Below are 57,671 nucleotides of genomic sequence, written 5' to 3' on the forward strand. Positions count from 1 at the left end.
ATTTCAACAAATCGGTTTTCACCATTCACTTTAAAAAAGACCGTTCTTATACCTGCATCATTGGGAATACTTACCGAAAGTAATTTTACAATTATCGTTTTTCCTGGTTCAAGCGTAATGTTGGTTTCTTCTTGAAGTTTCATGCCAAAAAAGAAATCTTTAGTTGGTATGAGTGCTATATTTCCGTAAAGTTTATAATTTTCATGGGCTTTCTCAAAAACTTTTGGATATAACATAAACGATAAAAAGTCTTCCATTTCAATAGGTCTTGTAAAGCCTTGTTGGAATTTTGTCTTGAAAGCAGTAAATTCCTTTGTGAAATCTACAGGTGTTAAATGGGCATTTGGTCGGTCTGTATAGGCTTCTTTATTTTTTAATATAATTTTTTGAAGTGTTTTAGGAAAGCCTCCAACAGGTTGACCTAAATCTCCTTTAAAGAAATTGATTACCGATTCTGGAAACGAAATCGTTTCACCACGCTCCATAACATCATCTGGAGTGAGATTATTAGTTACCATAAAAATAGCCATATCACCAACCACTTTAGAGCTTGGGGTTACTTTGATGAGGTTGCCAAACATGGCATTGATTTGCGCATACATTTTCTTGACGTCATCAAAACGGTCTCCTAATCCTAAGGCAATGGCTTGTGGTCTTAAATTTGAATATTGACCGCCAGGAATTTCATGTTGATACACCTCAGCTGTTCCTGCTTTTAAACCCGATTCAAAAGGATAGTACATTTCGCGTGTATCTTCCCAATAGTTTGAAAACTGATTAAGCATATTCATATCAAAGTCATGCGCACGTTCTTGGCCTTTCATCATTTCAACAACGGCATTAAAGTTGGGTTGCGAAGTCAATCCAGATAAGCCGCCAAGAGCCACATCAACCACATCAACTTCGGCTTCAATGGCTTTTAAATAGGTTGCAGTTTGTAAGGATGAGGTATCGTGCGTATGTAGTTGAATAGGAATATTTACAGTGTCTTTTAGAGCACCAACTAATTCTGTAGCAGCATACGGTTTTAGTAAGCCAGCCATATCTTTAATAGCAATCATATGTGCACCTGCATTTTCTAAATCTTTAGCGAGTTGCGTATAATAGTTGAGGTTGTATTTGGTTTGCTTTGGGTCTAAAATATCACCAGTGTAACTGATCGCAGCTTGCGCGATTCCACCTGTTTTATCACGAACATAATTTATACTAGGTTCCATCGCTTTTACCCAATTCAGCGAGTCGAAAATTCTAAAAATATCAACTCCATTTTCCCAAGATTTTTCAACAAATTTCTCAATTAAATTATCAGGATAGGCTTTATAACCCACAGCATTAGAGCCGCGTAATAACATTTGAAATAAAATATTTGGAACGGCTTTACGTAATTCTCTTAAGCGTGTCCATGGACTTTCATGTAAAAAGCGCATGCAAACATCAAAGGTTGCTCCTCCCCACACTTCCATACTGAAAGTGTTAGGATGGTTTTTTGCGAAACTTTCGGCCACTTTTAGCATATCGTAACTTCGCATGCGTGTTGCTAAAAGCGATTGATGCGCATCGCGCATGGTGGTATCTGTATAATGTATTTTGTTATCGTCTTTTAGCCATTGGCAAAATGCTTCAGGACCTAATTCTGTTAATAGATCTTTGGTGCCTTTTGGAAAAGCCTCCGAACGATTGTATTTTGGAACTTTAGCAGTTCTAAAGACTTTTGATTGGTCAATATTTTTAACATCAGAATTGCCATTGACAATCACTTCAGCCAAGAAATTAACAGCTTTAGTTGTTCGGTCTTGAGGTAGTTTTATTTCGAATAAAGCTGGAGTATTCTGAATAAAATTGACAGTGACCTTTCCTTCCTTAAAGGTCTCATGCTGAATGACATTTTGAAGAAAATGAATGTTAGTTTTTACACCTCTAATTCTAAATTCTTTTAAGGCACGTGTCATTTTCCGAACCGCTCCATCAAGAGTTCTACCATGTGCAGATACTTTTACAAGCATAGAATCAAAAAACGGACTCACGTTATATCCTTGGTAAATACTACCTGCATCCAAGCGAATTCCCATTCCCGAAGCACTTCGATAAGTGGTAATATTTCCGTAATCTGGTGTAAAATTGTTTTCAGGGTCTTCGGTTGTCAATCTGCATTGTAAAGCAAAACCGTAAGTTGCTAATGATTCTTGTTCGTATATTTTTATTTGCTGATCAGATAATTTGTAACCACCAGCAATGAAAATTTGCGTTTTTACCAAATCGATTCCAGTGACCATTTCCGTAACCGTATGCTCAACTTGAATTCTGGGGTTGACTTCAATAAAATAGACACGGTCTTCTTGGTCGACTAAAAACTCAACTGTTCCAATATTATTATAATTAACTTCGGAAGTAATAACGACAGCATATCTGTATAAAGCATCTTTTACCGTTTGAGAAATGTTATAAGAAGGTGCGATTTCAACTACTTTTTGATGTCGTCGTTGTACAGAACAATCACGCTCAAATAAATGACGAATATTACCATGTTTGTCGGCTACAATTTGTACTTCAATATGTTTTGGGTTTTCAACATACTTCTCTAAAAACATGGTGTCGTCACCAAACGCATTTAAAGATTCGTTTTTAGCGGAATCAAAATGTTGCTCTAAATCTTTATCGTTCCTAACTACACGCATACCGCGTCCACCTCCTCCAGAAGCGGCTTTTAGCATTAAAGGATAACCAATCTCATTTGCTTCAGAAAGTGCAATTTTTAATGAGCTTAAGCTTTTCTTGTTACTTTCTATAATAGGAACATTACATTTTACAGCGATTTTCTTAGCTGTAATTTTATCGCCCAAAGCATCCATAACCTCTGGATCTGGACCAATAAAAATGATGTCGTTTTCGGCACATCGTCTCGCAAATTCTGAATTTTCAGATAAGAAACCATAACCAGGATGAATAGCATCTACGTTTTTCTCTTTAGCTAAAGCCACAATTTCTTCAATATCCAAATACGGCTTTAAAGGCTCGTTATCTTCACCAATTTGATAGGATTCATCAGCTTTATTTCTGTGTTGTGAATACCGATCTTCATACGTGTAAACCGCAACCGTAGCAATATTAAGCTCTGTACATGCTCTTAAGACACGGATAGCAATTTCACTTCGATTGGCGACTAAAATTTTTTTAATTTTCATAAGGCGAAGAATATGTGATTTAAGTAATGAATAGACTGTCTTTAACGATATTTATTGGTTGACTTACAGCCTATTATTTGTTAAAAATGCTTTTATAACGCTGTTGTGAAAGTTACATAAATTATTAGCAAATTAGAATTTTGTAACTTGATATTAGCTGAGTAGTAAGATAAAAACTATAATCTAAATAGTTGATCAGATTAAACTGTTTATGATTGATTTAACGTAAATATAACTTCAACCGCTTTATAATATTTTGCGGTAGTGCATCATTATTCAGTACTAATTCAATATGGTCTTTGTTTTTGTCTTTTGCATATAATAATTCGAAAAAGTGAAAAATTGAAAGACTTTGCTTTTTAGTTTCAACAAGTTTAAATTGGTCACCAACCGCGACATTCCCTTCTTTTAGAACTCTTATATAAGTACCCGAAAACCCATGATCTACAAATTGTTTTAGTACGTCGTTTGTTCTAAACTTATGAGCAAACTTAAAACAAGGTTCTCTCGGTTGCGTAATTTGAACTAGAGCGTTTCCTAATTTGTATATATCACCTATAAAAAGTTGTCTTTCATCTAAGTCTTCAATAGTTAAGTTTTCTCCTAACATACCATACGTCCAATCTAAATGCGGATATAAATCTTGCCAGTATGGATATTGATTTGCTGAAAATAAATAACAGGCTTTAAATTCTCCTCCATGTACTTTTCGGTCTGAAACTTCATCTCCTTTCACATCTTCTTTTCCTAAATAAATTGGATTGTCAGTTGGTTTTTTATAAATACCAGTGGTGACTTCTTTTCCATTCCAGAGAAATTTGGTGGGTTGTGCAATATTAGTTGAGATAATTTTCATGCATTAAAAGTATAAAAAATAGCGCACTCAATAGTATGTTTTATGTGGGGTGTTTCAATAATATATTCCTCTTAACACGTTCTGTTATTTTATCAAAATGTTAAAAAAATGTTAAAGCATTTATATTTTAAAACCCACCCATAGATAATCTCGTAGGTATTTGTGCTTTCCAAAGTGGCAAAGCAATTAACCATTTTATCAAATACTAATCAACATGAAAAACAAAATTACTTTTGTTATTGCTATGGCAATGACTTTTTTATTTCAGCAGATGCATTTGCGCAGCTAGTAACTAGCGGAGCAGATGATGGAACAGACGGAACACTACGAAATGAAATTGCAGACACACCAATTGGTGGCGTAATAACTTTTGACACATCAGTGACAACAGTAACTTTAAATAGCGAACTTGTAATTGATAAAGATTTAATAATTAGTGGGAATTCAATAACACCATTAACTATAGATGCTAATAATAATGGTAGAGTATTTAATATCACTACAGGCTTAGTCGTATTAAATGACTTAATGTTAATCAACGGTCTTGATGTTGATGGTGGTGCCATTTATATGACAAACGCAGTTGTAACGATTAACAATTCAACAATATCAGGAAATACAGCTAATGGAGCTTCAGGTTCTGGCGGTGGGATTTTTAATGATGTAGGTGGAGTTCTAGTCGTTAATAATTCTGAAATTTCAAACAATACAGCGAATAGAGCAGGTGGTGGAATTGAGGATAATTCTGGTGCAGGATTATCAATCACATTATTGAATGTTAATTTAGATAATAACAATGCAGGTATCGCACCTGCAACAGCAGCTCCAGGAAATGGAGGTGGATTGCATATTACAGGAGCAGGAAGTGCTATTATTACTGGAGGTACTGTAAATGGAAACGTCGCTGGTAAAGAAGGTGGTGGACTATGGAATGGTAGTGGTGTTTTAGATGTAATTGATGTCACAATAACAGAAAACTCAGCTGTAGGTGATGCTACAGGTGGAGGTGCTATTTATAATAATGGTAACGGAACTATAAATATTTCAGCAGGAACAATATTATCAGGCAATATAGCTTCAGGAGCAACTCCAGGAGGACGTGGTGGTGCTATTTTTAATAATACAGATGGGATTTTAAATCTAGCAAATGGATTGGTAATTACAGGAAACTATGCCAGTAGAGCAGGTGGAGCGATTGAAGATAGCTCAAACGGCACTTTAATTTTATCGGGTGTTACACTTACAGGAAATGCTGCAGGTGTAGATATCGGATTAGGAAATACAATTACACCAAATCCTGGAAATGGTGGCGCTGTACATTTATCTGGTACAACCAATGCAACAATTTCTGGGTTTTCAACAGTTTCAAATAATTATGCAGCTAAAGAAGGCGGTGGATTATGGAATAACTTAGGAACCATGGATGTTAGCTTAACTTTTTTGGATGCTAATATCGCTTCAGGAGATGAGGCAACTGATGGTGGTGGTGCTATTTTTAATAATGGTGGAACTTTAGTTGTAGGTAATGCCGCAGCTATAACAAATAATATCGCTAATGGAACTTCAGGTTCTGGTGGTGGAATTTTAAGTACAGATGGAGCTGTTACAATTACAGATGCTGTTTTGGCTTTTAATCAATCTAACCGTGCGGGTGGAGCAATTGAAATTATAGATGGTTCTATCGATTTCTCAGGAAACTACAATGTAAGTGGTAACAATACAGGTGTTGCGCCAGCAGTAGCAAGTCCAGGTAATGGAGGAGGACTTCATATTAGTGGATCAGGAACAGCAACACTAACAGGAGGTACAATGAGTGATAATGTGGCTGCTAGAGAAGGTGGAGCTTTATGGAATAGTACGGCAACAATGAATGTAGATGGAGTATTAATTAGCGGGAATGTGGCAAGTGGACCAGCAGCAGATGATGGTGGTGCCGGAATTTTTAATAATGGTGGAACATTAATCGTTCAAAATAATACAACAATAAACAATAATATAGCAGATGGAGCTTCAGGTTCTGGTGGTGGTATATTAACAATTGGTGGTGATGTTACCGTAACGAGTTCTACAATTACGATGAATCAGGCCAATAGAGCTGGTGGTGGAATTGAACATGCTGGTGGAACTTTAAATCTTATAGATACAACCTTAGATATGAATAATGCAGGAGTTTCTCCGGCAATGGCTGCGCCAGGATCTGGTGGTGGACTTCATGTATCTGGTGCTGCGACAACGAACATTACAGGTGGTACAACTAACAACAATATTGCCGCTAATGAAGGTGGTGGTTTATGGAATGGTTCAGGAGTAATGACTATTGTAAATCATATGGTTGATGGAAATACAGCTTCAGGAAATGATGCTATGACAGCAGGTGCTGCTGGTGGAGGTGGAATTTATAATGAAGGTGGAACACTTGATCTTTCAGGAACAACTGAAATTACAAACAATAGCGCTGATGGAGCACATTCTACTGGTGGCGGAATTTTAAACGCAGCAGGTACTTTAATGGCGAACGGAATTACAATTGCTTTTAATGAATCTAATAGAGCAGGTGGTGGAATTGAAACTAATGGAAGTGGACCAGTATTATTGACTGATGTAAGCTTGAATAATAATATAACAGGAGTTGTAACAGGAACAGGTGCACCCGGAAATGGTGGTGGACTTCACGTAAGTGGAGATAGCACTGTTGATATTGTTGGTGGAACTGTAAATGTAAATAATGCTGCTCGTGAAGGTGGTGGTTTATGGAATGGTTCTGGCATAATGACAACAGATAATGTTCTTGTGGATTCTAATATGGCTTTAGGTGCTGCAGCTGATGATGGTGGTGCAGGAATCTTCAATAATGGAGGAACGTTAAATATTACCAATGGCAGTATAATTTCTAATAATATGGCAACAGGAGCTTCTGCATCTGGTGGTGGATTATTGAGCACGGCTGGAGATGTTACTGTTATAGATTCAACATTTGATGGTAATGCAGCCAACAGAGCAGGTGGTGCTATTGAACTGATTGATGGTAACTTAATGTTTTCAAATTCAATAATGTCTAATAACGATGTTGATGGCTTAGCAGGAACTGCTGCTCCAGGAAATGGTGGTGGATTCCACGTTACAGGGATGTCAGGAATGCTTACAATTTCTACTAGTACGATAACAGGAAACGCTGCGGCTAATGAAGGTGGTGGATTATGGAATCAAGGAGGAACGATGATGACCGTTTCTATGTCTACAATAGATAATAATACAGCTGCTGAAGGCGGTGGAATTTATAATAACTCGGGGTCAATGACTTCGGTTATGACGAGTACAATTTCTGGTAACTCAGCATCAGTTTCTGGTGGTGGATTAACAAATAATGGAGCGAGTTTAGATCTTAATGCGGTAACTGTAGCAATGAATACGTCTGCCGGAATTGGTGGAGGTATTGATGCCGTTAATACAGTTACTTTAAAAAATACGATTGTAGCTTTAAACACTGCAGTTACAGGAACAGACGTATCAGGAATGCTAACATCAAATGATTTCAATTTAATTGGATCAGATGATTTATCAGTATTTACAACTCAAACTAATGATGTCGAAGGAGTAGATCCATTATTAGGACCGTTACAAGATAATGGAGGTGTTACATTAACACATCTGTTATTAACTAATTCACCTGCTTATGATGCTGGTGATGCAACGGATATGTTTGTAGATCAAATTGGTCAGGTTGTATTTGGAGGAGCAAGAGATATAGGATCTGTAGAAGCACAAGTCGCTTTATCAGTAGATGATTTTAATGCTGCTTCAGTTTTAAATCTTTATCCAAATCCAACAAAAGGACAATTTAATATTGTGATTGATAATTCGGTTTCTGGTGAAATAAAAGCTGAGGTTACTGCGTTATCTGGAAGGATAGTAAAGCAAGTTAAGATAGTGAATGGAACAAATTCCGTAGACATTAGAGGGGTGTCTGCTGGAGTTTATATTGTTAATGTATTTACAGAACAAGGAAGAGTATCACATAAGTTGATTTTGGATTAATAGTTAGTAATTACTTAATAATTGAAAAGACCATCGAAAGATGGTCTTTTTCTTTTTTATTAAAATCAATAGTTTTTTCTGCAAGTCTTGTAAGTGAATCCAACTAAGAATTATCATTTAATTTATAGACAAAAAGGTGTAATAAAAAGCGCAAGTTGTACAACTTGCGCTTTTTAGCTATTAATCCTTAGGGGGAATAAATTAGTACAATTAGTTAGGGATTTGTACAGGTACAAAAATATAGGGTCTAATAGTAATAAAAATTGATGTAGGTTAATAAATAGAGAAACTCTAAGAATTGTATAATTCTTTTCTAATGCGGCTTAAACTTTCGTTAGTAATACCTAAATAGGATGCTATATGATAATTCTTCAATTTTTTCTCGATATTATTATGAGTATCAAGGAAATCAAGGTAGCGATCTTTAGCGGATTGCGATAAACTAACGATAATTCTTTTCTGAAAAGCAGCAAAAGCTCTCTCTAGTTTCTTTCTAATGAAAGTTTCTACTTGAGGAATTTCGCTATATAAAAGCTCTTCATCAGATCTAGACAGACTGTAGAGTGTTGCATCTTCAATAACTTCAAGATTCATAATAGCCTTTGATGCAGAAAAGTAAGCTGTGAAATCTGTAATCCACCAATCTTTTATGCCAAATTGAACAGTGTGTTCTTTTCCCGATCTGCCCATGTAATACGTCCTTAAACAACCATCAGAGATATAAAACATATCATCGACAATATCATTGGCTTTAAAAATGATAGTTCCTTTTTTGTAATATTTTTTATGAAAAAGAGAAGACACAAATTTTAACTCTTCATCTGTAAATGAGAGTCCTTTATAAATTTCTTTGACTTTTGAAATATCGTTTTTCACTTTAAACTTAACTATAGTTGAGTTAAGATAGGTAAATACTTTTGAATGAGTTATTTAAATACGACACTTTAATTTAAAAAATGTTGGCTAGCTTTTATTTAAAAGAAAAAAACCACTTTGAATTAACAAAGTGGTTTTGGTCTTGACTCTTGGCTCTAAAAGCGAAGCGGTCTTTAATCTATTTAATCATATAGCTACGCTGATTATTTTTGAAAGCACGTTTTTGTTATCCATATTTAAAAAAAAATATGAGACAAAAATCTACTTACTTTAATAATTCATAACTACGCTTAATAAAGTTCGTTAACTCTTCTCCTTTTAAAAGGCCTTGAGATAAACGTGCTAAATCTAAACTTTGCGTAATTAAACGTTCTTGTTTCTTTTTGGTTTTAGTTTCTAAAATTTCACTAACCAAAGGAGAGTTGGTGTTTACGATAAGATTGTACATCTCTGGCATATTACCAAACATCTGCATTCCGCCGCCACCAGTCTGTTGCATCTCTTTCATACGACGCATAAATTCTGGTTGCGTAATAATAAATGGAGATGAATCGCTATCCATAGCTTCCAACTGTACAGCGAACTTTTCAGAAGGTATTACTTCTTTTAAGATGGTATCTAATTCTGTTTGTTGCTCTTCTGATAATTTAGAAATTGCAGTTTCGTCTTTCTTGATTAAATTATCAATATGATCACCATCAACTCTAGCAAAAGAAACATTTTCTTTAGTAGATTCTAACTTCTGAATTAAATGCGGTACAATAGGAGAATCTAAAATTAACACTTCATAACCTTTAGCCTTTGCAGCTTCAATATAACTGTGTTGTTGGTCTTTATTTGAAGCGTAAAGAATAACTAACTTACCATCTTTATCCGTTTGAGTTGCTTTTGTTTTGTTGAAAAGCTCTTCATACGTATAAAATTTACCATCAACTGTTGGGTATAAGGCAAAAGCATCAGCTTTTTCGAAGAATTTCTCTTCAGATAACATTCCGTATTCGATTACGATTTTAATATCATCCCATTTTGCTTCAAAATCTTCACGATTCGCGTTGAATAATGCTTTCAATTTATCTGCTACTTTACGAGTGATGTAAGATGAAATTTTCTTCACAGCTCCATCCGCTTGTAAATACGAACGTGATACGTTTAATGGAATATCTGGAGAGTCAATAACACCACGTAACATCGTTAAGAATTCAGGAACAATTCCTTCAACATTATCCGTTACATAAACTTGGTTTTGGTATAATTGAATCTTATCCTTTTGCATGTTCATATCGTTCGTCATCTTAGGGAAATACAAGATTCCTGTTAAGTTGAACGGATAATCTACATTAAGGTGAATGTTGAATAAAGGCTCTTCAAATTGCATTGGATACAATTCTCTGTAGAAGCTTTTATAATCTTCATCTTCTAATTCCGTTGGTTGTTTTGTCCAAGCCGGATTAGGATTATTGATGATGTTATCAACCGTAATTTGTTTGTGTGGCTCAGTTGTTTCTTTACCTTCAGCATCTGTAGTCGTTGCAGGAGTAAATTCTGGATCGTTTACTTCTTGAGTTCCAAATTTAATTGGAATAGGCATAAACTTATTGTACTTATTAAGTAGTTCACTAATTCTATTGTCTTCTAAAAACTCAGTAGAATCCTCTGCAATGTGAAGAATAATTTCTGTTCCTCTGTCTGCTTTATCAGAAGGCTCTAATGTAAATTCTGGAGACCCATCACAAGTCCAATGTGCCGCATCAGCACCAGTATGCGATTTTGTAATAATTTCAACTTTTTCTGCCACCATAAACGCAGAGTAGAACCCAAGACCAAAATGTCCAATAATTCCTGAATCTTTTGCAGAATCTTTGTATTTATCTAAGAATTCTTCAGCACCAGAAAATGCCACTTGGTTAATGTATTTTTCAACCTCTTCGGCTGTCATCCCTAAACCTTGGTCAATGATGTGAAGTTTTTTTCCTTCTTTATCAATCTTTACTTCGATAATAGGATTTCCATAGTCAGATTTAGATTCACCTATACTAGTAAGGTGTTTTAATTTTAGTGTGGCATCTGTACCATTACTAATAAGTTCACGTAAAAAGATTTCGTGATCGCTGTATAAGAACTTTTTAATTAACGGAAAGATATTCTCTACCGATACATTAATACTTCCTTTTGTCATGATATATAGTTTTTTGTATAATTAATTTGAATGATTAGGTATAGTCAAATAAAATACCAAGACTTAAAATGTGACAAAGTGACATAAATACTATGCGTGCATAACGAATGTAAATTCTAATAAAAATAAATTGTATCTTATATCTTAAATTGCTGAACTAAATAATAAGTTTTCCGATGTTTCGGAAACGAAAATAAATTTTCGATGTACAATTCAAAAATAATAGGCTTAGGTAAATATGTGCCAGACAATGTTGTAACCAATGATGATTTATCTAAACTCATGGATACAAATGACGAATGGATACAAGAACGCACAGGTATAAAAGAGCGTCGTTGGGTAGAAAAGGGTAGTGGAGACACTACGGCAACCATGGGAGTGAAAGCTGCTAAAATTGCTATTGAACGCGCAGGTATTGATAAAGATGACATCGACTTTATTATTTTTGCAACCTTGAGTCCTGATATGTATTTTCCTGGTCCGGGTGTGCAAGTACAGTATGCTTTAGATATAAAAACGGTTGGAGCTCTTGATGTGCGTAATCAATGTTCTGGTTTTGTATATGCCATGTCTGTAGCCGATAATTTTATTAAAACAGGAATGTATAAAAACATCCTTGTTATAGGTAGTGAATTGCATTCTTTTGGTTTAGATAAAACAACAAGAGGTCGTGGAGTCTCTGTTATTTTTGGTGATGGAGCAGGAGCTGCCATTTTAACAAGAGAAGAGGATAATTCAAAAGGAATTTTATCAACACATTTACATTCGCAAGGAGAACATGCAGAAGAATTAGTATTAATAGCACCAGGAATGGGGAAACGTTGGGTTAGTGATATTCTAGAAGATAACGATCCTAATGACGAAAGTTATTTTCCGCACATGAATGGTCCGTTTGTATTTAAAAATGCTGTAGTTCGTTTTAGCGAAGTGATTATGGAGGGCTTAATGAAGAATAATCTAGAAGTTGATGATATTGATATGTTAATTCCACATCAAGCGAATTTACGTATTTCACAATTTATACAGCGCAAGTTTAAGTTGAGTGACGACCAAGTGTTTAATAATATACAGAAATACGGAAATACAACTGCAGCCTCTATCCCCATTGCATTAACTGAAGCTTGGGAAGAAGGTAAAATAAAAGAAGGAGATACCGTTGTATTAGCTGCTTTTGGTAGTGGATTTACTTGGGGAAGTGTGATTATGAAGTGGTAAACAAATCCCTTTGAAAAAAGGGATCTCATACAGTTTAGATCAATATTATTGATTAAAAAACATCATGTTTTATAAGATCGAATAGTATTAATTATGAAGAACAGTTTAGGATTTTTCGGATTTATTGCAATCATTTTTTTGACCTTCGGAATTACCTATTTAGATTTTGATAATTTGAATTTTGGATATAATTATAAGGCTTATGCCATGTTAATTATTGGAATTTTATTATTTGGTTTTGTGCTTTATGGATTTAAAAAGAGCAGCAAAAAATAAAACATAGGCTTTATGAACAAACTATTCTCTTTATTATTTTTAATTCTTTGTTCATATTCAAGTTTATTCGCGCAGCAAAAAGATACTTACATCAAAGCAGGTTTTTTATACGACAGCGAAAATAATGTCCTCTTAAAAGATAAAGTCATTCATGTTAAGGAAAACAAAATCGTATCGATTGGTGCTTTTAATACCATTCCAGATGATGCTGAAATTATTGATTTAACTGAATACACTGTCCTTCCAGGTTTAATTGATGCGCATACACATGTCCTTTTTTCTCAAGATGCAACCGAAGACTTTTCAGAACATAGCATCCATTCGCTCACTATGGAAAGTGATGCCATTAGAGCGCTCAGAGGATCAAAAAGAGCCAAGTCGTATTTAGATGTTGGAATTACAAGTGTAAAAGACTTAGGTAATTCAGGACTTTTTCTAGATGTAGCGTTGCGTGATGCGATTAATGAAGGGACTATTGATGGCCCACGTATTTTTGTATCAGGACCAATTATGGCCGCTACAGGTGGTCAAGTTTATGGTGTATCTCCAAAACATCAAAATCTTATAGATTTAGAATACCGTATTATAAATGGAGTAGAAGATGCTCAAATTGCGGTTAGAGAACACGTAAATCAAAAGGTAGATGTTATTAAGATTTGTGCAGATAATATCCCGAATAATACACACCTATCCATTGCTGAAATGAAAGCGATTGTAGAAACTGCAAAAACGTATAATCTTTCTGTTGTAGCGCATTCAATTACAAACCAATCCGCATGGAATGCCATACAAGCAGGTGTAGATGGCATTGAGCATGGATTTAAATTAGCAGATTCTACATTAACCTTAATGGCTAATAAAAAGGTGTTTTTGGTACCTACCGAAAATAGTAAAGCGTATATGAAAACGTATAGCGAACTTGCAGGTTATAACGATGGTGATTTAGGTTGGATAGATAATTATTTAGCTAGGATGAAAAATAGACTTGATAGGGCTATTCAAAAAGGCGTGACAATTGTAGCAGGTTCGGATAACTATACTAATATTGGTGGAACGCGTGGCGAATCGTCAAGAGATATGTTTCGTACTTATTTTGAAGCAGGAATGAAGCCTTTAGATATTCTACAATCGGCAACTTATAGTTCTGCACTAAATTTAAATAAGCAAAATGAAATAGGAGTTCTTAAGTCTGGTGCAAAAGCAGATATTATTGCGGTCAAAGGACATATAACTACCGATTTTATAAATACAATAGAACAGGTTGTATTTGTAATGAAAGATGGAAAGGTCTACGTGAGCAAACACAATTAAACAATTTACATATTTTACTTAATTCATAAAACTAAAAAAAGCCCAAACAAAAATCTGTCTGGGCTTTTCAGCTATTAACCAACTTAACTAACACTATTATAAAAATTAATTTATAATTACTATTACTTAAAACTTATACTACACTAGACGTAAAAAGTCCTATAATATTTCACAGGTTTTGACTTTTAACGTGTATTTAACAAAAACCCGAAACTTGCGTTTCGGGTTTTCTTTATTTAATAGTTAAGAATTAACACTAACTATAAACATTCTTTTTAACTATTAAATAATGGGTTTAGAACATGCCTCCACCTTCTTTAACGTCGTTATCACGCTGCTTACGAGATTTTGCTCTGTATTTTCCTCCACCAAAACGATAAGATAAACGTGCTGATATTTGTTGGCTTTCCCAATTAAATCGTCCGGTTTGTGCATACGGTCTTTCACTCGTGAATTCGGCATACATCGTGTTGAAAATATCATTGTAACTTAAGCTGAAATTAGCTCTCTTTTCCAGAAAACTATAATTAAGGCCTAAATTAACCATGAGCATATCGCTCATTTCAAATTGAATATTTTTATTTTTCCCTCTATACATTCCGAAAATAGAAAAACTCAAACTTTCATCGACTTTAAAGCTATTGAAAGCTCTTGCACTCCAAGCTATGTTATCTACTTCAATAGTGTTTAAGATGATATTCAAATCCGTATCAAACGATTCAGCAATACTTTTTTGAGATTGTGAGTACAAATCAAAACTAGCATTAACACTCCACCATTTTGTAGGACGGTAATTTGATGATAATTCTACACCATAGGATGTGGTGTTGTCAAAATTCAAATTCGTTAAAATTAAACGATTGATATCTGCTCGGTCTATTAAAACGGCTTGTTGTATTTCGTCTTCAATAATTCTGTAAAAAACACCACCGGTAATGCTTCCTTTTTCAAGCTGTCTGGTGTAATTCATTTCAATAGAATTCGTAAACTGAGGTCTTAATTCTTGATTTCCAAATTGTGAAATTAATGGGGTGTTCCATTCTGGTAATGGATTTACTTGTCCAATACCAGGACGATCTATTCTTCTGCTATAACTTAATTGATACGAGTTTTTATCTGTAGGAGAATAGGTGAAAAATGCTGATGGATATAATTCAAAATAATTGTTTTCAAAAGGAATTATAAGTTCGTCGTTAGAGGCTAAATCTTTTTTGAAAGCTTCAGAATCTACATTTACGGTTTCTGCTCTTAATCCAATTTGGTAGCTCCATTTTTCTAATTTAGCACCATAAGTTGCATAAGCAGAATAAATATCTCTAGTATAATCAAAACGTGTGGTTGTTGGAATATAGTCACCGTCTTGGTTGGTTTCTCGTGCATCAGACTCGTAAAAAAGATTAGTGTCAAATAAACGTGCTTGCAATCCTAATTCTAATTTAGTGGTTTCCGATAATGGATTGACATAATCTAAATTTAAAGTGGTATTTGTTCTATCTGTGTCTGTATCTTCTAAAAAGTTAGGACGTTGAGAGCTGTAAAAGATATTATTTACTTCGTTATTTCCCTCAAAAGTATTGTAATCTGCTTCAAGTTCTATACTATGGCCTTCCTCATTAAAATCGTGCTTATAATTAACATTGTATTGTTGCGAATCATTATCACTACCTCCGTTTGTGAATTGCGATTCATTTAATGCCGGATTAGACAGGTAATTGATATTAGAATCTGCAGTATTCCAGTTATCAAAAATATTTTGATTGGTGAAAACCGAAATAGTATTCTTATCATTTAAGTAATAGTCGACTCCAACTTTAAATAAATGGGATTTGTTGTTGTTTAAAATGTCAAAGTTTTGTTCAATCCCTTGCTCAGTCCTGTTAAACGCTCCATTATTCGCGTTTTTAGCAATACTATTACTATAAGAACCATAAACATTTAATTTTCCATTTCTATAATTCGCATCAATAGAGCTATTAAATTTTGCTTCAATATCGTGCGATAAACCAAAATTAATATTACCATTAAAACCAATTTGTGTGTTTTTATGAAGTATAATATTAATAATCCCACTCATACCTTCAGGATTGTATTTTGCAGAAGGGTTAGTGATCAATTCAATACTTTTAATTGATGTTGAAGGAATCTGTTTTAGTAATTGATCGGCAGGGATGTTAGATAACTTTCCATCAACCATAACGCGTACATTTTGGTTACCACGAAGGCTTACAGAACCGGTCTGTTGATCGACGCTTACAGAAGGTAAGTTGTTCATAATCTCACTTGCCGTTGCGCCAGCAGTTTGTAAATCTTTACCTATGGTAATTACTTTTCTGTCCACACGCTGTTGTATTGTAGACACATCTGCAACTATAGTGACTTCATCTAAACCGGTAGATTCTTCTTCAAGTTTAATGTCGCCAAGGTTGGGTTTGTAGTTGCCTTTGCCAATTGTTATGTTTTTATCAATCGTTTTAAAACCTACAAATTGAATAGAAACAATAACTTTTCCTTCAGGAATATTTTGAATTTCGAAAGTGCCGTCGTCACTAGTTATACCTCCAGTAATGATTTTATTCGCCATGTCTTTAATGACGATATTTACATAAGGTAAGGGTTCGTTGAGTTCTGCATCAATAACACGTCCTGAGACAGAACCATCTTTAATGTCAGAATTGGAGTTGGGTTGTGCACTTATAATGGTTGATGAGATCATTATAAGCATTAGTAAGAAATGCTTCATTTTTGATTGAAATTTTGGTTAATTTTTTTGATTGATTTAACAGTTTGTTTAACAGTAGACGATTATATTTAGGTTGTGTTACTCTAAAAAGTTTACTTAACATTATTTTAACATTATGAAAAAAACAACATTAGTTATTGGAGCATCTTTAAAACCAGAGCGCTATTCCAATATTGCCATAAAACGATTAAGACGTTATAATCATGAGGTGAAAGCCTTTGGATTAAAAACAGGAAAAGTTGAAGATGTATCTATTGATACTGAATTAATGCCTTACAAAGGAATAGATACAGTGACATTGTATCTTAATCCGCAACGTCAAAAACCCTACTATGATTACATAATTGGGCTAAAACCTAAACGTATTATCTTTAATCCAGGAACAGAAAACCCAGAATTTTATAATGTTTTAGAACAGCATAATATTGATTATGAAGTGGCTTGTACCTTAGTATTATTAAGTACCGGACAATATTAAGGCTTCTTTTTTATAAGAAGTAATCCTAGGAACATTAATAGACCATTGTAGATTAATATTTCGAATCCGATTTCGTGACCATTAAATAATTCTTTAGAATATAAGTTCAAGATATATGAAAGGATTGGAGCCGCAATGGCAATAATCCACACTAATTTATCTTTAATTTGAAATTTGGTAATTAAGCCAAAAGCAAACAATCCTAGTAACGGTCCATAGGTATAACCTGCTGCTTTAAAGAGTTTCCAAATTACAGAAACATCTGTAAAAATGATATCGAATAATAAGATGACTAGAACGAGTACAGCACTAAAGCCAATATGAACACGTTTTCTTAAACCTCGTCGTTTAGCTTCAGGTTTGTTTTCAATATCTAAAATATCGAAACAAAATGAAGTGGTTAGTGATGTTAAAGCAGAATCTGCACTAGAATAAGCAGCAGCAATTAAACCGAGTAAAAAGAATGCTGAGGTTACGATTCCTATTTCAGGAAGCATTGCAATTGTAGGGAAAAGATCATCTTTAGACGCTGTAATTCCATTTTTAGCGGCATATTGTGTTAACATCAAGCCAAGGACTAAGAAAAGGATGTTTACAAAAATGAGAACTACACTAAAGGTCACCATGTTCTTCTGAGCGTCTTTCAAATTACGACAGGTTAAGTTTTTTTGCATCATATCTTGGTCTAAACCCGTCATGGTGATGGTGATAAAAATTCCAGATAAAAAGCTCTTCCAAAAATATTGAGAATCATTACCATCTTCAAAGAAGAATACCTTGCTGAGATTACTTTCTTTGGTATAGGTGATAACCTCTCCAATACTATTCAAGTCTAATGCAGATGCCAAAAACACAATCGTTACAACAACAGAAACTAACATAAATAACGTCTGAAGCGTGTCTGTGAAAATAATAGTTTTTATACCTCCTCTAAAGGTGTAAAGCCAAATTAAGGCAATGGTGATAATTACGGTTATTGCGAATGGAATATCAAACAGATCAAAAACTAAAAGTTGTAAAACTTTAGCAACTAAAAATAAGCGAAACGAAGCTCCAACAGTTCTAGAAATAAGAAAGGCAACAGAGCCAGTTTTATAACTGACAATACCAAAACGGTCTTTTAAATAGGTATAAATAGAGGTGAGGTTGAGTTTGTAATAGAGTGGTAATAGCACAAAAGCAATGATCAAATACCCAAAAAAGTAACCAAAAACAACCTGCAGGTATCCAAATTGCTTAGCTTCAATAGCACCAGGGACGGAGATAAAAGTCACTCCAGACAATGATGCTCCAATCATTCCAAAAGCCACCAAATACCATGGAGCAGATTTGTTAGCCTTAAAAAAAGCGGCATTAGAATCTTCTTTTCCTGTGAAATAAGAGATTAAAATAAGCAATCCAAAGTAACATACAATTAAAAGGAGGATTGATGTTGGCGACATGATAGTAAAGTTTTAGTATAATTTATGAAAGTAGTGTATTTCAAAAAATAAGACTGCCTTTAAACAGAATTAATTATTAAAAATTATATGATAATTGGTAATTTACTTAAAAATAGACTTTTAAAACAACTCCTTTTTTATGTCCAAAAATCTTTACCTTCGCGCCTATGGAATTTTCATCAAAACTCTTAGAAAACGCAGTTAACGAAATGTCGCAATTACCAGGTATTGGTAAGCGTACGGCTTTACGTTTAGTGTTGCATATGCTACGACAACCTGAAAATCAAACCTTTCAACTAGCAAATGCGTTAACGAAGGTGAGAGCAGAAATTAATTTTTGTAAATCGTGTCATAATATTAGTGATAATGTGTTGTGCGAAATATGTTCAAACCCAAAACGTAATAGTGAGTTAATCTGTGTTGTTGAAGATATCAGAGATGTTATGGCTGTAGAAAACACAAGTTCTTTTAAAGGTTTGTATCATGTTTTGGGTGGAAAAATATCTCCTATGGATGGTATTGGACCTCAGGATTTGAATATTACAACTTTAGTCGAAAAAGTAAAAACAGGTGAAGTAAAAGAATTAATTTTCGCTATGAGTCCAACGATGGAAGGAGATACGACTAATTTTTATATCTTTAGGCAAATTCAAGATTATAGTGTTGCCACATCAACTATTGCAAGAGGTGTTGCCGCTGGAAACGAATTAGAATATACAGACGAAATCACCTTGGGTCGCAGTATTATTGATCGTGTGCCTTTTGAAGCATCTCTAAAATCATAACCTTATTTTGAAACATCCAAACTCAAAATATTATTTAATTCAACTCATTTTATTTTGGATGTTCCATGTGTCCTTAAAAAAAACAATGAATATTACCAAATGAAACTTTCTGTCATCATATTAAACTATAATGTACGCTACTTTTTAGAATTATGTCTAAGAAGTGTGGAAGCTGCCATTGCTGATATTGATGCCGAGATTATAGTGATAGATAACAATTCTCCTGATGATAGTTGTGACATGGTGAAGGAATTGTTTCCTTCAGTAAAATTGATTGAAAATAAGGATAATTCAGGATTTTCTAAAGGTAATAATATAGGAGTTGCGCAAGCAAAAGGAGAGTATTTGTGTATTCTAAATCCAGACACGGTTGTCGCAGAAGACACCTTCTCTAAACTTTTAAATTTTACAGAATTAAAGGATAATCTCGGAATTGTAGGCTGTCAACTTATTGATGGAAAAGGGAAATTTCTACCAGAAAGTAAACGTAATATACCAACGCCAAAAGTGTCCTTAAGAAAAGTATTAGGTAATACTAATGATTATTACGCTAATCATGTCAGCATCGAAGAAACAGCTAAAGTAGATATTTTAGTCGGAGCCTTTATGTGGTTAAAAAAAGACGTGTACGAAGCTGTTGGTGGTTTTGATGAAGCTTATTTCATGTACGGAGAAGATATCGATTTATCCTATAAAGTGATTAAGGCAGGATATGATAATTTCTATTTCGGTGAAACGACTGTAGTTCACTTTAAAGGAGAAAGTACCTTAAAAGATTCGAAGTATGCAAAACGGTTTTACGGAGCCATGCAAATATTCTACAAAAAGCATTTTAAACAGAATCTATTATTTAATGCTGTGGTTTGGGTAGGTATTAAAATGGCGCATATTTTGCGAAAGAATCCGGTTGATGTAGAAATAAAGTCGAATCAGTCCTATTTATATTCAGTTGATTTTGATCCAGTTTTGGTAGAACAATTACCAAAACCAACCCAAATAGAAAATACAATACAAGATATTATTAAGAATAACAGTTTAATCGTTTACGATTTTAAAATTCTGATTGCGAGCATTGTAATTGCAGATATGAAACAAAAATCGAAGCAAGAAAATATTGGTTTTAGATTTCTTTTAAAAAATAGTAAATTTATCCTCGGAAGTGATAGCGCTATTAATAGAGGGGAAGTACTTCACTTTTAGAATGTATTTGTTGAATAAAAATCAATAAAACATGTATTTTTTTAGTAATTTTGCACGCGATTAGCAAATAACGACCTACAAATTATAGATATGGCAAAGTTTGAACTTAAGTTACCTAAAATGGGAGAGAGTGTTGCAGAAGCAACCATAACCTCATGGCTTAAAGATGTTGGAGATACTATTGAAGCAGATGAAGCAGTTTTAGAGATTGCTACAGATAAAGTAGACAGTGAAGTGCCTAGTGAAGTAGATGGCGTTTTAGTTGAAAAACTATTTAACGTTGATGATGTTGTACAAGTTGGGCAAACTATAGCAGTAATAGAAACTGAAGGTGGTGAAACCGTAGAAGTTAAAGCTACTGCTGCAGAACCTGAACCTACTGCCAAACCAGTAGCCCCAAAAGTAGTTGCAGAGGTTGCACAAACTGTTGTAGCTGCAAAAGCTTCTGTAGAACCTGTTGTCTCTACTGAAGATCGATTTTATTCCCCACTAGTAAAAAATATAGCAAAACAAGAGGGTATTTCTCAAGCTGAATTAGACGCTATTTTGGGTACAGGGAAAGATGAACGCGTTACTAAAAACGATATTAAAGCGTATTTAGAATCTCGTAGTTCTGTGCCAACTCCTGTTTCGGCAACGAAATCTGAAGACACAAAGACGCTAGACGTTGAGCGTAGTAAAAACTCAATAGAAGCTCCTAAGAAAGATATCGCTCCGGCTCAAGAAAAACCAAAAACAGATAAGCCTGTTGCGGTTCCAGGAGGTGATGAGGTTATTGAAATGACTAGAATGGGGAAACTCATTTCAAAATATATGGTAGATTCAGTACAGACGTCTGCACACGTGCAATCGTTTATAGAAGCTGATGTTACTAATATTTGGAACTGGAGAAAGAAGGTTAAAGATGGCTTTATGAAGCGTGAAGGTGAAAACCTAACCTTTACTCCAATCTTTATGGAGGCAATCACTAAAGCTTTAAAAGATTTCCCGATGATGAATATTTCTGTTCAAGGAGATAAAATCATTAAAAAGAAAGCTATTAATGTTGGTATGGCAGCAGCCTTACCAGATGGTAATCTAATTGTACCTGTCATTAAAAATGCTGATCAGTTAAATTTATTTGGCATGGTAAAACGTGTAAACGATTTAGCGAATAGAGCACGTTTAGGGCAATTGAGTCCAGATGATATACAAGGTGGAACGTATACCGTAACTAATGTTGGTACGTTTGGTAGCATCATGGGAACACCAATTATCAATCAACCACAAGTGGGTATTTTAGCTTTAGGTGCCATTAGAAAAACACCTGCAGTTATAGAAGGTCCAGAAGGAGATTATATTGGTATCCGTTTTAAAATGTACTTATCACATTCATACGATCACAGAGTGGTTAATGGAGCGCTTGGAGGTCAGTTTGTAAAAGCTGTTAAAGATTATTTAGAAGGTTGGGATATTGACAGAGAGATATAATGAATCTTAAAAAACTAATTGATGATAAAACAAAAGCAACACTTATTGAGGTTGGCGAAGTTATATTGTATTGGATAGGAGGTATTATTCTCATAACCATAGGTTCTGTAATTATTTACTACCTAGTATCACTAGTTTTGTTGTTTGCAACCTAAAAGATATCACATTATAATAAATAAAAAAGCACAGTTTTAAAACTGTGCTTTTTTTGTTTTTTACAAGCAACTCTTTAAAGCGCTCAGAACACCTGTTTTCTTATGCTGTCACTTATAAAGGTTTAATAATAAGATTTGTAGCAAGTGTCTTTATAAATTCATTGACTTTATAGGGTTTTACAATGGAATCATCAAATTGTGCACTTTTAAAACGGTCATCTTGTTCGTCTTGTGTTACAGCAGTTAATGCAATAACAATGACGGGTTTTTGAAGTTCTCGGATTTTTTTAGTGGCTTCTATACCGTCTAATACAGGCATGTGAACATCCATCAATACTAAGTCGTAATCTGTTAGCATAATTTTATCAATACCTTCCTGACCATTAGTAGCAACTTCTACTAAAATATCATGACTTTCCAATGTCTTTTTAGTCACCATAAGATTAATTCTGTTGTCGTCTACAACTAATATCTTTTTTCCGCGAAGCATAGCAATTGAAACAGTGTCTTGAATTTCTTTATTTGTATGCTCCTTTGTTGCAGTTCCAAATGTTATTTCGAAAAAGAAATTTGAACCTTCGTTAACAATACTTTCTAGTTGTATGTTAGACTTCATGTCTATGAGTAACTTTTGAACAATGGTAAGTCCTAAACCAGAACCTTGAAAATCACCTTCGTGTTTAAGTTGTCCAAATTCCTCAAAGATTTTTTGCTGATCAGCTATAGGAATTCCTTGTCCATTGTCTTTAACTTCAAACTTAAGCTTTAGGTTATTTTCTTTGATGTCTAATAAACTAACCACGAGTTCTACTTTTCCGTTGGTTGTAAATTTTAATGCATTACCCAATAAATTGATGAGGACTTGAGACATTTTGGTTTGATCTCCATTGATCCATTTAGGAATATTAGGGTTTAGAGTTATAACTAAATCATTATTAGTTTGCCTGGTTAAGTATTCTAATGATTCTTTAATATTATTTAAAAAATCTTTAAGATGAAAAGCTTTTGATTCAAATTTGATTTTTTCATCAGAATCCATCTTATTTAAGGTCAGTACATCGTTTACAAGATTTAGTAAATAATCTGCTGAAAACTTTAGGGATTGCAATTCTGTTTTATGAGATTTAAGATTACTGTCGTTATAAAGAACAGTACTTAAGCCGATGATTCCATATAAAGGTGTGCGTAGCTCGTGACTCATTGTCGATAAAAATCGAGATTTAGCCTCTGCTAATTTTTCAGACTCTAGTTTGGCGTCTAAATATTCTTGATTTTTTTTCTTTAATTCAGAGTTTAATCTTCTTCTGTTTTTAATCACTTTAAGAAGGTAAAGTAAGAGGCTTAAAAGTATAAAAGAGACTATAGCACTAAAGATTAATAATTTACTCTGAGTCTCTGACTTTTCGACTATTAATTCATTTCTAAGCGCTTCGTTTTTTAGTTCTTCCTGTATTTTAGCATTTTTAAGAGAGGTGATAAGGTTGTTAGCCGATTTTTTAATTTCTAATTTGCTTTGCTCTAAAAAAAGGCTGTCTTTTAATTTACCTATATCATAGGCTTTTTTGTAATTACCTTTAAAGGCAAGGCATTCAATATAACCGTTATAAGCTTTCTTTAATACATCAAGGTTATTCGTTTCTTTTGATAAAAGAATAGCCTGTTGGTATAGGTCTATAGCTAAATTATAATCGTTAACTCTATAAGCATAATCGGCTTTGTATAACTTAAGACCAGCGCGTCCTATCTTAAAGTCTTTTGGTATATGAATCTCTGCGGTATCGAGGTATGGCTTCGCTTCTTTATGATCATTATAATGATCAAAATATATTTGAGCTATGTTATGATTTAGGAAGAAAAGAGCAAGATCATTATTTTCCTCTTTTGCCAATGGTATTCCTTCCTTAAAATAATGTATCGCTTTGTCTGGTTCTCCAAAGGCATAATATATATTGCCTATATCTATATGAGAACCTACTAATAAAGTGTTGTTTTTTAGTTTTTTAGCTAATTGAATATTTTTTCGAGCATACTCAAGTGATTTTAGAGAGTCATTTAAGTTGAGGTAAGAATTTGCTAAGAAACTACGAATTTTACTAATCTCATTATTTAGCTTATTGTCCTTTGCAACTTTAAGTATGTCATTTGCTTTAAGAATAACAGAACTGTAATCCTCCTTATAGTAATCAGCGATCATCAGTTGTTTAACTGAGTCTAAGTAAATTTTGGTTTCAGAATCTTCAGGGTTTATAGAACCGTTGAGCGAGCTTTCTTTTTTTGTGCATGAAGGCCACATACTTGAAAAGTGATAATTAGGGCAAATAAGAATGTTCGCATATTCATTGATAAAGAATAGTAATAGCTGTCAAAGTACTTATTTTTTGTATAAAACCTATCATTTTAATCTCTAATATTATGGAGGTCACAGCGCTGGTTAATGTAAAATAAGCTTTAAAACGGGTTGCAAGTTAGGTTTTAGAGTGGCAACCATAGTTTTTATAAATTATGATATTAATATTTAGCTTTCAATAGTTTACTAAAACTATAGGCTTAGTTTCTTAATCCCATTACAGCTTTTTCATCCCAATCAAGGCTATTCTAGTTATTCTAATTATCTTTGATTCTCAAAACAAAAACAATGCAGCTTAATCTAACAAAACCTATCTGTTTTTTCGATTTAGAAACCACAGGTATAAATATTTCAAAAGATAGAATCGTAGAAATTTCAATTCTTAAAGTCCATCCAGATGGTAAGGAAGAATCTAAAACGTGGGTTGTAAATCCTGAAATGCCAATTCCTGCAGAAGTAACTGCTATACATGGTATTTCGGATGCTGATGTCGCTGACAAACCAACGTTTAAAGAATTATCTAAGGAAATCTATAATCTAATTAAGGATTCGGATTTAGGAGGCTTTAATTCTAACCGTTTCGATATTCCGTTGTTGGCAGAAGAAATGCTAAGAGCAGAAGTAGATTTTGATATGAAGAATACGCAATCCGTAGATGTACAAACCATATTTCATAAAATGGAACAACGTACATTAGTCGCAGCTTACAAATTTTACTGCGATAAGGATTTAAGTAATGCACACAGTGCAGAAGCAGATACAAAAGCTACTTACGAAGTTTTAAAAGCGCAATTAGACCGTTACGAAGATTTAGAAAACGATACCAAGTTTTTAGCAGAGTTCAGTTCACGTAAAAAATTCGCAGATTTCGCAGGTTTCTTAATCTTTAATAAAGAAGATGAAGAGTGTTTTTCATTTGGAAAGCATAAAGGGAAACGTGTTTTGGAAGTTTTAGATAAAGAACCTGGCTACTTTGGTTGGTTGCTAAATGCTGATTTTCCGTTATATACGAAGAAGGTTTTGACTGCTATTAAGCTTCGTCAATTTAATAATAAGTTAAGCTAATTGTCATTCCTGCGAAGGCAGGAATCCATAATATAAAATAAAGGTCAAATTAATAAGATTCCTGCCTTCGCAGGAATTACAGAAATATGAAACTAATCTGCATAGGTCGTAACTACACCGACCACATTAAAGAACTCAAAAACGAAAAGCCTGCAGATCCTGTTGTGTTTTTAAAACCAGACACATCTATTTTACTGAAGAAACAACCCTTTTTTATTCCAGATTTTTCGGATGATGTACATCATGAGGTTGAAGTTTTAGTGAAAATAAATAAAGTTGGGAAGCATATCGATAAGAAATTTGCACATAAATATTATGATGAAATCGGACTCGGAATAGACTTTACAGCGCGCGATCTTCAAGCGCAATTAAAAGCAAAAGGCTTACCATGGGAAAAAGCCAAAGCCTTTGATGGTGCTGCGGTTATTGGTAAATGGCTGCCGAAATCTAAATTTCAAAATATAAACAATATCAATTTTAGTTTAAAGAAGAATGAAGAGGTTGTTCAGTCTGGAAACACAGAACTGATGCTTTGGAAAATTGATGAACTTATAGAATATGTGTCAAAATATTTCACTTTAAAAATTGGAGACATTATATTTACGGGCACACCAGCAGGAGTTGGAAAAGTTTTTGCAGAAGATCAATTAAAAGGATATCTTGAGGACGTGGAAATGTTTTCAATTAAAATTAAATAAATGTCACAACATTATCAATTACATCGTGTACGAGAAATGGCTGAGGGCGACGAAGATTTCGTTGCAGCTTTAGCGGCCGCTTTTATAGAAGAAGTGCCAGAAGATGCTGAACGTTTAAGAACAGCAGTACCAGCAAAAGATTATAAAGAAGTTTATCAAGCCGCTCATAAAATGAAACCTACTATAGATTTGTTTGAGCTTGGTGTTCTAGACAGGCTGATCGAAGTACAAGATTGGGGAAAGTTGGAGCAATCGGACAAAAATGTAGATCAACAACTTATAGAGGTTTTAACCGCAGTAGATAATGCTGTTAATGAGATTAAAGCCAATTTCGGACTCTAAATGCAAGCAGAAATTATTACTATTGGCGATGAGATTCTCATTGGTCAGATTGTAGATACAAATTCGGCATTTTTAGGCAAGGAGTTGAATAAATTTGGTATTTCAGTATATCAGATTACATCAATTCAAGATGATAAGATGCATATTCTTAAAGCTTTAAAAGAAGCTGAAGGAAATGCAGATATCATTATTATAACGGGTGGTTTAGGACCAACGAAAGACGATATTACCAAACACACTATTTGCGAATATTTTAATGACACCTTAATAGAAGATAAGGCTGTTCTGACTAATGTAGAACAGATTTTTTCAAAATACAGTGCAGCACCGCTTTTAGAAGTTAATAAACAACAAGCTTTAGTACCCTCTAAAGCCACAGTTCTTATGAATCACAATGGTACAGCACCAGGTATGTGGTTAGAGAAAAACGGAAAAGTGTTTGTGTCGCTGCCTGGAGTGCCATTTGAGATGAAGGCTTTAATTACAGAGCAGGTCATTCCGAAGTTAATAGGGAAATTTAAGTTTCCATATATAATGCACAAAACCCTTTTAACCTATGGTCTTGGAGAAAGTGCATTGGCGGAGCGAATTGCAACATGGGAAGATCATTTACCTGATTTTATAAAATTAGCGTATTTGCCAAGTTTAGGTCGTGTACGCATACGGTTATCTGCAAAGGCTTTTGATAAAGTGATGGTTGATTCAGAATTACACAACCAAATTAATTTACTGTTACCGCAAATTAAAGATGTTTTCATCGGTTACGAAGAAGATGAGTCTATCGAAGCGGTAATTGGTAAACAATTAACAGAACTAAAAAGTACTTTAGCTGTGGCCGAAAGCTGTACAGGAGGGAGGATTGCAAAATCATTTACGGAAAATGCAGGAGCGTCTGCTTATTTTAAAGGAGGTGTTGTTACGTATGCTTCAGAATCTAAAGTGAGAATTTTAGATGTTTCAGAAGACGATATAAAAAAATATTCTGTGGTGAGTAAGCAAGTTGCTGAGACCATGGCTAAGAATGTAAGATTATTATTTGATAGCGATTATGCTATAAGTACCACTGGTAATGCAGGACCGTTGAAAGGAGATTCAGACGCAGAAGTAGGAACTGTTTGGATTGCTATTGCTTCAAAAGATGAAGTTTACTCTGATGTTTTTAACTTCGGAAATCTACGTGAGAAGGTAATTGTAAGAGCTTCAAATAAGGCTTTTGAAATGCTTCAGAAATTTTTTTTGAAAAAGTAGAGTTTTATGTTTGCTGAAACCTAAAGTTTTACTAAATTTGCACCCTGTTTAAAATATCCATGTTCGGATTTTAGATTCTTATTGAGATTAATTTGAAGGAATTCCTTTAAATACAATAAGAGTTAGCAGAATAATAAATTATAGACCTAAAGAAAGAAAACAATGTCAAGAGTTTGTGAACTTACTGGGAAGAAAGCGATGGTTGGGAACAATGTTTCTCACGCAATGAATAAAACGAAACGCAAGTTTGATGCAAACTTGATCAAAAAACGTTTTTATATTCCTGAAGAAGATAAGTGGGTAACATTAAAAGTTTCTACATCAGCATTAAAGACTATCAATAAAATTGGTATCGAAGCGATGTTAAAAGAAGCTAAAGCAAAAGGATTTTACAAATAATAGCGTTTACGCTTAAGTCAATTTACAATGGCAAAAAGAGGAAATAGAATACAAGTTATCTTAGAGTGCACAGAGCACAAAACTTCTGGTCAACCAGGAACTTCAAGATATATTACAACGAAAAATAAGAAGAACACGCCAGATCGTATGGAGATTAAGAAATTTAATCCTATCCTTAAGCGTATGACTGTTCATAAAGAGATAAAATAAGATACCATGGCAAAGAAATCAGTAGCGTCTTTACAGACAGGAGCAAAACGTTTGACAAAAGCTATAAAAATGGTGAAATCACCAAAAACTGGAGCATACATGTTCGTAGAATCAGTAATGGCACCAGAATTTGTCAATGACTTTTTAAACAAAAAATAATCTTTATTTATATATAGATTAACGGAACTGCTTTCATTTGAAAGCAGTTTTTTTATGTTTATATTTGAAAAACATCTGACATCTTAACAGTAAATTGTTATAGGCAAGGTTGTTGCAATGTAATAATTGTAAATAATACTGTCACACTGAGCTTATCTAAGTGCGATTAATAACCTAACTACAAAAATGAGTTTTTTTAAAAAAATATTCTCTTCCGAAAAGAAAGAAACTTTAGATAAAGGCTTAGAAAAATCTAAATCTTCTTTCTTCAATAAATTAAATAAAGCGGTTGCCGGTAAATCTAAAGTCGATGATGACGTTTTAGATAATCTTGAAGAAATCTTAGTCACTAGTGATGTTGGTGTAAATACCACATTAAAAGTCATTACGCGTATTGAAGAACGCGTGGCAAAAGATAAATATTTAGGCACTTCAGAGTTGAATAAAATTCTACGAGAAGAAATCGCAGCATTACTATCTGAAACTAAGTCAGGTGAAGAAACAGAATATACCATTCCAGAATTACCAAAACAAGCAGATGGTTCTAAAACACCTTATGTACTTATGGTAGTTGGAGTGAATGGCGTAGGGAAAACAACTACTATTGGTAAATTAGCTTATCAGTTTAAGAAAAAGGTTTAAACGTTGTTCTTGGAGCAGCAGATACGTTTAGAGCCGCAGCTATAGATCAATTACAAGTGTGGGCAGATCGTGTAGATGTGCCAATGATACGACAAGAAATGGGATCTGATCCTGCTTCTGTAGCGTTCGATGCCTTACAGTCAGGTGTCAATCAAAACGCAGATGTTATTATTATTGACACAGCAGGTCGTTTACATAATAAAGTGAACTTAATGAATGAGTTGACTAAAGTAAAACGTGTAATGCAAAAAGTTGTTGGTGATGCGCCTCACGATGTGTTATTAGTTTTAGATGGTTCTACAGGTCAGAATGCTTTTGAACAAGCCAAACAATTTACAGCAGCTACCGAAGTAACATCGTTAGCAGTAACCAAATTAGACGGTACAGCAAAAGGTGGCGTTGTTATCGGAATTAGTGATCAATTTCAAATTCCTGTAAAATATATTGGAGTAGGAGAAGGTATCGAAGATTTACAAGTATTTAATAAATATGAGTTTGTCGATTCTTTTTTTAAATAAAAAAACACAAACAGAGTAAGTTAAATCTATTTGATTATTCAGTTTTCGTAGTAACAGATTTAAGAAATAACATAATTTTAAAGCCGATTGCAATAAGCACACTATTGTATTCGGCTTTTTCTGTTTATTAAATGTCTTTTCTTAATAGATAAGCGCATTAATTTTAACCCAAAGCTCATTATCAAAATTAGATAGGGCAAAATTATCATCATATGCAGATTGCCCCATTCTAACGATGACAAGCTTTTTACTAGGAACTACATAGATCTTTTGATCATTTTTACCTAAAGCAGCATACATATCACTTGGTGCATTTGGAATAAGTTGACCTGGAAATTCAAACTGACTTTGTGGTAAATGGTAAGATGATTTACCATTTAACCACCATAAATAACCATACGCTAAATTAATATCTTGCGATGTATTTGTGGCTTGAGCGAAGTAGCTTTCATTTAAAATTTGCTGGTCTTCCCATTTGCCATTCGCGTAGCTTAATAAACCAAATCGTGCCATACTTCTCGTCGTACTTGCATAAACACTTAGGTTACCAATATCAATCCAATTCCCTGTCATTCCTATTTTGTCTCTAAGATTGGTGTTAAAATAATTGTTCCAGGTTGTATGGCTTGCCTCTGCAACAACATCTTGTAGTTTTACATATACATTGTGATAAGCCCAACGACTCCCAGCATCTGCCATATATTGTAAATTACTAGGAGACACATCGTCACCTAAAGTATCATCCAAACCAGAAGTCATGGATAATAAATGTTCGCAAGTGATTAGGTTTTCTTTTTCCAAAGGAGCACTCGTCCAGCCAGTTCCTAAATAGTCCGAGACTTTATTATCTATATTAATAAGTTCATGTTCTTGTGCAATTCCGGCAAGTGCTGTTGTTAATGTTTTTCCGGCACTCGCCCAATACCATAGTGTAGAATTGTCATGAGCATTAAAATAATGTTCTTCTACAATTTTACCATTATGAAGAATTATAAAACTTTTGGAGTGCTTCTCTTCCAAGAAATCTAATAAGGGTTGAAGCTCACTTTCATTCCAATTTAATTCTGAAATGGCTGTAGTTTCCCAATTATCTGAATTTATAGGAGGAAAATAAACGGCTTCAGGTTCTGGTTCATTTGGTGTGGAATCATCTTCCGATGAACACGAAAAACAAAATAATAGACCTAATACTAAAATGCAGAAATGGTTTGGTTTCATAATTTGGTTTTAAATAGGACTTTAGAAATAGGAAAAAGTTTAATCTCACGACTCAGAAATCAATTATAGTAAATCATTCCGTATCTTTGCAAACTGATTTACAAAAAGCATGAGAACTAAGAGCACAAAAAAGAATAGAATCAACGTCATTACACTAGGTTGTAGTAAAAATGTTTACGATAGCGAAGTGTTAATGGGACAACTTAAAGCAAGCGGAAAGGACGTCGTCCATGAGCAAGAAGGAAATGTTGTAGTTATTAATACCTGTGGTTTTATTAATAATGCTAAGGAGGAAAGTGTGAACACCATTTTGGAGTACATGCAAAAAAAGGAAGATGGAGAAGTTGATAAAGTCTTTGTAACAGGCTGTTTAAGTGAACGTTACAAGCCAGACTTAGAAAAAGAAATTCCAAATGTAGATCAGTATTTCGGAACTACCGAGTTACCTGGCTTATTAAAAGCATTAGGTGCAGATTATAAGCATGAATTGATTGGGGAACGTTTAACAACAACTCCAAAGAATTATGCCTATCTTAAAATTGCTGAAGGTTGTGACCGACCTTGTAGTTTTTGTGCGATTCCCCTAATGAGAGGAAAGCATAAAAGTACGCCTATTGAAAACTTAGTGATTGAAGCAGAAAAGTTAGCAGCAAATGGTGTTAAAGAACTGATTCTTATTGCTCAAGATTTAACCTATTACGGTTTAGATATTTATAAAAAACGAAACCTAGCTGAGTTATTAGAAAACCTCGTAAAGGTTGAAGGTATCGAGTGGATTCGCTTGCATTATGCATTTCCAACAGGTTTCCCGATGGATGTTTTAGACATTATGAAGCGCGAACCTAAAATTTGTAACTATTTAGATATTCCGTTACAACATATTTCTGATGATTTATTAAAATCTATGCGCCGCGGAACGACCAAAGAAAAGACGACTAAATTGATTCACGACTTCAGAGCTATTGTTCCTGAAATGACGATTAGAACAACACTTATTGTTGGATATCCTGGTGAAACAGAAGCACATTTTCAAGAACTTAAACAATGGGTTTCAGAAATGCGTTTTGAACGTTTAGGCTGTTTTACATATTCTCATGAAGAAAATACACACGCTTATAATTTAGAAGATGATGTTCCTGAAGAGGTAAAAATGGAGCGCGTTAACGAGATTATGGAAATGCAATCTCAAATCTCTTGGGAATTGAATCAAGCCAAAATAGGACAAGAATTTAGAGTGGTTATTGACCGTAAAGAAGGGAATTATTTTGTAGGACGTACAGAATTTGATTCGCCAGATGTTGATAATGAAGTGCGCATTGATGCTACTAAAACGTATTTAAAGACAGGTGAGTTTGCAACAATTAAAGTTACAGAAGCTGAAGACTTTGATCTTTATGGTGAAGTGATTTAATCATAACTATTTTTATGCACTACTATAATAGTGTTCTAAGTTTTTTACGATGGTACAAGTTCTTGTGATGTAGCTTGTACCATCATTTGTAAAATGCAAGCGCTGTTTCTATCAGCGTTTTCGCTTTTAAAAAGGCTTGTAGTTAGAATTTAGATTCTGTCTGGCCAAAACTGTGGATGTTCTCCACTAAATCCAAATTCAGGTAGCCCATTTATTGATTCCATCTCTTTATTAGATAATTCAAAGTCATCTAAATTTATATTCTCTTCAATACGCGTTTTGGTGGTTGATTTCGGAATTACAATCACATCGTGCTGAATAATCCAACGAAGGCAAACTTTAGCAACTGTAGTGTTGTGTGCTTTTGCAATGTCTTCTAAGACTTCATTTTCAAAAACCTTTCCTCTTGCTAAAGGGGACCACGATTCAACAACAATATGTTGTTTTTTGCAATAATTAACTAAATCTTCTTGCCAGTAACCTGGATGAAACTCTATTTGATTAACGGCTGGTTTTACCTTAGCAGTTTTAGATAAAGCTTCAAGATGTTCTTCAAAAAAATTACTGACACCTATAGATTTTATTTTTCCTTCAGCTTGAAGTTCTTCCATAGCTCTCCAAGCCTCGGCATTGGCTTTTTCCCAATTCTCATAATTCTTAGCATTTGCTGGCCAATGAATAAGATACAAGTCTATATAATCTAAGCCCAGTTTCTTCAAAGATTTTTCAAATTCTTCTTTAGCCATGTCATAACCCAAGTTGTCTCGCCATAATTTGGTTGTCACAAAAATTTCCTCTCTAGGAACTCCACTCGCTTTAATGCCTTTTCCTACGGCTTCTTCATTGTTATAAGCGGCAGCGGTGTCTATTAATCTATAACCGTTTAAGAGGGCATGTTTAACAGATTCAATTCCTTCTTGCTCTTTAGCTTTAAAGGTTCCAAAACCGATAATCGGAATGGTATGACCATCATTTAGAATTAAATTTTTCATACTTCAATATATTATTAATTGTAGAGGTTTTCTTTAAGAGGAAGACTGTCATAATAGAATTTTGATAGTTATTATTCTTCCGAGACAATTTCCTTATTCAATTTAAAAAATCATTATTGTTTTAAAAAATCAATTAATGGTTTTATAAAACTTTCAAACTTTTCTATGTGAGGCAAATGTCCAACGTTTTCTATTTCAACTAATGTGGCATTAGGGATTTTCTTTTGAGTTGCTTTGCCTAATTCATCATATAATCCCATGGTCTTTTTTACGTCCTCTGAAACAAGTCCTTTGCCCAAGGCTGTTCGATCTCTGGTTCCAATAATTAAAAGTGTTGGTGCCGTAATATTTTTAAATTCGTAAACAACAGGTTGTGTAAAAATCATGTCATAGGTTAATGCCGCATTCCAAGCTATGGTTTTATAATCTGAATTTAATGTCCAGCCAGCTAATAAGTTGACCCACTGATCATATTCAGGTTTCCATTGGTTGTCGTAATAATTTTCTAGTTGGTATTTTTTAATGCCTTCAGAAGACTTTTTGAGTTCGTTTTTATACCACCATTCTACAGGTTGATACGGCACTTTTAATTTCCAATCTTCTAATCCAATGGGATTTTCTAAAACAAATTTTTCAACAGTTTCTGGATACATTAAAGCAAAGCGCGTAGCGAGCATACCTCCCATAGAATGTCCTAAAATCGCTGTTTTTTCAATATTTAAAGTATCTAATAAAGTTTTGGTGTTTTGTGCTAATTGCTGAAACGTATAATGAAAATGATCTGGTTTAGAGGATTTTCCAAATCCAATTTGATCGGGTACAATAACTCGGAACCCTTCTTTAGTTAACGCTTGAATCGTCGTTTTCCAATAGGCACCATTAAAATTCTTGCCGTGAAATAACACGATGTTTTTACCATTATAATTATCAGGCTTTTCATCCATATAAGCCATCGTTAAATCTTGCGCTTGTATGGTCAATTCTAAATTAGAAACGGGATATGGATAGTTATAATTTGCTAATTCAATATCTAACCATTGTAAACTGTCTGTTTGTGCCTTTGCAATTTGAAAGACGAATAAAAGTGTCAATCCTATTATTAAATTCTTTTTCATAATGTGATTTTGTGTTAATTGTGTTTTATTTCCATGCTTATAGGTCAAATAGAATATGCAATCTTAATGCCACTAAACCAATTTCTAGGCATTCCGGGATAATAATAACGTGGTTCTGAATTGCCAAATCCAACGGCATTAATTAATACGGATGATGCATACTGTTCATCTGTAAAATTATTAACACCTATATTAATTTCAATATCGAAGTCCTTCACAATAGAATTCTTGTAAGATAATTTGGTGTTGAAAACGGTATAAGCATCCGAAGATAAAGTGTTAGCATCGTTTAATGGCATCTCTCCGATATGGATAAAATTAGTGTTTAAGTTGAAGTTTTTAAAGCCTAACTGAAGACCTCCATTCATTTTAACCTTAGGAACACCAGTTAATTGATGGCCTGAGTAATCGTTTTGGTCATCAACGAAATCTATAAAACGATGGTCTGTAATTTCGGCACTAATGTAAGGTGAAAGTAAAAATCCATTTGTAAATTTCTGTGCATATGAAGCAGATAATTCAATACCTTTATGTTCTGTTTTACCAGCATTACGACCAATATATTGATCATCTCCGACGCGGTCTGCCACCAATAAATTATCAATATCTAATAAGTATGCAGTAAGCTGAAATCGCAGTTTTCTTTTAAATAAAAATAGTTCACTACCAACTTCATAATTAACACCTGTTTCAGGCCCTAGGTCTGGATTAATAACCCCTTCAGGCGTCAATGTTTCTTCAATAGAAGGATAGTTAAAGCCTCTACTGATATTTGCAAAAGCATTTATGTTTGATGTAAATTGGTATAAGACGTTCAAATTAGGTGCAATTATGGGATCAAAATCACGATCCGCATTTTTGTTATTTTCCCCGATATTAAAGTCATCTTTAAATTCGTAATTAGTGGTGTTGACATTAATACCTAATTGGGCTTTTAATTTTTTTGTAAAAGGTAATGTTACGGTAGCAAAGGCATTAAGGTTATTTCTGGTTTCTATATTATCACTAAGTAGTTCTCCTTCTAAACTGCCATTGTTGGCATTATTCTCGTAGAGATTTTCAATGGTTTTCCAATTATAGTCATCTTTATAAAGTTCTCCACCAAAACTAAGTTGAGCGGTTTGATTTATGAATTTAAAATCTTTGGCAAAGAGTGTTCTTATACCATAACCGTTGGTGTATTCGTCTAGAATATTAAAAGGTCGCGGTTCATAATGATCGAGATAGTTGTAAAAAATTGACGTTGTATTACTAAAATGATCCGAAAAGCGATGGGTATAATTAAGTCCTATTAAGACCTGTTTATTATCTTCAAAACCTTGGGCAGCATTCCATGTAAAAGCAGCTTGAGAAGGATCTTCATTGAATGCAGTTTCACCTATGGAACTCGGTATTTGTGCAAAATAATCAGTGAAGTTGATTAAAACTCCGATGTCATTCTTAGCGTTAAATTTGTAATTTGAAGTCAGCAAAACGGCTTTTCGATTATAATTACTGTTGTCACGAAATCCGTCTAATTTTAAATGGTCATAATTCAAGTTTATGGCTAATTTTTCATTTGCAGTAGCGACAGATATATTGTTTTTAATCAGTCCAAAACGCCCAACAGTAAGATTGCTCTTTATAAAGGTTTCTCCTACTGAAGCTTGTGTTGAATTAAGTAATAAAGTACCTCCCAAATTGGTGCCGTATTGAGTGGCTTTTGGCCCTTTTACAATTTCTAAACTACCAATATCTTCAGGGTCAAAAGCATCAATGGCTGTTTCGCCAATACCATTTGTAATGGGTATGCCGTTGAAATACGCGCGTATTTTATTTGTACCATAAAGTGTTCGAGAGCCTACACCTCTAATCACAATTCTGTTGGTGTTTAGGGCACCACTCTGAATATAAACTCCAGGTGTTTCGTTTAGAGCTGAAACCAAATCTACGGGACTATACTCGGCAAATTTTTGTGACGAAATTTTCGCTGTTGGAATTATAACCTGACTTTCCTTTTGATACGTTGAAGAGATGGTCACTTCCTCAAGATGTAAGGTGTCTTCTAAAATAGAAAGTTGAAAAACACTGTTGTTTTGAGTTAAGGTTACGGTCTTAATGTAATAATTAGGATGTTTTAATTCAACAGTTAATGGCAGCAGATAGGCTTTAGGTAAGGTAAAAACACCTTCTGCATTTGTTTTAGCAATGCTTTTATTATTTAAGAGTACGGCAACATCAGATATGGGGCTGTTTGAATAATCATTCACATGACCACTAATGTTTTGCGTGTATAGTGGATTAATAAGGGCGGTTAAAACAATAACCGCCAATAGTTTTAAAGGTGTAAATTTCATGTAGTAGGTTGTAATGGTTGGTTTCTTTTAGATACGCTATATTAATTATTGTAACTCACTTTCCAAATGGTATTCCCAGAATCATCATTAACTAATAGGTCTCCAGATGGTGTAACAGCGACACAAACAGGTCTTCCGTAAACATCAGTGTCACTTTCTTCACTTATAAATCCAGTTAAGAAATCTTGAGGTTTTCCTGTTGGTTTTCCGTTTTCAAAAGGTATAAAAACAACACGATATCCCGAAAGGACGGAACGGTTCCATGAACCATGCTGTCCAACAAAAATTCCATTTTTATATTTAGCCGGAAAATTGCCTTCATCATAGAACGTTAACCCTAATGATGCTGTATGCGGACCTACAGAAACATCAGGAACTATGGTTTTAGCGACTAGATCTGGTGCTTTACCTTCTAATCTCGGATCTTCAATAGCCCCAAAATAAGCATAAGGCCAACCGTAAAATCCACCTTCCTTAACGCTAGTGACATAATCTGGTACTAAATTATCTCCTAGTTTATCGCGCTCATTTACTGCGGTCCAAAGTTCACCATTAATAGGATTCCAATCCATACCGACAGGATTTCTAAGTCCACTTGCGTAAATTTTTTCATTCGCGCCGTTTAAATCGACTTCTAAGATATTAGCACGTCGAATTTCTTCATCCATGCCGTATTCTCCAACATTACTAGCAGAACCTACTGAAATATAAATTTTATCTTGTGCTTTGTTAGTAATAATATTTCGGGTCCAATGATTGTTATAACCACCAGCAGGAAGGTTCACTATCTTTTCACCTTGTGAAGGATCTAAAGCTGTTTGTCCTGTTTTATAAGGGTACTTATAGAGTCCATCTGTATTAGCAACATAGAAATGGTTGTCAATTATAAGCATTCCTAAAGGTTGTTTTAAATCGTCTAGAAAGGTTTCTCTAAGTTCAATGGTGCCATCATTATTTTTATCTCGTAGAACGGTAATAAGACCTGCGCTATCTTTGGTATTAGCTTCGCAAACAAATAAATCTCCGTTTGGTGCGATGTAGGTCCAACGTGGATTTTTAAACCCGTCCGCCAATTTGGTCACCGTAAATCCCTTAGGAGCTACTGGTATTTTGCCTTCTGGCCAATCGACTAAGCTATTTTCTTTTCTCACGGATTCTGTTGTGTAGGGTTTAGGTAGAATCAATTCGCCTATAGTGGTCTGTACTGTATCTGCAGATTCTTCAGATATCGCTTCTTTTTCATCATCAGATACGGTCATTTTTTTCTCTCTTTCAGATTTACAGGATAACATGGAAATCATAAGAACTATAATCAAGAAGGTATTTTTCGTTTTCATAATCGTTATTTTTGGTTTGTTCAAAATTAAAGTTTTTGTTGTTTTTCTTTGACTCATTTAAAATTCGAATGAACTCAAATAGAGATATAACATATGGTTAACATTGATTATTAGCACTGTAATTAGCAGTTTTAAATCAAAGGCTGTTACTACTGAAGTGTTAATTTGTAAATTAAAATTTGATATTGTTCTTATAATGATATGATGTTCATAGCTATATTTTAGACTTTCTATAACACTTTTTGGTATAATTTATGGTTATTATTAAGTATGAAATTGAACCTTATTTCCGTATTCTTTTTTTAATTTTAGCATCTTGTAAACAAGTGCAGGACGTTGCTGATGTTATTACAAAACCTTCTGCACGAGTAATTTTTGAACGTGATTTTAAAAATAACGATAGTATTTTTCAACGTTATGAATTAGCCTATCGCAATGCCAAGCGCAATAATCTTGAATTGGAATTACCGTTAGTATTACAATCAAAATCGGATACGTCGGATTTTAAAATTTTAGCCTATACTTTGAATTTACAGCGCGGTGAACGTTTTAAAATTGAATCGGATCGTGATGCCGACAGTTTGCAGCTAGCGATTGATGTGTTTTCATTTAAAAATGATTCGGTAGTTGAAGAAAAGCCAATGCTTTCGAATGCATCGAGCTTAAATCGTCTAGAATTTGATGTGACTAAAACGGGTCGATATAAAATAGTAATACTTCCAAATCGAAAGCGACAGCGCAATTTTGGACTGAAGCTTTTTACAGAACCGACTTTAGCATTTCCCGTTAGTGGAAAAGGTAATAAAGCGATTCAAAGTTTTTGGGGAGCCACGCGAAGTGGAGGTCGTCGTTCACATGAAGGTATTGATGTTTTTGCGAAAAGAGGTACGCCTGTGGTTGCCGCAACCAACGGCTTTATTTCAAATACAGGAAATCGTGGCTTGGGAGGTAAACAAGTATGGTTGCGTGATGGACTTTTTGGTCAATCGCTTTATTATGCGCATTTAGATAGTATTGCGGTTTCTGGTGGTGAACGTGTTCAGGTTGGTGATACTTTAGGGTTTGTTGGTAATACAGGAAATGCTAAAACCACAAGTCCGCACTTGCATTTTGGGATTTACACGAGTGGTGGAGCTGTGAATCCTTTGCCGTTTGTAAAACAGGCTGATCCCATTGAAATTGTGAGCTTTCCATTAGCTTTGAATGGTGAAACACGTCTTAAAAAAAATGAATTGAGAGTGGGCGCCCATGTGAGGTCTACAAAACTTCAAGATATAGCCGCTAAAACACCACTTAAAATTCTAGGTAAAACAGACCGTTGGTTTCATGTTCGCTTGAATGATACCTTACAGGGTTTTATGCATGAGTCCTTGGTTGAAGAAAAGGAATAAAGAGACTTCATCATTGTTATCGGGTTTCAATAGTTTGAATGAGCCATTTATTTTCTTTCTGGGTAATAATTTTTTAAAATAGAATCCATTTCCTCCTCTCCTTTAGCGATACGATTAATTTTTAACCATAAATCATTTTTTATTAAGGGTTGTAAAGGCTGTTCGTTATCTAAAATTTTATTGAAAACGGACTTAATTTGAAGATCCCAAATGTTATGGTAATTAATCAAATCATCAGGAAATACTACTTTTCTTTCTGTGCCTTCATCAAAAGCTTCAAAGGGTTCCGAAATATTTAAATAACCGTAATCGTCTGTTAGTTGTTCACCCGGGAGGATGTCTCTAATTGCAATTTCAAAGTCGTAAGCTGTAGTGAGACAATTAGAATAAAAACTATGATTAACAAACCGTCCATTATCCCAACAAAGAATAAAGTTTCCCTTATTATTTCGATAAGAATAGGTGTCTAAAATAGTTTTATAGATGGGATCCATGGCGTTGAACATTTCGGGTGTAAATTCGCGATCTAACTGATCTAAAGCCCAAGTTATGGTTCCTGCTGGTATAAATTCAGTGGCAACAACTCCATAGCCAATCTCTTGACTAATAAATTTTAATTCTGTTTTTGGGTGAATCATATCGTTTTAAATTAAGTTTATTCTTAATTAAAAATAATACTTTTTTCGATTCAAAAATAAGTCGTTTGAAAATTATTATTGACCTTAATTTGTATTCAGAATTCTCTTGAGTATGCGAGAACTGAACCAAGTGTTAAGAATATAAGTGCACTATTTTTTATATATGTTGATCTATTAAAATAGCATTACCATCGGAATCTAAAACTACAAAACTTGCTGGTCCGGAAGTCGCTTCATCAGCTTCGTTCTCTAATTTAATAGTATTATTTTTTAAATGTTTTTGAATGTCTCGTACATCATCAAAAGTTTTAAGTGTTTTGGCGTCTTGATCCCAACCAGGATTAAAGGTGAGCATATTATTTTCAAACATACCTTGAAACAAACCCACAAGTGTTGATTCGTTTTTCATAATAAGATAGTTCTGTTCTAAATCACCACCAAAAACAGAAAATCCTAAGGTTTCATAAAAAGCTTTTGAAGCGTTAATATCTTTAACGGCTAGACTAATTGAAAAGGCTCCTAGTTTCATGGTTTATTCTTTTTTGTAATACTAAAAGGTATTGAATGTTTGAATTTTCAATACCTTAAAATATAAACGTTACTACTTTAATTCAACAACACAGCATCACCAAATCCTAATCCGTTTAATTTACTTAATTGTGTTTCGGCATCACCAACAATTACATAAATCATTTGGTTTGGTTTTATATATTTTTCAACAAGTGTTTTAATGTCGTCTACGCTTAAATCTTTTACAATAGATTGGCGTTGTTTGGCATAATCGTCTGCATAACCATAGTTACTAATATTACTCAGCATGTTTAATTTAGAACCTAAAGTTTCAAACGCACGAGCACTACTTTTTAAGGTGAATCCTTTCGTGATTTCTAAATCGGCTTCACTATAATTGGGACCGTAATTTTCTAAAATCTCTTTAACCAAAGCTGCAGATTCATAAGTAACGTTCGTACGAACAGAACTGTTTATTGAGAATTCTCCTGTGTTAGCGTCACCATCATATCCAGATCTAATTCCATAAGTATAGCCTTTAGCTTCACGTAATTCTTGTGTTAATTGCGAAGCAAAACTACCACCTCCTAATCGGTAATTCATTACAGCAGCAGCATAGTAATCTTTATCAGTAGCTTTTAAAGACGGATACCCAAATGCGATAACCGATTGTTTAGCTCCGGGTACATCATAGAAAAACACTTTAGATGTTTCTGGTGTTATAGCTTGTGGTAATTCTGGAATGACAACCTCTTTAGATTCCCAAGTTGTATTGATGGTTTCTAAAGCTGCGATAACATCGTTTTTTGAAATGGAACCGACAACGTGTACATTCGTGAGTTTCGGAGTTAATTTAGTCGTATAGAAATTTTGTAAATCTGAAATCGTAATCGCATTTACGGAGGCTTCTGTACCATTATTGTTATACGCTAAAATGTTGTTTTCGCCATATAATTGCTTTGCAAATTCATTAGCAGCAATACTATTTGGATTTGCTTTTTGGCGTTGAATGCCGCTAATCGTACTTTGTTTTAATAAGTTGAACTCTTCTTCATCCCAACGTGGTTCTAAAAGAATTTCGGTCACTAAAGCCATTGTCGCATCAAAATGTTTTGCTAAGGTCGTTCCAGAAATAGTGACTTTATTATCGGTGGCATAGCTGTAAATTTGAGCTCCTAAACTCTCAATGGCATTTTCTAAAGCTTCAGGTGTTTTGTTTTTTGTGCCTTTGCTCATTAAATTGGCCATAAGGTTGGATACTCCAACTTTATCTGTTTGTTCTAATAGTAAGCCTCCTTTTATTTCCAATTCAAATTCTACTAATGGCACTTCGTTATTTTCAATACCAAAAACTTTGATTCCAGAATCTAAGTTGTGTTTCCACACTTTAGGAATTACTAAATCTGGACTTTTTCCATATTCTGGTTCTACAGATCTATCAAAACTGCTTGGCGTTTTTTCGTATTCTGCCGCTAGGCTTGCATCAAAAGTATCTTCTGCACCTTCAACTATTTGCTCTTCTTCTACAACGGCCTGCTGAGAATTATCTAAAACTAAGTTCATTTGTCCTTTTGGAACAAAGCTCGTAGCAATAAAATTCTGATCCTTAATGTATGTGTTGTAAACACGCATCACATCTTCTGGAGTGACGGCTAAAATATGTTGCACATCTTGATTGATAAAACCAGGATCACCTGCAAAAATTTCATATTGTGCTAATTGAAACCCTTTGCCTAAAACACTAGATAATCCTTTGTAGAATGACGTTTCTTGTCCGGCTTTTATACGGTTTAAATCCGTTTCAGAAATCCCATTCATTTCAAAATCTCTTAAACCTTCATTAATAGCACTAGCAACCGTATTTAAGTTGGTTTGATCGAATGCTGTAATACCTAACATTAATTGTCCGGCAATTTCAGAAGAACTTTGATACATGCCGACATTACTTGTTAACTGTTGGTTTTCAACTAACACTTTATATAATGGTGCTTTTTTACCTTCAGTTAAGTATTGCGATAGTACGCTTAGTGCATAGGTGTCTGGATGATATTCATAAACGGTTGGCCACGTCATTGTTAATCGCGGTGCACGTGCAAAATTGTCTTCATAAAATAAGCGTTTAGACGATTTTAGTGTCACTGGTTGCTTTTCCATTTTAGGAATATCTTCTCCTCGTGGAATTTCATCAAAATACTTTTTAACCCATTCTTTCGTTTGCGCTACATCTATATCTCCAGCAATGGTTAAAGTCACGTTATTTGGAACATACCAACGTTTGTAAAATTCTTTAACATCGTCTAACGTTGCATTTTGCAAATCTTCTAAGGACCCAATGACTTCCCAACTATATGGATGGCCTTCAGGGTATAGATTACTATTTATTACACTAGAATTAAAACCATAAGGTTGGTTGTCTACACGCTGACGTTTTTCGTTTTTAACCACTTGTTTTTCTTTAGCCAAAACAGGTTCGGTAACTGTATTAATAAAATACCCCAATTTATCGGCTTCTGCCCAAATCATTTTCTCTAGAGCATCTTTTGGTACAGTTTGAAAGTAATTGGTACGATCTTGACTTGTAGAACCATTAGCGCCAGAACCTCCAATACGAGCACTCATTTGGTCTAAACCACCTTTGCCTAAGTTTTCAGATTCTAAGAATAATAAATGTTCAAATAAATGTGCAAAACCAGTTCTGCCTGTTTTTTCACGTGCCGATCCTACATGCGCTGTTAATGCTACAGCTGCTACTGGGTCTGATTTATCGACGTGAAGAATGACTTGTAAGCCATTGTCTAAAGTGAATTTTTCGTACTCGACTTTAAATTCTGGAGTCGTTTCTTTGGTGTTGTTTTCTTTACAAGACGTTATTGTAAAAAGCACTAAAAAGACTAAAAGTATTGATTTGATGTGTTTCATAATTATGTATTTGAGTGATGATGATTTATGTTATAACAGGTTGAATGCGATCTGAAAATTTTTGAAACTTATATAATAGTTTTTCTGTCTTTTGAAAGCTGTATCTGACTTTTTAGCACTAATGATAATTTATAAATAATACTATGAATTATAGCATTCGTTTATTAACTCAGATCTTTAAGCACTTCAATAATGTCATCTGGTTCAGAACGTGTTCTGTAGTCCACATTGACATAGTTCCATATTACTCTGCCGTCAATTCCTATAATAAACGTAGCCGGAATTGGTAAAACACTAGCATTGCCATTATTGATTTTTTTAAGATCGAGTTGTCTATCTACGCGCATGTGATCCAATAAAAATTCAGGAACTTCCCAAGCCACACCATATTGTGAAGCGACTTTTGCATCTTGATCAGACAACACTGTAAATTCCATAGTGTTTATTTCGTTTGCTGTCATGGATTCATCTGGCACCTCTGGACTAATCGCAACTAAAGTAGCACCTAAAGCATGGATGTCGGCTAATTTTGCTTGTAGTGCTCTTAGTTGTAAATTACAGTAAGGACACCAACTACCGCGATAAAATGTAACAATTACTGGTCCTTTTTCTAGTAAATTAGATAATGAAATTAATTCTCCTTGTGGATTTGGTAATTTAAAATCTACTGCTTTTTCTCCTATTTTAAGAGCATTAGATCCTTGTTCGAAAGCTTTTGCTTTATCAATGGCTTCATCAACTCCTTTCATAAAGTCAGGTTTTGCTTTTCTTCCAGCAGCAATCTTAGCGTCAGTTTGTTCTTTTAACGTTTTCATTAATTGTATTTAAAACTATAATTCGTATGCATTATTATTCACAAAGAAAATAGAGTTCACTAAAAACAGTTTTCCATTTTCCCAGAAACTTCTAAAAAGGGTATTATCTACCATGTAAATAAAACTACCATTGCCCATATGTTCTTCACCAAATACTAAGGTTTGATCTAAACTTTTCAATGCATTTTGTCCTGCAAAACCAGAATACACTTTAGTGTTATTTAAGTAAGCTACATTGTAACCACTATCTAATAAACTATACGCCGTACTGCCTAATTTTAGTGTGAAGTAATTGTCGTCATAACCAAAAGCCATAGGATGTGTATTATCTACTTTTGCATTAAAAATAGCTCCCGTAATTAAGTTGTTACTGTATTCGCGTTCGCGATCTGCATAAGCGGTTAGGTTGTCTTTCTTTTCAACGTCATCTTCTTGTTTTTTATAATTTAGGCTAAAACCATCTTTACCAGCAAAGCTTCGCAGTGCTCCATCAATAGCAATCACTTTACCTCCAGTACGTACCCAGACTTTAAGTTTAGTCATGTTGTCATCGGTAAATACTTTTCTGTAATTACCATTCGGAAGAATTAACACATGGTACTTGTCTAAATTTATGCTTCCAAAATCATCTGTATTGATTGAGGTTAAAGGGTAGTGCAATTGCTGCTCAAAAAAATGCCAAACTTCACCATAACTTAAAGACGATGTACCCTCTCCAGAAAGTACAGCCACCTTTTGATTATTCACCAATTTAATGTCTGGTGAGCCAATATCTGGTGTTGTTTGTGAAAACCCTGAATTAATTTGCGTTAAGTGTTGTGCCTGTTCTTGAACAATCGTATTTAAGGTTTCTAGGAAATTTTTAATGTGTTTATTGTCTCCTTTAGTAATGATTAATGAACCACGTTCAAATTTATTGTTATTTGATGTGAATGGTTTTTCGGTAAAACGAACTTTGAAATTATGTTTCAATAGCGCTGCTAAAAACTGAGCATCATCCATAGAATTCCATTTGCTAACATAGCCGTAAGTATCGGTTAACGTTTGCAGTTCTTTTTTACTTAAAAGTGTTTCACTCGGAATTTTGGTAGTGCTCGCCATTGCTTCTAATCCGTATGCATAAGGAAGTGACCAAGCGGTGATATCGTAAGTTAAGGAATCCGAAAGTTTAGCATTAGGTTCAAATAAAGCTTTTACCATTTTACCTTTGGGTTGATTGGCATGTACAACTAAAGCCTTACTGTCAATATTTAGAGAGCCTTGTTTTCCGGTAGCATAATTCATGCCCGAAACTTTAGACGCTGTAGCGTTTTCGAACGTGATATGGTGTTTGTTTAAAAGTGTTTTTAAGCTATTCAATTTATCTTCATTCCCTTTTAAAACGTAACTTTTATATTTTAAGTTGGAATTGTCAAAGAATTTAGCAAACTCAGTATTTAGTTGTTTAGCATTTTTTGAAGCCATTTCAACGGTTGAAAGTCCAGAGGTTGTATGATGCGTTAAACGCTCAACTAAAGTTAAAACGTGGCCTTCATCATTAAAGATGCCTAATCCTGCCATACCATGTCCACCTTGCTCGTAAGTCATTCCCATAGCTCCCATAAAAGTGGGGTAGGTATCACCATAACTCGGATAGAACAAATCGAAACGTTCTCTGGTAAAAAACAACCAACCTTCAGCATCAAAATATTTAGCGTGATTTTTTCCAATTTCAGTTTGAAAATCACGTTGCCAATCCGTGATCACTTCATGAAATGGTTCTGCCGCAGGTGCAAAATAATACGGTTCATTAATGCCTTGTTCATGAAAATCGACATGCACATGAGGCATCCACTTATTATACACTTCTAAACGTTGTTGTGTTTCTACTTGTGATGCCCAAACCCAGTCTCTGTTTAAATCAAAAAGATAATGATTTGGTCGTCCTCCTGGCCAAGGTTCATTGTGCTCACTGGCTTGTCTGTCTATATCATAAGGCTGACTTGCGGTTTCATTATACCAATTGATATAACGATCACGACCATCAGGATTCACTGAAGGATCAATAATTACAACCGTGTTTTTAAGCCACTCTTGTTTTTCAGTAAGCAATTTAAATAAAGTAAGCATTGCCGCTTCTGAGCTTGATGCTTCGTTACCATGGACGTTGTAACTTAACCACACAATGGCAATGTCATCTGCCGAAGACTCTCCGTTTAATAATCCAATATTTTTTAAATTATTTTCTCGAATTGTTTCAAGATTTTCAATGTTTTCTTCGCTAGAAATATAAGCTAAATAAAGACCTCTTCGTTCGTTTGTTTTACCGTAGGTTTTTAATTTTACTTGGTTTGGAACTTGCTTTTCAACCGTTTTAAAGTAATCGATAACTTGATGATTTCGACTGAATTGTGTGCCAATTTCATAGCCTAAAAAGTCACTTGGAGATGAAATGGTTTGGGCAATTAATGAAAGTTGAAAACAGAAAAGAACAAGAAGAGAAGTAACTAATTTTTGCATTGAAGTTGGTTTTATTTTGATGCTAGTAAATATACGTAGCATAAGTGAATTAACTAAAAATTAGGAATTAAAATAATGAAGAGCCTTATATTTATGCCATAATTTGAGATTTGTATGCCAACCGATTATATCCCATTTAGAGAAACTAATTATTTCTCAGACTTTATCTGTAATTATTTAGACCAAAAACCGGAATTAAACGACTTTTATAATCGTTTTCCGTTGTTAGAAAATTTTGAAGCTCAGATAGAAGAGAAGCAATCAAATATTGATGATCACTTTGCCGAGAATCGACAGGTGTTAGTAAACACTTTAACCTCGCAATATGAAAATATTGAAACCTCAGATGAAACGGCTGAGAATATCCAAAGCTTAGCTTCTAAAAACACGTTTACAATTACTACAGGTCACCAGTTGAATCTGTTTACAGGACCACTTTATTTCTTGTATAAAATTATTTCAACCATAAATTTAACCAAGCAGTTAAAAGAAACCTATCCAAAATACAATTTTGTGCCAGTCTATTGGATGGCGTCAGAAGATCATGATTTTGAGGAAATAAATTATTTCAATTTTAAAGGGAAAAAAATACAATGGAATTCTGAACAAACCGGCGCTGTTGGTCATTTTGAGACTAAAGGGTTAGATGAGGTATTTGAAGTGATTTCTTTAGAATTTGGAGCAGGAAAAAACGCAGAACAATTAAAAACGTGGTTTAAGGAAGGGTATCTCAATCACAATAATTTAGCGGATGGGACTCGTTATTTGGCAAACGCGTTATTTGGAGAACACGGTTTAGTTATTTTAGATGCAGATGATAGCGAATTAAAACGTTTGTTTATTCCGCAGATGCAAAAAGAAATGTTAGAGCAAACGGCATTTAAAACCGTTTCTGAAACCAATAAGAAGTTAGAAGATTTAGAATTAAAGATTCAGGTAAATCCTAGAGAAATCAACCTCTTTTATATTAAAGAAGGTGTACGAGAACGTATTATAGAAAGTGATGGAGTGTATTCAGTACTCGATACTGATCTTACATGGAGCGAGAGTGAGCTACTAGAACACCTCGATGAGGAGCCGGAGCGATTTTCACCCAACGTCATTATGCGTCCCTTATATCAAGAAGTCATTTTACCAAACTTGTGTTACATTGGTGGAGGTGGAGAAATGATTTATTGGTTACAATTAAAGTCTAATTTTGAAGCTCAGAAGGTGACATTCCCGATGTTGTTATTAAGAAATTCAGCTTTAGTAACATCTAAAAAACAAGCAGAAAAACTTGAAAATTTAAATATTTCAAACAAAGATTTATTTTTAGATAGGCATTCGTTCATTAATAAAAAAGTTCGAAAAATTTCGAATATAGATATTGATTTTTCAGAGCAAATTCAACATTTAGAATCACAATTTAAAGGCCTTTATGATTTGGCAGATCAAACCGATAAATCTTTTGTTGGTGCTGTAAAATCGCAAGAGGTCAAACAAATAAAAGGATTAAAACAATTAGAAAAGCGATTGTTATTAGCTCAGAAACGCAAATTAGCTGATCAAATAGAACGTTGTACAGAGCTACAAGAGCAATTGTTTCCTGGTCAAAGTTTACAAGAACGAAATACAAACTTTTCTGAATTGTATTTAGAATATGGGAACGAATTAATTCCTGAAATACTAAAAGCCTTAGAACCTTTAAAAGGCGAATTTTTAATTCTCAATTTAGAATAATTCATGCATAAAATTGATATTGAACTTGTTGAAATGACCTTAGATGTTATGAAATATGTCATAGGACGAGTTTCAGCAACAGAACATAAAATCGGAAAACCAAGAAAATCTGAAGAATTAAAAGCAGCTGTAGGAGAAACTATAACGGAAAAAGGAGTCGGAGGAGAGTATGCTTTTAACTTATGGAAAGAACATTTAGCAACTGCAAATGTGCCTGTAGATCATCCTCGTAATTTAGCGTTTGTACCAGCGTCACCAACCAAAGCAGCCATTATGTTCGATTTAATTACGTCGGCATCGAGTATCCACGGTGCTTATTGGATGGAAGGTGCAGGAGGTATATTTTGCGAAAATGAAGCTATGAAGTGGATGGTGTCTTTAACAGGTTTACCCGAAGGAGCATTTGGAGTGTTTACGAGTGGAGGTACAGCAGCTAATTTATCAGCCATTGTTACAGCAAGAGAACATTGGAGAGAAAATCCAGAATATCAGCGCGAAAAAGGATTAATTATTACGTCTATTGGAGCGCATTCATCTGTAAAAGCCATGGCAAAAGTTGCTGATGTAGATATTGTGATGGTCGATTCTGAAGAGCACTTAACAGGAGATGCACTTAAGGAAGCTATTGCTACTTTAACAGCACACCAACGTAAATGTTTATTCGCTGTTGTAGCTACAGGAGGAACAACCAATGCAGGAATTATTGATGATTTAGAAAGTGTTTCAAAAGTATGCGAAGATGAAAATCTATGGTTTCATGTTGATGCTGCTTATGGAGGAGGTGCTTTAGTTGCCGATTCTGTTCGTCATTTATTTAATGGAATTGAAAAAGCAGATAGCATTACTATAGATCCACATAAATGGATGTTTTCGCCTTACGATTGTGGAGCTGTGATTTATAGAAATATGGAATTGGCAAAAAATGCCCATTCACAACAAGGTTCGTATCTCGAAATATTTAAAGATGAAGGTGCACATGGATTTAATCCAACCGATTATCAAATTCAATTAACAAGACGCGTTAGGGGATTACCATTATGGTTTTCACTAGCAACCCACGGAACAGATCGTTACAAGGAAGCGGTTGAGCGTGGTTTAGAATTAGCACAAATTGCAGGACGACTCATAGAAGCACATCCCAATTTAGAATTGGTGCGAGAGCCAAGTCTGTCTTGTGTACTCTACCGAAGAATAGGTTGGCAACCCGAAGATTATACACATTGGACCTATGAAAATCACGAAAAAGGTTTTGCATTAGTCACACCAACCAAATGGAAAAATGGAGATACTTATGAAACTTGTTCACGTTTTTGTTTTATCAATCCAGATACTACAGAACGCGATATTGAGATGATTTTAGAGTCGATGGTTTAGGTTAAATAGTTGGTTGCTTTACTGTTTTACTAACCAAATTACGCTGTTCTTTTTTTGATGGTTAAAAAGTACGTTTCACTTGTTAAAAAGTTAATACAAAAAATGATGATTGATAAATAGTAATTCCGAAAACCTTACTATTTTTGCGCATGCAACACAACAAAGTCCTAATATTAGATTTCGGATCGCAATACACACAACTTATTGCGCGCCGCGTTAGAGAATTAAACATCTACTGCGAAATTCATCCTTACAATAAAATTCCTTCAGATTCAGAGAGCTTTAAAGCGGTTATTTTATCTGGTAGCCCAAATTCTGTGAGAGGAGAAGCTGTGCTTCATCCTGACTTAGAAGGCATCAGAGGAAAAAACCAATGCTAGCCGTTTGTTATGGTGCCCAATATTTAGCCCATTTTTCAGGTGGTGAAGTAGCGGAATCCAATACAAGAGAATACGGAAGAGCAAATTTAGCTTTTATTAAACCTGACGAGGATTTCTTCGAGAACATACACGAAGGTAGCCAAGTATGGATGAGCCATAGCGATACAATTAAGCAATTACCAACAGGGGGAGTGCTTTTAGCAAGTACAAGCGACGTTGAGAATGCGGCTTATAAAATTGAAGGTGAACAAACATATGCCATTCAATTTCATCCTGAAGTTTACCATTCTACGGATGGTCATCAACTTTTAAACAATTTCTTAATTAAGATTGCTAAGGTTGAACAAGATTGGACACCACAATCTTTTGTTGAAGAAACCGTTGATAGTCTTAAGGCACAATTAGGAAATGATAAAGTGGTTCTTGGTTTATCAGGTGGAGTAGATTCGTCTGTCGCTGCTATGTTGTTGCATAAAGCTATTGGTAAAAACCTCTATTGCATATTTGTAAATAACGGTTTGTTACGTAAAAATGAATTCGTAGATGTATTAAAGCAATACGAAGGCATGGGACTTAATGTAAAAGGGGTAGATGCTTCGGCACGCTTTTTGGATGCTTTAAAAGGGTTGAGTGATCCTGAGCTTAAAAGAAAAGCAATTGGATCCGCATTTATTGATGTTTTTGATGTTGAGGCGAATTTAATTCAAGATGTAAAATGGTTGGCTCAAGGCACTATTTATCCAGATGTGATAGAAAGTGTATCGGCAACAGGAGGACCAAGTGCAACTATAAAAAGTCATCATAATGTTGGTGGATTGCCAGATTATATGAAGTTAAAAATTGTAGAGCCATTAAGAGCTTTATTTAAGGATGAAGTTAGACGCGTTGGAGCTTCTATGAATATGGATAAGCAATTATTGGGTCGTCATCCATTTCCTGGTCCAGGTTTGGCAATTCGGATTCTTGGAGATCTAACCGCAGAGAAAGTACGTATATTACAAGAGGTTGATGCTATTTTTATTAATAACCTACGTTCTTGGAATTTATACGACAAAGTATGGCAAGCAGGAGCAATGTTATTACCTGTGAATAGTGTGGGAGTCATGGGAGACGAACGTACTTATGAAAAATGTGTCGCATTAAGAGCTGTTGAAAGTACAGACGGAATGACTGCTGATTGGGTGAATTTACCGTATGAGTTTTTACAAAAAACATCAAACGAAATTATAAATAAAGTGAAAGGTGTGAATAGAGTTGTTTACGATATCAGTTCAAAACCACCTGCGACTATTGAGTGGGAATAAAAATAAGAACTGATTGCTAATTATAATCAAAGTGCAGTTTATAGTAAAATAGAATTCATGAAAAATATCTTAACCATCATTTTAATTGCTTTTACAATTGGTCTAAGTGCTCAAGACTACATTGAGCATACTGTTAAGCCAGGTGAAACAGTTGAAAGTATAGCCAAGGGTTATTTAGTGACTCCGTTTGATATTTATGCACTAAATCCGGATGCTAAACGTAAGTTTCAGCCTAATACAGTTTTAATTATTCCGAACTCTAAAGTTAAGAATAATGCTATTGTAGAAGATAGTAGAGAACTTATTGGTTATAAAAATCATAAAGTAAAACGTAAAGAAACCTTATACGGATTAACAAAAGAATACAATGTTTCTGAAGAAGAAATAAAAAAAGCAAACCGTTTTTTGTATTCTGAAAATCTTAAAAAAGGCGATAAAATTAGAATACCAAAATACAGAACGGTAGTATCTAAGCAAACATTAAATAATACAGTAAAAAAATATACGGTTCAAGCTAAGGAAGGGAAGTGGAGAATTGCTTACAAATTTGGGATTTCTGTCTTAGAGTTAGAAGCTTTGAATCCATTTATGAAAGAAACCATTCAGCCAGGTGACGAGCTAAACGTACCTAATATTGAAGATAAAGAAGAAAAACAGGTAGAATCGACTTTTGGGTATTATGAAGTGTTACCTAAAGAAGGTTTTTTTAGATTAAAAGTAAAATTAAATTTAACTCAAGAACAGCTAGAAAAATTAAACCCTGAATTAAAAGAGACAGGTCTAAAAGCAGGAATGGTATTAAAAGTACCAGCAGGTGTTGATACGTCTAGCAGTTTAGAAACTGTTGAAACCACAAACTTAAAAGGCAACTTAACCAACTTTAAGACAAAAAAAATAGCCTTAATGTTGCCGTATCGTCTCGATAGAATTGATGTAGATGCAGTTGAAGAAACCAAAGAGAAGATAAAAGAAGATAAACGATTAGCTGTTGTTCTAGATTTTCATATTGGTGTTATGATGGCTTTAGATTCTGCCAAACAATTAGGAATTTCCACAGATTTAAAGGTGTTTGATACACGTTACCATATTTCAAAAACAGCTGAGATTTTAGCTGACAATGATTTTTCCGATTATGATGCTGTGATTGGTCCAATGGAAGAAAATAGTTTTAATCGTGTCGCAATGACATTAAAAGCTGATAATGTTCCTGTTATTGCTGCTATGAATAAGCCAAAACAAGTTTATAATAATGTATTTCAGACTTTGCCAGAAGATAAGTTGTTGAGTAAGACAATGATAGATTTTGTAAAAGCGGATAGTTTAAAGACTAAAGTGGTTATTATTTCAGATCATGCACATAGAACGAGTAGTGAAGCTTTACAAAAACAATTTCCAAACTCTAAATTGATCTTAACGCAAAAGGATAAAAAAGATAAGACAAAAGATGCGTATTATATTTACCATGCTAATTTACAAAATGTATTTTCGGCAGGTAAAACGATCGTGTTTTTAGAAACTGAAAATACATCTTTAGCTTCTAGTGTTATTAGTATGCTTAATGGTTTTGCAGTAAATAAAACTGAAATTGTATTAGCAACCCTAAACAAAGGAAAGGCATTTGAAGGTAAGGATATAGACAACAATAATTTGTCTCACCTTAAGTTTCATTATCCATCTGTACATAAAGATTTTGACGAAACGAAATCAAATGGTTTTGTTGATGGATACCGTAAAGAATATGGAGTATCACCTAGCAAATATGTAGCGCGTGGATTCGACATTACTTTAGATCTTTTAATGCGTTTGGCCTCTGCTGAAAATTTATATGAAGCGGCAATAGATTCAATTGAAACGGAGTATATTGAAAATAAATTCAGATACAATAAAGCTCTAATGGGTGGTTATGTTAATGAGGCTGTCTATATTGTAAAGTACGATGATCTCAGAATCGTAAAGGCTGAGTAAGTCTTTAGAAAAGGTCTTTAATAGTGATTTCCTAGTCTTATGGCGTATTTAGTATTCTAATATCGGAAAAGATTTTACATTTAATTCGAAATAATTACTCTTGAAAAATCTACTTATAATTATAACCCTACTTTTACTAGGAAGCACTTCTAATGAAGAATCTGTAACTTGGAATGAAAGAACTAAACTAACTTGGGCCGACTTTAAAGCGCCACCAAGTTTAGAGTCTAATGCTGTTGCTGTTACCGCTTCGGGTATTACTTTTGGGTATGCTGTAAAAACATCTGGTGAAAGAATCGTTGATTTTTCTACCACTGTAGAAGCGCACTTTTATCCCAATAAATCTTGGTATATAAAAGAAAAAGGGAATGGTCATATTTTAGCTCATGAGCAGTTACATTTCGATATAACGGAACTTTATGCACGTCAATTTAGAGCGCAAATAATAAAGTTGATTGTTAACCAAAATGTAAAAGAACAGATGAGTAGGTTGCATGCTAAAATTAATGAAGCCGTAAGTGAAACTCAAAAACTTTACGACGAGCAAACCAACCATTCTATGAATACTGCCATGCAAGAAGAATGGGAAAAAACAATTCAAATTGAACTTAAGAAATTTGAAGACTATAAGTCGCAATAATTTAGTGGCTTTTATCTAAACTAAAATTTAATTAAAATGGAATTAGACGGCACAGTTTTAATTGAATTGGCGCATTACAAAATGCCTTTTGGCAAATACAAAAATCAATACTTAATAGATGTTCCAGAACATTATTACATCTGGTATCAACAAAAAGGATTTCCTGAAGGAAAACTTGGTCGTATGATGGCACAAATGTGCGAAATAAAAATCAATGGCTTAGAAGAGTTGATTTATACAATTCGTAGAGATTTTAAAAAGTAGATATATGGATTCTTTGTATAAAGCAATGATCAGTTTTAGTTTTAGCAATTAATTTTATGAGGATTTTATATTGAGTCTAGTTTAAAATATAGACCAATGAAAATATGGAAACAAATACCCATAACGTTAGCGCCAAAAAAAGAGGCTTTAATCCTGTAGATTTTAAGTCTTTTATTGAAATGGATGCACCTACAAGAAACAATGTTATTATTAATAATCTTTTAGACATTGATACCATAAGCTGAGTCGTTGATTCTGGTAAAATATGAAAGCTATTAATAACAATAGCTGCAATAAATAAAAGAATAAAATAAGGGACTTTAAGTTTTTCTCCTTTCGTTTTAAAAAGAAACATTGAGAAAATTGACAAGGGAATAATCCACAACGTTCTAGATAATTTTACTGTGGTAGCTATTCGTAAAGCTTCTTCTCCATAACCTAACGTCGCCCCAACCACAGAACTTGTGTCGTGTATGGCTACAGCACACCATAATCCAAATTGTTCTTGTGATAAGTTTAGGTAATGACCAATAGCAGGAAATACAAATAAAGCAATAGAGTTTAATAGAAATACGATGCCTAAGGCAATACTTATTGTTTTGTTTTTGGCTTTAATAACTGGTGAAATTGCGGCGATGGCGCTTCCGCCACAAATTGCAGTGCCAGAAGTAATAAGATGTCCTAATTTTAAATCTAATTTTAGAAGTCTTGTTAGTAATAAACCTACTGCTACTGTTAAAAATATAGAGAATATGGTTAAACTTAAACCGTCTTTACTTGTTTCAATAGTTTCTTTAATAAACATTCCAAAACCTAATCCGACAACCGAAATTTTTAGAAAAAAATGAATGGCTTTGTGACTATATGCCTTAAACGGATTTTTGAAAATAAGCGTATAAATAAAACCCAGAATTAATGCTGTTGGGCTGTTTATAAATCCTAAAAGTATAATTGCTATTATAAGGAGGTAAATTGTTTTTGAGAAAATAGCTTTCATATCATTTGTTAGTATTTGATACAAAAGTAATATGCTTAAATAACTTTTAAGCAAAGTAATTAGTTCTTTGAGATAACTAAAAGTTATGGTTTAGTCGAATAAATTTTTTGAAATATTCAAAAGAATTAGAAATATATCCAGTTCTTTTTACAAAATAAAACCACCTTTCAATACTTAAATTTTTTATGTCTATGATTTTAAGTTTGTTATTTATTAAGTCATCAGAAATAGAATTGATGGACAGCAGTGCGTAATGGTCGGAATGATATAAATAATTTTTAATAGCTTCAGTACTATTGAAAGATACAACAGAATTAAGTTTTGTAATTTTATGATTCATTAAAAAGGTGTCTATTATTACTTTTGTACCTGAGCCTTTTTCACGTTCTACCATGGGAATGGTTTGTAGGGTTTTAATATCTATACTTCCTTTTTGAAACGTATTATTCTTAACATTTGTTACCAAGACAATTTCATCCTTAATAAACTTTTCAAATTGTAATTTTGGGTTCGAAGTACTTCCTTCTGTAATTCCAAAATCTATGTCTTCATTTAGAATTAAGCTTTCTATGTTTTCAGAATTATTACTTATGATGTTAAATCTTGTCTCAGGATATTGTACTCTAAATTTTGCAATTATTTTAGGAATAATATAATTGGATAAAGTGGTGCTTATACCAAAGTTGATGACCTCTGGAAAGGCATCTTTTTTATGAAGAAATTTCTCGTCCATATCAGCATAAATAGCCAATATTTTATTCGTGTAGATAAGAAATGATTTTCCTTCTGTTGTTAATTCTATTGAATTCCGCTTTCTAATAAATAATGTGGTCTTATAATCTTGCTCTAAATTTTTAATGGCTTTTGATATGGCGGGCTGTGAGAGATATAATTGTTCGGCAGCTTTTGTGAAATTTAAATGTTTTGCAACAGTTTTAAAAATATGTAATTTGGTTTTCATTAGCTTGTGTACAGTGACTCATTTATATAAAACGTTTTACTACTTCGGTAAGCTGAGTATAGGTGTTTTGTATTAAACGTTAAACAAAGGTAGCTGTATTTTTTTTAAAATTCAACCACTCAAATTTCATATACCCTTTATCTAAGTTCACATTAAAATTAGCAGCCTGAAAGAATTCAATCTCTTGTTCTAGTGTTCTAGAAAATGTCATTTTTAATTCTTTTGTAATCAACGTTACGCAATGTGAAATCTATACGTTCTTCTTGGTTGTATGATGACACAAGTGCGAAATAAAAATCTACGGCTTAGAGGAGTTGATTTATACGATTCGCCGAGATTTTAAAAAGTAAGTTTAATGTTCTTTATCATAGATAACTTCAGGGTTGTAGTGATGATAGGTAATGAATAGCGTTAATCACCTAATAGAATCCTTTTGAGTTACAACAAAGATGAAACGCAGTAATATACTAACACTCTAAATTGTTTCTTTGTGGCAAGACATAAATTATGAACTTCTTTACGTGCTTACTTTTAGGATTTGTTATTGCCGCATCAGGGAGTATTGTGCCTAGTTTTTTAAATATAACAGTTGTTAAATTCAGTTTGAAAAGTGGTCGAAAATCGGCTTTATATCTTATTGGAGGTTTTGCTACAGTATTGTTTTTTCAAGCTAATATTGGTGCTTACCTATCAAGTGTTTTGATGAAAAATTCAGAATACATTACTAATATTCAAAAGATTGGTACAGGAATTTTATTCCTGATATCTATTTATTTTTTTAGATTACATTTTATTTCAAGAAAGCAGAAAATAAAAGTAAAAATTAAGAAGTCGAAGGCTTATTTACATGGCATCGGTATGTCGCTACTCAATACTTTTGCGATTCCATTTTATTTTACATCTATTTCTTTTTTAATAGTGTTAGGCTATTTTGAATACTCTTTCCTAAATGGTTTTTATTTTTCAGTCGGTTCTACAATAGGTTCATTTACACTATATGCGTTGTATGCCACAGTCGCTAGTAGAATTGAACATAAACTTACATTTATTGCAACTAA

44 protein-coding genes and 2 pseudogenes (2 of these 46 cut by a window edge) are annotated in these 57,671 nt (G+C 33.9%); 26 read left to right on the top strand and 20 right to left on the bottom strand.

Translation table 11 applies throughout. From position 1 onward, the window contains the following. Positions 1-3,182: the 5' portion of a pyruvate carboxylase gene (locus ADIWIN_RS13535; RefSeq protein WP_020896702.1), read on the bottom strand. The gene continues 271 nt to the left of window position 1, outside the view; the window shows 3,182 of its 3,453 coding nt (coding positions 1-3,182); it begins with the start codon at positions 3,180-3,182; its stop codon lies beyond the left edge, outside the window. A 220-nt stretch (positions 3,183-3,402) separates the two neighbouring features. Next, positions 3,403-4,038: an MOSC domain-containing protein gene (locus ADIWIN_RS13540; protein ID WP_020896703.1), complete on the bottom strand. Its 636-nt coding sequence runs from the start codon at positions 4,036-4,038 to the stop codon at positions 3,403-3,405. Positions 4,039-4,212: 174 nt separating this feature from the next. On the opposite strand from ADIWIN_RS13540, the gene ADIWIN_RS13545 reads away from it, so the two are divergent. Then, positions 4,213-8,073 (top strand): beta strand repeat-containing protein, encoded by a 3,861-nt coding sequence (locus ADIWIN_RS13545; RefSeq protein ID WP_020896704.1) that lies wholly within the window; start codon positions 4,213-4,215, stop codon positions 8,071-8,073. Positions 8,074-8,364: 291 nt separating this feature from the next. On the opposite strand, the gene ADIWIN_RS13550 is transcribed toward ADIWIN_RS13545, so the two are convergent. Then, a complete protein-coding gene (locus ADIWIN_RS13550; protein WP_020896705.1) occupies positions 8,365-8,949 on the bottom strand; it encodes a Crp/Fnr family transcriptional regulator in 585 nt (194 codons plus the stop codon). Between the two features lie 265 nt (positions 8,950-9,214). Beyond that, a complete protein-coding gene (gene htpG, locus ADIWIN_RS13555) occupies positions 9,215-11,125 on the bottom strand; it encodes a molecular chaperone HtpG (RefSeq protein ID WP_020896706.1) in 1,911 nt (636 codons plus the stop codon). Positions 11,126-11,329: 204 nt separating this feature from the next. On the opposite strand from htpG, the gene ADIWIN_RS13560 reads away from it, so the two are divergent. The 3 genes from ADIWIN_RS13560 to ADIWIN_RS13570 all read left to right on the top strand — a co-directional run bounded on the left by ADIWIN_RS13560 (position 11,330) and on the right by ADIWIN_RS13570 (position 13,927). Beyond that, a complete protein-coding gene (locus tag ADIWIN_RS13560) occupies positions 11,330-12,340 on the top strand; it encodes a 3-oxoacyl-ACP synthase III family protein (protein WP_020896707.1) in 1,011 nt (336 codons plus the stop codon). A 93-nt stretch (positions 12,341-12,433) separates the two neighbouring features. Then, positions 12,434-12,616, top strand: a complete 183-nt coding sequence (locus tag ADIWIN_RS13565) for a hypothetical protein (RefSeq protein WP_020896708.1) — start codon at positions 12,434-12,436, stop codon at positions 12,614-12,616. Between the two features lie 12 nt (positions 12,617-12,628). Further along, complete coding sequence (locus ADIWIN_RS13570; RefSeq protein ID WP_020896709.1) at positions 12,629-13,927, top strand: amidohydrolase family protein; 1,299 nt, start codon at positions 12,629-12,631, stop codon at positions 13,925-13,927. Positions 13,928-14,222: 295 nt separating this feature from the next. Here the strand turns inward: ADIWIN_RS13570 and ADIWIN_RS13575 are convergent, their stop codons facing one another. Next, positions 14,223-16,667 (bottom strand): TonB-dependent receptor, encoded by a 2,445-nt coding sequence (locus ADIWIN_RS13575; protein ID WP_040757369.1) that lies wholly within the window; start codon positions 16,665-16,667, stop codon positions 14,223-14,225. Between the two features lie 115 nt (positions 16,668-16,782). Here ADIWIN_RS13575 and ADIWIN_RS13580 point away from each other — a divergent pair, with 115 nt between their 5' ends. Continuing rightward, positions 16,783-17,145 (top strand): CoA-binding protein, encoded by a 363-nt coding sequence (locus ADIWIN_RS13580; RefSeq protein ID WP_020896711.1) that lies wholly within the window; start codon positions 16,783-16,785, stop codon positions 17,143-17,145. Here ADIWIN_RS13580 and ADIWIN_RS13585 read toward each other — a convergent pair. Continuing rightward, on the bottom strand, positions 17,142-18,587 hold the full coding sequence (locus ADIWIN_RS13585; protein WP_020896712.1) for a sodium:solute symporter: 1,446 nt from the start codon (positions 18,585-18,587) through the stop codon (positions 17,142-17,144). The genes ADIWIN_RS13580 and ADIWIN_RS13585 overlap by 4 nt on opposite strands. A 167-nt stretch (positions 18,588-18,754) precedes the next feature. Here ADIWIN_RS13585 and recR point away from each other — a divergent pair, with 167 nt between their 5' ends. The 4 genes from recR to ADIWIN_RS20585 all read left to right on the top strand — a co-directional run bounded on the left by recR (position 18,755) and on the right by ADIWIN_RS20585 (position 22,197). Beyond that, positions 18,755-19,372 carry a recombination mediator RecR gene (gene recR, locus ADIWIN_RS13590; RefSeq protein WP_020896713.1) on the top strand — a complete coding sequence of 206 codons (618 nt, stop codon included), beginning with the start codon at positions 18,755-18,757 and terminating at the stop codon, positions 19,370-19,372. Between the two features lie 99 nt (positions 19,373-19,471). Further along, on the top strand, positions 19,472-20,572 hold the full coding sequence (locus ADIWIN_RS13595; RefSeq protein ID WP_040757417.1) for a glycosyltransferase family 2 protein: 1,101 nt from the start codon (positions 19,472-19,474) through the stop codon (positions 20,570-20,572). 90 nt (positions 20,573-20,662) lie between these two features. Beyond that, the gene (locus ADIWIN_RS13600) at positions 20,663-22,042 is read left to right on the top strand and encodes a dihydrolipoamide acetyltransferase family protein (RefSeq protein ID WP_040757372.1); all 1,380 of its coding nucleotides are present in this window, start codon (positions 20,663-20,665) and stop codon (positions 22,040-22,042) included. After that, on the top strand, positions 22,042-22,197 hold the full coding sequence (locus tag ADIWIN_RS20585) for a hypothetical protein (protein ID WP_020896716.1): 156 nt from the start codon (positions 22,042-22,044) through the stop codon (positions 22,195-22,197). The genes ADIWIN_RS13600 and ADIWIN_RS20585 overlap by 1 nt, the downstream gene beginning before the upstream one ends. A 112-nt stretch (positions 22,198-22,309) precedes the next feature. On the opposite strand, the gene ADIWIN_RS13605 is transcribed toward ADIWIN_RS20585, so the two are convergent. Next, positions 22,310-24,490: a tetratricopeptide repeat-containing hybrid sensor histidine kinase/response regulator gene (locus tag ADIWIN_RS13605; protein WP_040757373.1), complete on the bottom strand. Its 2,181-nt coding sequence runs from the start codon at positions 24,488-24,490 to the stop codon at positions 22,310-22,312. 342 nt (positions 24,491-24,832) lie between these two features. Here ADIWIN_RS13605 and ADIWIN_RS13610 point away from each other — a divergent pair, with 342 nt between their 5' ends. The 8 genes and pseudogenes from ADIWIN_RS13610 to ftsY all read left to right on the top strand — a co-directional run bounded on the left by ADIWIN_RS13610 (position 24,833) and on the right by ftsY (position 29,825). Next, positions 24,833-25,609 (top strand): 3'-5' exonuclease, encoded by a 777-nt coding sequence (locus ADIWIN_RS13610; protein WP_020896718.1) that lies wholly within the window; start codon positions 24,833-24,835, stop codon positions 25,607-25,609. 86 nt (positions 25,610-25,695) lie between these two features. Continuing rightward, positions 25,696-26,307 (top strand): fumarylacetoacetate hydrolase family protein, encoded by a 612-nt coding sequence (locus ADIWIN_RS13615; protein ID WP_020896719.1) that lies wholly within the window; start codon positions 25,696-25,698, stop codon positions 26,305-26,307. Beyond that, positions 26,308-26,649, top strand: coding sequence for an Hpt domain-containing protein (locus ADIWIN_RS13620; protein ID WP_020896720.1), 342 nt, complete (start codon positions 26,308-26,310; stop codon positions 26,647-26,649). It abuts the gene before it with no gap. Next, positions 26,650-27,897 (top strand): competence/damage-inducible protein A, encoded by a 1,248-nt coding sequence (locus ADIWIN_RS13625; protein ID WP_020896721.1) that lies wholly within the window; start codon positions 26,650-26,652, stop codon positions 27,895-27,897. It begins immediately after the preceding gene. A gap of 162 nt (positions 27,898-28,059) precedes the next feature. Continuing rightward, the gene (gene rpmB / locus ADIWIN_RS13630) at positions 28,060-28,296 is read left to right on the top strand and encodes a 50S ribosomal protein L28 (RefSeq protein ID WP_040757375.1); all 237 of its coding nucleotides are present in this window, start codon (positions 28,060-28,062) and stop codon (positions 28,294-28,296) included. A gap of 27 nt (positions 28,297-28,323) precedes the next feature. Further along, positions 28,324-28,506, top strand: coding sequence for a 50S ribosomal protein L33 (gene rpmG / locus ADIWIN_RS13635; protein WP_020896723.1), 183 nt, complete (start codon positions 28,324-28,326; stop codon positions 28,504-28,506). A 6-nt stretch (positions 28,507-28,512) separates the two neighbouring features. Next, complete coding sequence (locus tag ADIWIN_RS20120) at positions 28,513-28,665, top strand: DUF4295 domain-containing protein (RefSeq protein ID WP_020896724.1); 153 nt, start codon at positions 28,513-28,515, stop codon at positions 28,663-28,665. Positions 28,666-28,851: 186 nt separating this feature from the next. Continuing rightward, a pseudogene (ftsY, locus tag ADIWIN_RS13640) lies at positions 28,852-29,825 on the top strand (signal recognition particle-docking protein FtsY). A 141-nt stretch (positions 29,826-29,966) separates the two neighbouring features. Here the strand turns inward: ftsY and ADIWIN_RS13645 are convergent. Then, positions 29,967-31,043 carry a serine hydrolase domain-containing protein gene (locus ADIWIN_RS13645; RefSeq protein ID WP_020896727.1) on the bottom strand — a complete coding sequence of 359 codons (1,077 nt, stop codon included), beginning with the start codon at positions 31,041-31,043 and terminating at the stop codon, positions 29,967-29,969. Between the two features lie 109 nt (positions 31,044-31,152). Between ADIWIN_RS13645 and rimO the strand changes: the two genes are divergently transcribed. Then, positions 31,153-32,454, top strand: coding sequence for a 30S ribosomal protein S12 methylthiotransferase RimO (gene rimO / locus ADIWIN_RS13650; protein WP_020896728.1), 1,302 nt, complete (start codon positions 31,153-31,155; stop codon positions 32,452-32,454). 149 nt (positions 32,455-32,603) lie between these two features. On the opposite strand, the gene ADIWIN_RS13655 is transcribed toward rimO, so the two are convergent. From ADIWIN_RS13655 to ADIWIN_RS13670, 4 genes are all read right to left on the bottom strand, one after another. Next, a complete protein-coding gene (locus ADIWIN_RS13655; RefSeq protein ID WP_020896729.1) occupies positions 32,604-33,446 on the bottom strand; it encodes an aldo/keto reductase in 843 nt (280 codons plus the stop codon). Between the two features lie 113 nt (positions 33,447-33,559). Further along, positions 33,560-34,561 carry an alpha/beta fold hydrolase gene (locus ADIWIN_RS13660; protein WP_040757419.1) on the bottom strand — a complete coding sequence of 334 codons (1,002 nt, stop codon included), beginning with the start codon at positions 34,559-34,561 and terminating at the stop codon, positions 33,560-33,562. Positions 34,562-34,605: 44 nt separating this feature from the next. Then, positions 34,606-36,897: a TonB-dependent receptor family protein gene (locus ADIWIN_RS13665; RefSeq protein ID WP_020896731.1), complete on the bottom strand. Its 2,292-nt coding sequence runs from the start codon at positions 36,895-36,897 to the stop codon at positions 34,606-34,608. Between the two features lie 41 nt (positions 36,898-36,938). Beyond that, positions 36,939-38,234, bottom strand: coding sequence for a PQQ-dependent sugar dehydrogenase (locus tag ADIWIN_RS13670; RefSeq protein ID WP_040757421.1), 1,296 nt, complete (start codon positions 38,232-38,234; stop codon positions 36,939-36,941). Positions 38,235-38,488: 254 nt separating this feature from the next. Here ADIWIN_RS13670 and ADIWIN_RS13675 point away from each other — a divergent pair, with 254 nt between their 5' ends. Then, on the top strand, positions 38,489-39,625 hold the full coding sequence (locus ADIWIN_RS13675; RefSeq protein WP_020896733.1) for a M23 family metallopeptidase: 1,137 nt from the start codon (positions 38,489-38,491) through the stop codon (positions 39,623-39,625). 47 nt (positions 39,626-39,672) lie between these two features. On the opposite strand, the gene ADIWIN_RS13680 is transcribed toward ADIWIN_RS13675, so the two are convergent. From ADIWIN_RS13680 to ADIWIN_RS13700, 5 genes are all read right to left on the bottom strand, one after another. Beyond that, entirely contained in the window at positions 39,673-40,263 is a 591-nt protein-coding gene (locus tag ADIWIN_RS13680) for an SET domain-containing protein (protein WP_020896734.1), read from the bottom strand. Positions 40,264-40,420: 157 nt separating this feature from the next. Next, positions 40,421-40,792 carry a VOC family protein gene (locus ADIWIN_RS13685; protein WP_020896735.1) on the bottom strand — a complete coding sequence of 124 codons (372 nt, stop codon included), beginning with the start codon at positions 40,790-40,792 and terminating at the stop codon, positions 40,421-40,423. 77 nt (positions 40,793-40,869) lie between these two features. Next, complete coding sequence (locus ADIWIN_RS13690; protein ID WP_020896736.1) at positions 40,870-43,692, bottom strand: M16 family metallopeptidase; 2,823 nt, start codon at positions 43,690-43,692, stop codon at positions 40,870-40,872. A 164-nt stretch (positions 43,693-43,856) separates the two neighbouring features. Beyond that, entirely contained in the window at positions 43,857-44,507 is a 651-nt protein-coding gene (locus tag ADIWIN_RS13695) for a peroxiredoxin-like family protein (RefSeq protein ID WP_020896737.1), read from the bottom strand. Positions 44,508-44,522: 15 nt separating this feature from the next. After that, positions 44,523-47,006 carry a M14 metallopeptidase family protein gene (locus tag ADIWIN_RS13700; protein ID WP_020896738.1) on the bottom strand — a complete coding sequence of 828 codons (2,484 nt, stop codon included), beginning with the start codon at positions 47,004-47,006 and terminating at the stop codon, positions 44,523-44,525. Positions 47,007-47,120: 114 nt separating this feature from the next. Between ADIWIN_RS13700 and bshC the strand changes: the two genes are divergently transcribed. The 6 genes and pseudogenes from bshC (at position 47,121) to ADIWIN_RS13730 (ending at position 54,655) form a co-directional block, all read left to right on the top strand. Then, positions 47,121-48,728 (top strand): bacillithiol biosynthesis cysteine-adding enzyme BshC, encoded by a 1,608-nt coding sequence (gene bshC, locus ADIWIN_RS13705; protein ID WP_020896739.1) that lies wholly within the window; start codon positions 47,121-47,123, stop codon positions 48,726-48,728. A 3-nt stretch (positions 48,729-48,731) separates the two neighbouring features. After that, positions 48,732-50,102, top strand: a complete 1,371-nt coding sequence (locus ADIWIN_RS13710) for a pyridoxal phosphate-dependent decarboxylase family protein (RefSeq protein WP_020896740.1) — start codon at positions 48,732-48,734, stop codon at positions 50,100-50,102. Positions 50,103-50,251: 149 nt separating this feature from the next. Then, positions 50,252-51,786, top strand: a pseudogene (gene guaA, locus ADIWIN_RS13715) (glutamine-hydrolyzing GMP synthase). Positions 51,787-51,843: 57 nt separating this feature from the next. Next, positions 51,844-53,751 (top strand): LysM peptidoglycan-binding domain-containing protein, encoded by a 1,908-nt coding sequence (locus tag ADIWIN_RS13720; protein ID WP_020896743.1) that lies wholly within the window; start codon positions 51,844-51,846, stop codon positions 53,749-53,751. A 100-nt stretch (positions 53,752-53,851) separates the two neighbouring features. Then, a complete protein-coding gene (locus tag ADIWIN_RS13725) occupies positions 53,852-54,391 on the top strand; it encodes a DUF922 domain-containing protein (RefSeq protein ID WP_020896744.1) in 540 nt (179 codons plus the stop codon). 36 nt (positions 54,392-54,427) lie between these two features. Beyond that, positions 54,428-54,655 (top strand): DUF3820 family protein, encoded by a 228-nt coding sequence (locus ADIWIN_RS13730; protein WP_020896745.1) that lies wholly within the window; start codon positions 54,428-54,430, stop codon positions 54,653-54,655. Between the two features lie 76 nt (positions 54,656-54,731). Here ADIWIN_RS13730 and ADIWIN_RS13735 read toward each other — a convergent pair whose 3' ends face one another. From ADIWIN_RS13735 to ADIWIN_RS21670, 3 genes are all read right to left on the bottom strand, one after another. Beyond that, positions 54,732-55,652, bottom strand: coding sequence for a YeiH family protein (locus ADIWIN_RS13735; protein WP_040757378.1), 921 nt, complete (start codon positions 55,650-55,652; stop codon positions 54,732-54,734). A gap of 76 nt (positions 55,653-55,728) precedes the next feature. Beyond that, positions 55,729-56,613, bottom strand: a complete 885-nt coding sequence (locus ADIWIN_RS13740; RefSeq protein ID WP_020896747.1) for a LysR substrate-binding domain-containing protein — start codon at positions 56,611-56,613, stop codon at positions 55,729-55,731. Positions 56,614-56,692: 79 nt separating this feature from the next. Further along, a complete protein-coding gene (locus ADIWIN_RS21670; RefSeq protein ID WP_262507765.1) occupies positions 56,693-56,824 on the bottom strand; it encodes a hypothetical protein in 132 nt (43 codons plus the stop codon). 296 nt (positions 56,825-57,120) lie between these two features. Between ADIWIN_RS21670 and ADIWIN_RS13745 the strand changes: the two genes are divergently transcribed. Next, a protein-coding gene (locus ADIWIN_RS13745; protein WP_020896749.1) for a LysE family transporter crosses the window boundary here: on the top strand, positions 57,121-57,671 show its 5' portion. Its footprint extends 67 nt past the window's final position; only the first 551 of its 618 coding nucleotides appear in the window; the start codon lies at positions 57,121-57,123; the stop codon falls past the right edge of the window.

Source organism: Winogradskyella psychrotolerans RS-3, from assembly GCF_000427335.1.
GTDB classification, from domain to species: domain Bacteria; phylum Bacteroidota; class Bacteroidia; order Flavobacteriales; family Flavobacteriaceae; genus Winogradskyella; species Winogradskyella psychrotolerans.

Coding starts and splice junctions, on each gene's coding strand:
- ADIWIN_RS13575 (WP_040757369.1), bottom strand. CDS start 16,667: ATGAAGCATTTCTTACTAATGCTTATAATGATCTCATCAACCATTATA.
- rpmG (WP_020896723.1), top strand. CDS start 28,324: ATGGCAAAAAGAGGAAATAGAATACAAGTTATCTTAGAGTGCACAGAG.
- ADIWIN_RS13740 (WP_020896747.1), bottom strand. CDS start 56,613: ATGAAAACCAAATTACATATTTTTAAAACTGTTGCAAAACATTTAAAT.
- ADIWIN_RS20585 (WP_020896716.1), top strand. CDS start 22,042: ATGAATCTTAAAAAACTAATTGATGATAAAACAAAAGCAACACTTATT.
- ADIWIN_RS13735 (WP_040757378.1), bottom strand. CDS start 55,652: ATGAAAGCTATTTTCTCAAAAACAATTTACCTCCTTATAATAGCAATT.
- ADIWIN_RS13685 (WP_020896735.1), bottom strand. CDS start 40,792: ATGAAACTAGGAGCCTTTTCAATTAGTCTAGCCGTTAAAGATATTAAC.
- ADIWIN_RS13660 (WP_040757419.1), bottom strand. CDS start 34,561: ATGAAAAAGAATTTAATAATAGGATTGACACTTTTATTCGTCTTTCAA.
- ADIWIN_RS13680 (WP_020896734.1), bottom strand. CDS start 40,263: ATGATTCACCCAAAAACAGAATTAAAATTTATTAGTCAAGAGATTGGC.
- ADIWIN_RS13540 (WP_020896703.1), bottom strand. CDS start 4,038: ATGAAAATTATCTCAACTAATATTGCACAACCCACCAAATTTCTCTGG.
- recR (WP_020896713.1), top strand. CDS start 18,755: ATGGAATTTTCATCAAAACTCTTAGAAAACGCAGTTAACGAAATGTCG.
- ADIWIN_RS13700 (WP_020896738.1), bottom strand. CDS start 47,006: ATGCAAAAATTAGTTACTTCTCTTCTTGTTCTTTTCTGTTTTCAACTT.
- ADIWIN_RS21670 (WP_262507765.1), bottom strand. CDS start 56,824: ATGACATTTTCTAGAACACTAGAACAAGAGATTGAATTCTTTCAGGCT.
- ADIWIN_RS20120 (WP_020896724.1), top strand. CDS start 28,513: ATGGCAAAGAAATCAGTAGCGTCTTTACAGACAGGAGCAAAACGTTTG.
- ADIWIN_RS13580 (WP_020896711.1), top strand. CDS start 16,783: ATGAAAAAAACAACATTAGTTATTGGAGCATCTTTAAAACCAGAGCGC.
- htpG (WP_020896706.1), bottom strand. CDS start 11,125: ATGACAAAAGGAAGTATTAATGTATCGGTAGAGAATATCTTTCCGTTA.
- ADIWIN_RS13610 (WP_020896718.1), top strand. CDS start 24,833: ATGCAGCTTAATCTAACAAAACCTATCTGTTTTTTCGATTTAGAAACC.
- ADIWIN_RS13730 (WP_020896745.1), top strand. CDS start 54,428: ATGGAATTAGACGGCACAGTTTTAATTGAATTGGCGCATTACAAAATG.
- ADIWIN_RS13670 (WP_040757421.1), bottom strand. CDS start 38,234: ATGAAAACGAAAAATACCTTCTTGATTATAGTTCTTATGATTTCCATG.
- ADIWIN_RS13690 (WP_020896736.1), bottom strand. CDS start 43,692: ATGAAACACATCAAATCAATACTTTTAGTCTTTTTAGTGCTTTTTACA.
- ADIWIN_RS13720 (WP_020896743.1), top strand. CDS start 51,844: ATGAAAAATATCTTAACCATCATTTTAATTGCTTTTACAATTGGTCTA.
- ADIWIN_RS13560 (WP_020896707.1), top strand. CDS start 11,330: ATGTACAATTCAAAAATAATAGGCTTAGGTAAATATGTGCCAGACAAT.
- ADIWIN_RS13645 (WP_020896727.1), bottom strand. CDS start 31,043: ATGAAACCAAACCATTTCTGCATTTTAGTATTAGGTCTATTATTTTGT.
- ADIWIN_RS13620 (WP_020896720.1), top strand. CDS start 26,308: ATGTCACAACATTATCAATTACATCGTGTACGAGAAATGGCTGAGGGC.
- ADIWIN_RS13710 (WP_020896740.1), top strand. CDS start 48,732: ATGCATAAAATTGATATTGAACTTGTTGAAATGACCTTAGATGTTATG.
- ADIWIN_RS13665 (WP_020896731.1), bottom strand. CDS start 36,897: ATGAAATTTACACCTTTAAAACTATTGGCGGTTATTGTTTTAACCGCC.
- ADIWIN_RS13600 (WP_040757372.1), top strand. CDS start 20,663: ATGGCAAAGTTTGAACTTAAGTTACCTAAAATGGGAGAGAGTGTTGCA.
- rimO (WP_020896728.1), top strand. CDS start 31,153: ATGAGAACTAAGAGCACAAAAAAGAATAGAATCAACGTCATTACACTA.
- ADIWIN_RS13605 (WP_040757373.1), bottom strand. CDS start 24,490: ATGTGGCCTTCATGCACAAAAAAAGAAAGCTCGCTCAACGGTTCTATA.
- bshC (WP_020896739.1), top strand. CDS start 47,121: ATGCCAACCGATTATATCCCATTTAGAGAAACTAATTATTTCTCAGAC.
- ADIWIN_RS13695 (WP_020896737.1), bottom strand. CDS start 44,507: ATGAAAACGTTAAAAGAACAAACTGACGCTAAGATTGCTGCTGGAAGA.
- rpmB (WP_040757375.1), top strand. CDS start 28,060: ATGTCAAGAGTTTGTGAACTTACTGGGAAGAAAGCGATGGTTGGGAAC.
- ADIWIN_RS13585 (WP_020896712.1), bottom strand. CDS start 18,587: ATGTCGCCAACATCAATCCTCCTTTTAATTGTATGTTACTTTGGATTG.
- ADIWIN_RS13655 (WP_020896729.1), bottom strand. CDS start 33,446: ATGAAAAATTTAATTCTAAATGATGGTCATACCATTCCGATTATCGGT.
- ADIWIN_RS13675 (WP_020896733.1), top strand. CDS start 38,489: ATGGTTATTATTAAGTATGAAATTGAACCTTATTTCCGTATTCTTTTT.
- ADIWIN_RS13595 (WP_040757417.1), top strand. CDS start 19,472: ATGAAACTTTCTGTCATCATATTAAACTATAATGTACGCTACTTTTTA.
- ADIWIN_RS13565 (WP_020896708.1), top strand. CDS start 12,434: ATGAAGAACAGTTTAGGATTTTTCGGATTTATTGCAATCATTTTTTTG.
- ADIWIN_RS13625 (WP_020896721.1), top strand. CDS start 26,650: ATGCAAGCAGAAATTATTACTATTGGCGATGAGATTCTCATTGGTCAG.
- ADIWIN_RS13615 (WP_020896719.1), top strand. CDS start 25,696: ATGAAACTAATCTGCATAGGTCGTAACTACACCGACCACATTAAAGAA.
- ADIWIN_RS13570 (WP_020896709.1), top strand. CDS start 12,629: ATGAACAAACTATTCTCTTTATTATTTTTAATTCTTTGTTCATATTCA.